The sequence below is a fragment of the Chitinimonas sp. genome (assembly GCF_036568685.1).
Lineage (GTDB): Bacteria > Pseudomonadota > Gammaproteobacteria > Burkholderiales > Chitinimonadaceae > Chitinimonas.
Map to the genome: position 1 here is coordinate 1 of NZ_DATCSC010000127.1, position 54551 is coordinate 54551.

Annotated in this window: 51 protein-coding genes and 1 pseudogene; 28 read left to right on the plus strand and 24 right to left on the minus strand. The window is 65.2% G+C overall.

Going from position 1 to position 54551, the window contains the following annotated elements; translation table 11 throughout:
- Nucleotides 1-4: 4 nt before the first annotated feature.
- Nucleotides 5-160 (plus strand): response regulator transcription factor, encoded by a 156-nt coding sequence (locus tag VIM95_RS23335; RefSeq protein WP_349258187.1) that lies wholly within the window; start codon nt 5-7, stop codon nt 158-160.
- A 240-nt stretch (nt 161-400) separates the two neighbouring features.
- Here the strand turns inward: VIM95_RS23335 and VIM95_RS18015 are convergent, their stop codons facing one another.
- The 12 genes from VIM95_RS18015 to VIM95_RS18070 all read right to left on the minus strand — a co-directional run bounded on the left by VIM95_RS18015 (nt 401) and on the right by VIM95_RS18070 (nt 13464).
- Nucleotides 401-1438: an alginate O-acetyltransferase AlgX-related protein gene (locus VIM95_RS18015; RefSeq protein ID WP_331988495.1), complete on the minus strand. Its 1038-nt coding sequence runs from the start codon at nt 1436-1438 to the stop codon at nt 401-403.
- An 18-nt stretch (nt 1439-1456) separates the two neighbouring features.
- A complete protein-coding gene (locus tag VIM95_RS18020; RefSeq protein ID WP_331988497.1) occupies nt 1457-2923 on the minus strand; it encodes an MBOAT family protein in 1467 nt (488 codons plus the stop codon).
- A gap of 121 nt (nt 2924-3044) precedes the next feature.
- Nucleotides 3045-3830 carry a biofilm regulation diguanylate cyclase SiaD gene (gene siaD, locus VIM95_RS18025; protein WP_331988499.1) on the minus strand — a complete coding sequence of 262 codons (786 nt, stop codon included), beginning with the start codon at nt 3828-3830 and terminating at the stop codon, nt 3045-3047.
- 8 nt (nt 3831-3838) lie between these two features.
- A complete protein-coding gene (siaC, locus tag VIM95_RS18030; RefSeq protein WP_331988501.1) occupies nt 3839-4216 on the minus strand; it encodes a biofilm regulation phosphoprotein SiaC in 378 nt (125 codons plus the stop codon).
- A gap of 20 nt (nt 4217-4236) precedes the next feature.
- Entirely contained in the window at nt 4237-4779 is a 543-nt protein-coding gene (gene siaB / locus VIM95_RS18035; RefSeq protein WP_331988503.1) for a biofilm regulation protein kinase SiaB, read from the minus strand.
- 31 nt (nt 4780-4810) lie between these two features.
- A complete protein-coding gene (siaA, locus tag VIM95_RS18040) occupies nt 4811-6808 on the minus strand; it encodes a biofilm regulation protein phosphatase SiaA (protein WP_331988505.1) in 1998 nt (665 codons plus the stop codon).
- 196 nt (nt 6809-7004) lie between these two features.
- Complete coding sequence (locus tag VIM95_RS18045) at nt 7005-8351, minus strand: glutamine synthetase family protein (protein WP_331988508.1); 1347 nt, start codon at nt 8349-8351, stop codon at nt 7005-7007.
- The gene (locus VIM95_RS18050; RefSeq protein ID WP_331988510.1) at nt 8348-8944 is read right to left on the minus strand and encodes a PH domain-containing protein; all 597 of its coding nucleotides are present in this window, start codon (nt 8942-8944) and stop codon (nt 8348-8350) included. The genes VIM95_RS18045 and VIM95_RS18050 overlap by 4 nt, the downstream gene beginning before the upstream one ends.
- A 27-nt stretch (nt 8945-8971) precedes the next feature.
- Nucleotides 8972-10267: an FAD-binding oxidoreductase gene (locus VIM95_RS18055; RefSeq protein ID WP_331988512.1), complete on the minus strand. Its 1296-nt coding sequence runs from the start codon at nt 10265-10267 to the stop codon at nt 8972-8974.
- 10 nt (nt 10268-10277) lie between these two features.
- Nucleotides 10278-11435: a CaiB/BaiF CoA-transferase family protein gene (locus tag VIM95_RS18060; RefSeq protein ID WP_331988514.1), complete on the minus strand. Its 1158-nt coding sequence runs from the start codon at nt 11433-11435 to the stop codon at nt 10278-10280.
- Nucleotides 11436-11466: 31 nt separating this feature from the next.
- Nucleotides 11467-12219, minus strand: coding sequence for a hypothetical protein (locus VIM95_RS18065; protein ID WP_331988516.1), 753 nt, complete (start codon nt 12217-12219; stop codon nt 11467-11469).
- A gap of 66 nt (nt 12220-12285) precedes the next feature.
- On the minus strand, nt 12286-13464 hold the full coding sequence (locus VIM95_RS18070; protein WP_331988518.1) for an acyl-CoA dehydrogenase: 1179 nt from the start codon (nt 13462-13464) through the stop codon (nt 12286-12288).
- 284 nt (nt 13465-13748) lie between these two features.
- Here VIM95_RS18070 and VIM95_RS18075 point away from each other — a divergent pair, with 284 nt between their 5' ends.
- The 5 genes from VIM95_RS18075 (at nt 13749) to VIM95_RS18095 (ending at nt 17490) form a co-directional block, all read left to right on the plus strand.
- Nucleotides 13749-14639 (plus strand): DMT family transporter, encoded by an 891-nt coding sequence (locus VIM95_RS18075; RefSeq protein WP_331988520.1) that lies wholly within the window; start codon nt 13749-13751, stop codon nt 14637-14639.
- Nucleotides 14636-15391 carry an IclR family transcriptional regulator gene (locus VIM95_RS18080; protein ID WP_331988522.1) on the plus strand — a complete coding sequence of 252 codons (756 nt, stop codon included), beginning with the start codon at nt 14636-14638 and terminating at the stop codon, nt 15389-15391. Before VIM95_RS18075 ends, VIM95_RS18080 begins: the two co-directional genes overlap by 4 nt.
- Nucleotides 15392-15473: 82 nt before the next feature.
- A complete protein-coding gene (locus VIM95_RS18085; RefSeq protein WP_331988524.1) occupies nt 15474-16001 on the plus strand; it encodes a glutathione peroxidase in 528 nt (175 codons plus the stop codon).
- On the plus strand, nt 15998-16996 hold the full coding sequence (locus VIM95_RS18090) for an NAD(P)/FAD-dependent oxidoreductase (RefSeq protein WP_331988526.1): 999 nt from the start codon (nt 15998-16000) through the stop codon (nt 16994-16996). The genes VIM95_RS18085 and VIM95_RS18090 overlap by 4 nt, the downstream gene beginning before the upstream one ends.
- Before the next feature lie 41 nt (nt 16997-17037).
- Nucleotides 17038-17490, plus strand: coding sequence for a DUF3429 domain-containing protein (locus VIM95_RS18095; protein WP_331988528.1), 453 nt, complete (start codon nt 17038-17040; stop codon nt 17488-17490).
- A 22-nt stretch (nt 17491-17512) separates the two neighbouring features.
- Here VIM95_RS18095 and VIM95_RS18100 read toward each other — a convergent pair whose 3' ends face one another.
- The 3 genes from VIM95_RS18100 to VIM95_RS18110 are packed head-to-tail and all read right to left on the minus strand — an operon-like array spanning nt 17513 to nt 19446.
- Nucleotides 17513-18151 carry an FMN-binding negative transcriptional regulator gene (locus tag VIM95_RS18100; RefSeq protein WP_331988530.1) on the minus strand — a complete coding sequence of 213 codons (639 nt, stop codon included), beginning with the start codon at nt 18149-18151 and terminating at the stop codon, nt 17513-17515.
- Between the two features lie 26 nt (nt 18152-18177).
- Complete coding sequence (locus VIM95_RS18105; protein WP_331988532.1) at nt 18178-18792, minus strand: pyridoxamine 5'-phosphate oxidase family protein; 615 nt, start codon at nt 18790-18792, stop codon at nt 18178-18180.
- Between the two features lie 33 nt (nt 18793-18825).
- Nucleotides 18826-19446, minus strand: a complete 621-nt coding sequence (locus VIM95_RS18110) for a pyridoxamine 5'-phosphate oxidase family protein (protein WP_331988533.1) — start codon at nt 19444-19446, stop codon at nt 18826-18828.
- A 42-nt stretch (nt 19447-19488) separates the two neighbouring features.
- Between VIM95_RS18110 and VIM95_RS18115 the strand changes: the two genes are divergently transcribed.
- From VIM95_RS18115 to VIM95_RS18125, 3 genes are all read left to right on the plus strand, one after another.
- The gene (locus tag VIM95_RS18115; RefSeq protein ID WP_331988535.1) at nt 19489-21018 is read left to right on the plus strand and encodes a PLP-dependent aminotransferase family protein; all 1530 of its coding nucleotides are present in this window, start codon (nt 19489-19491) and stop codon (nt 21016-21018) included.
- Between the two features lie 140 nt (nt 21019-21158).
- Nucleotides 21159-22859 carry a M28 family peptidase gene (locus VIM95_RS18120; RefSeq protein WP_331988537.1) on the plus strand — a complete coding sequence of 567 codons (1701 nt, stop codon included), beginning with the start codon at nt 21159-21161 and terminating at the stop codon, nt 22857-22859.
- Nucleotides 22860-23393 (plus strand): isochorismatase family protein, encoded by a 534-nt coding sequence (locus VIM95_RS18125; protein WP_331988539.1) that lies wholly within the window; start codon nt 22860-22862, stop codon nt 23391-23393. It abuts the gene before it with no gap.
- Nucleotides 23394-23635: 242 nt separating this feature from the next.
- Here VIM95_RS18125 and VIM95_RS18130 read toward each other — a convergent pair whose 3' ends face one another.
- The gene (locus VIM95_RS18130; protein WP_331988541.1) at nt 23636-25072 is read right to left on the minus strand and encodes a protein adenylyltransferase SelO; all 1437 of its coding nucleotides are present in this window, start codon (nt 25070-25072) and stop codon (nt 23636-23638) included.
- Between the two features lie 18 nt (nt 25073-25090).
- On the minus strand, nt 25091-25645 hold the full coding sequence (locus VIM95_RS18135) for a GNAT family protein (RefSeq protein WP_331988543.1): 555 nt from the start codon (nt 25643-25645) through the stop codon (nt 25091-25093).
- A 77-nt stretch (nt 25646-25722) separates the two neighbouring features.
- Here VIM95_RS18135 and VIM95_RS18140 point away from each other — a divergent pair, with 77 nt between their 5' ends.
- The 9 genes and pseudogenes from VIM95_RS18140 to mutY all read left to right on the plus strand — a co-directional run bounded on the left by VIM95_RS18140 (nt 25723) and on the right by mutY (nt 36610).
- The gene (locus VIM95_RS18140) at nt 25723-26217 is read left to right on the plus strand and encodes an aminoacyl-tRNA deacylase (RefSeq protein ID WP_331988593.1); all 495 of its coding nucleotides are present in this window, start codon (nt 25723-25725) and stop codon (nt 26215-26217) included.
- A 99-nt stretch (nt 26218-26316) separates the two neighbouring features.
- Nucleotides 26317-27723 (plus strand): annotated as a pseudogene (mdtD, locus tag VIM95_RS18145) (multidrug transporter subunit MdtD); the annotation flags it as partial.
- Nucleotides 27724-27798: 75 nt separating this feature from the next.
- On the plus strand, nt 27799-28914 hold the full coding sequence (locus tag VIM95_RS18150) for a beta-ketoacyl-ACP synthase III (RefSeq protein WP_331988545.1): 1116 nt from the start codon (nt 27799-27801) through the stop codon (nt 28912-28914).
- Between the two features lie 209 nt (nt 28915-29123).
- Nucleotides 29124-30716 (plus strand): ABC transporter substrate-binding protein, encoded by a 1593-nt coding sequence (locus VIM95_RS18155; protein ID WP_331988547.1) that lies wholly within the window; start codon nt 29124-29126, stop codon nt 30714-30716.
- A 217-nt stretch (nt 30717-30933) separates the two neighbouring features.
- The gene (locus VIM95_RS18160; RefSeq protein ID WP_331988549.1) at nt 30934-32526 is read left to right on the plus strand and encodes an ABC transporter substrate-binding protein; all 1593 of its coding nucleotides are present in this window, start codon (nt 30934-30936) and stop codon (nt 32524-32526) included.
- Nucleotides 32527-32602: 76 nt separating this feature from the next.
- Nucleotides 32603-34183 (plus strand): ABC transporter substrate-binding protein, encoded by a 1581-nt coding sequence (locus tag VIM95_RS18165; protein ID WP_331988551.1) that lies wholly within the window; start codon nt 32603-32605, stop codon nt 34181-34183.
- 188 nt (nt 34184-34371) lie between these two features.
- Entirely contained in the window at nt 34372-35067 is a 696-nt protein-coding gene (locus VIM95_RS18170) for a riboflavin synthase subunit alpha (protein WP_331988553.1), read from the plus strand.
- 9 nt (nt 35068-35076) lie between these two features.
- Nucleotides 35077-35511: a VOC family protein gene (locus tag VIM95_RS18175; protein ID WP_331988555.1), complete on the plus strand. Its 435-nt coding sequence runs from the start codon at nt 35077-35079 to the stop codon at nt 35509-35511.
- A gap of 25 nt (nt 35512-35536) precedes the next feature.
- Nucleotides 35537-36610, plus strand: coding sequence for an A/G-specific adenine glycosylase (mutY, locus tag VIM95_RS18180; protein ID WP_331988557.1), 1074 nt, complete (start codon nt 35537-35539; stop codon nt 36608-36610).
- A 17-nt stretch (nt 36611-36627) separates the two neighbouring features.
- Here mutY and VIM95_RS18185 read toward each other — a convergent pair whose 3' ends face one another.
- From VIM95_RS18185 to VIM95_RS18195, 3 genes are read right to left on the minus strand one after another with little or no spacing between them, the layout of a single operon-like run.
- Nucleotides 36628-37851 carry a beta-ketoacyl-[acyl-carrier-protein] synthase family protein gene (locus VIM95_RS18185; protein ID WP_331988559.1) on the minus strand — a complete coding sequence of 408 codons (1224 nt, stop codon included), beginning with the start codon at nt 37849-37851 and terminating at the stop codon, nt 36628-36630.
- A complete protein-coding gene (locus VIM95_RS18190) occupies nt 37848-38093 on the minus strand; it encodes an acyl carrier protein (RefSeq protein ID WP_331988561.1) in 246 nt (81 codons plus the stop codon). The genes VIM95_RS18185 and VIM95_RS18190 overlap by 4 nt, the downstream gene beginning before the upstream one ends.
- Entirely contained in the window at nt 38078-38932 is an 855-nt protein-coding gene (locus VIM95_RS18195) for an alpha/beta hydrolase (protein WP_331988563.1), read from the minus strand. The genes VIM95_RS18190 and VIM95_RS18195 overlap by 16 nt, the downstream gene beginning before the upstream one ends.
- 76 nt (nt 38933-39008) lie before the next feature.
- Between VIM95_RS18195 and VIM95_RS18200 the strand changes: the two genes are divergently transcribed.
- On the plus strand, nt 39009-39677 hold the full coding sequence (locus VIM95_RS18200; RefSeq protein ID WP_331988565.1) for a response regulator: 669 nt from the start codon (nt 39009-39011) through the stop codon (nt 39675-39677).
- Entirely contained in the window at nt 39667-41046 is a 1380-nt protein-coding gene (locus tag VIM95_RS18205) for a sensor histidine kinase (RefSeq protein WP_331988567.1), read from the plus strand. The genes VIM95_RS18200 and VIM95_RS18205 overlap by 11 nt, the downstream gene beginning before the upstream one ends.
- Before the next feature lie 220 nt (nt 41047-41266).
- On the opposite strand, the gene VIM95_RS18210 is transcribed toward VIM95_RS18205, so the two are convergent.
- Together VIM95_RS18210 and VIM95_RS18215 are read right to left on the minus strand one after the other, a co-directional pair.
- Entirely contained in the window at nt 41267-42172 is a 906-nt protein-coding gene (locus VIM95_RS18210) for a GNAT family N-acetyltransferase (protein WP_331988569.1), read from the minus strand.
- Nucleotides 42169-42747: a DUF2087 domain-containing protein gene (locus VIM95_RS18215; RefSeq protein ID WP_331988571.1), complete on the minus strand. Its 579-nt coding sequence runs from the start codon at nt 42745-42747 to the stop codon at nt 42169-42171. Before VIM95_RS18215 ends, VIM95_RS18210 begins: the two co-directional genes overlap by 4 nt.
- 285 nt (nt 42748-43032) lie before the next feature.
- Here VIM95_RS18215 and VIM95_RS18220 point away from each other — a divergent pair, with 285 nt between their 5' ends.
- Nucleotides 43033-43626, plus strand: coding sequence for a hypothetical protein (locus VIM95_RS18220; protein ID WP_331988573.1), 594 nt, complete (start codon nt 43033-43035; stop codon nt 43624-43626).
- A 104-nt stretch (nt 43627-43730) separates the two neighbouring features.
- Nucleotides 43731-45908: a TonB-dependent receptor gene (locus VIM95_RS18225; protein WP_331988575.1), complete on the plus strand. Its 2178-nt coding sequence runs from the start codon at nt 43731-43733 to the stop codon at nt 45906-45908.
- A 61-nt stretch (nt 45909-45969) separates the two neighbouring features.
- Here VIM95_RS18225 and VIM95_RS18230 read toward each other — a convergent pair whose 3' ends face one another.
- Both VIM95_RS18230 and VIM95_RS18235 read right to left on the minus strand, forming a co-directional pair.
- Nucleotides 45970-48015 (minus strand): S46 family peptidase, encoded by a 2046-nt coding sequence (locus tag VIM95_RS18230; protein ID WP_331988577.1) that lies wholly within the window; start codon nt 48013-48015, stop codon nt 45970-45972.
- 123 nt (nt 48016-48138) lie between these two features.
- Nucleotides 48139-49527 carry an aminopeptidase P family protein gene (locus tag VIM95_RS18235; protein ID WP_331988579.1) on the minus strand — a complete coding sequence of 463 codons (1389 nt, stop codon included), beginning with the start codon at nt 49525-49527 and terminating at the stop codon, nt 48139-48141.
- A gap of 207 nt (nt 49528-49734) precedes the next feature.
- Here VIM95_RS18235 and argJ point away from each other — a divergent pair, with 207 nt between their 5' ends.
- The 6 genes from argJ to VIM95_RS18265 form a co-directional block, all read left to right on the plus strand.
- Nucleotides 49735-50958: a bifunctional glutamate N-acetyltransferase/amino-acid acetyltransferase ArgJ gene (argJ, locus tag VIM95_RS18240; protein ID WP_331988581.1), complete on the plus strand. Its 1224-nt coding sequence runs from the start codon at nt 49735-49737 to the stop codon at nt 50956-50958.
- 13 nt (nt 50959-50971) lie between these two features.
- On the plus strand, nt 50972-51268 hold the full coding sequence (locus tag VIM95_RS18245) for a hypothetical protein (protein ID WP_331988583.1): 297 nt from the start codon (nt 50972-50974) through the stop codon (nt 51266-51268).
- 11 nt (nt 51269-51279) lie between these two features.
- Nucleotides 51280-52134: an ATP-binding protein gene (locus VIM95_RS18250; protein WP_331988585.1), complete on the plus strand. Its 855-nt coding sequence runs from the start codon at nt 51280-51282 to the stop codon at nt 52132-52134.
- Nucleotides 52135-52152: 18 nt separating this feature from the next.
- Nucleotides 52153-53094 carry a Nudix family hydrolase gene (locus VIM95_RS18255; RefSeq protein WP_331988587.1) on the plus strand — a complete coding sequence of 314 codons (942 nt, stop codon included), beginning with the start codon at nt 52153-52155 and terminating at the stop codon, nt 53092-53094.
- Complete coding sequence (locus tag VIM95_RS18260) at nt 53091-53510, plus strand: hypothetical protein (protein ID WP_331988589.1); 420 nt, start codon at nt 53091-53093, stop codon at nt 53508-53510. The genes VIM95_RS18255 and VIM95_RS18260 overlap by 4 nt, the downstream gene beginning before the upstream one ends.
- A 105-nt stretch (nt 53511-53615) precedes the next feature.
- Nucleotides 53616-54551: methyl-accepting chemotaxis protein (locus VIM95_RS18265; RefSeq protein WP_331988591.1), on the plus strand; the 936-nt coding region annotated here is incomplete at its 3' end.

Genomic DNA, 54551 nt, shown 5'->3' on the forward strand with positions numbered 1-54551 from the left:
AAGGTTGGCGGGGGAGGGCAAGTCCTCCGGCGAGATTGCTGGCATCGTGCACCTATCCGAGGGCACGGTGCGCAACTATCTGTCGGAGGCTATCGGCAAGCTCGGGGCGGCCAACCGGGTGGAGGCGGCACGCTTGGCGCGGGACAAGGGCTGGTTGTAGGGCCTTTCTTTCACAACTTGTGCCTAAGCTCTTGGTTCAGCACAGGCCCCGGGGGGACCCGGGTGTTGACCCTCTGCGATGGCTGAATGTGAGCCGGCCCTATCCGTGATCGCATCCCTACCCCCTCCGCCCCGCCCGCTGGCGGGGAACCTCGCTGCGCTCGTGGGCTTCCGCCCAAGGAATGCGGGTTGGGTGTCTGCAAACACTCACCGCCATCCTTTGGCGGGGTATTCAGGGGCCTTAGTTGGCTGGTTGTGCGTTATTGCTTGTCAGTGCGCGCCAGACAGCTTCGCCGACGAGGTTGAAGCCTTCGCGGCTCAGGTGGGTGTCGTCGGGTAGGTAGAGGTCGCGTTGCGTGAGGCGGGCTTCGCGCAGCAGGGGGCCGAGGTCGAGTTGGTGGACGCCGGGTAGCGCCTTGATGGCTTGCCAGGGGTCGACGTAGCGGTGTTGCTGGCCGTAGCCGGCGGGCAGGTAGACCGAGGATTTGTCTGGCATCACCAGCCATAGCGGCTGCAGGCCGGCCTCGCGCAGGCGCTGGTCGATCGCGGCGAGCTGCGGGGCGCCTTCGAAGGTGGGCTTCTGGAAGTCGTTGCGGTAGAAGAGGCCATACTCGCAGCGGCGATGGCTGAATTGCTGGCAACCATCGACCATGGCCACCACGCGGGTGTGTTGGAAAGTGACGTCCTGGGGCTGTTGCTTGAGCCGCAGCGTGTGCCACAGCGCCTTGTAGACCCAGTCCCAACCTAATACGCCTTGCTGTTGCTCCAGTGCGTTGGTCTTGATCAGCTGCAAGGGGGCGGCGGGCGCGGCGGTCGGTTCGCAGCTCAGCTGCATGCGGCCTTCCAGGCTGCGCTCCACACTCTCGATGATGATCTGGCGACCCTTGAAGCCCGATTCGCGGATCAGCCGGGCGAGATGGCTGCCGAAGTCCGGTGCGCCGGTGCAGGCCTCCAGCAGGTCCCAGTGCACGGTCGCGGTCCGCAGGCCGTGGGCCTGCAGGCGGCTTTGCCAGATCTGGCCGATGGAGAAGGAGTCACCGATCACCAGTACGTCGGCCTTGGCAAAGGCGCTGTTGATACGCCATTGCTCGGGGATGGGCGGCGGGGTCTGGCGCGGGCCGAATTCGACTTCCGGCAGGTGGCCCAGGCGGGCGAGATCGCCGGTCAGCGGGCGGCTCCAGGCGGCACCCAGGGCGCCGACGATGGCCATGCACAGCAGCGCCGCCACGATGACCAGGCAGTAGTTCTTCAGGGAAAGGGGGCGTGACAGACGGGACATGGCGCGACGGCGATCAGGTCAGAACTGGAAGTAGAGGAATTCGGAAGGCTTGTGCAGATTGGTCAGCACGCCATAGCCGAGCAGGGTCATGAGGGCGGCGTAGCCCAGCGTGGGGCGCCAGCCCAGCCGGCGCAGGAGCCCCTGCCGGCTCTCTGGCGCGGACAGAGCGGCAGCTTGTGCATTGGGCAGGTAGAGCGCGATGGCGAAGCCCAGCAACAGCATGGGTAGGGCGCTGGCCCGCTCGATGCCGGCCGACTGCACGGCTGCGCTGGCGAGGCCCGCGAGGCTGTGCAGCAGCGAGAGCGCGCTGGCGAGGCTGTCGGCACGGAAGAACACCCAACCCAGCATTACCGCGAGCAGGGTCAGCATCCAGGCGGCCGTTTGATAGAGCCGGCCCTCACCGTGCCAGCCGTGCCGCGCCATCAGGGCACGCCAGGCATGGTTGACCAGCAGGTAGAGGCCGTGCAGGCCGCCCCAGATGACATAGGTCCAGCCGGCGCCGTGCCACAGGCCACCGAGCAGCATGGTGATCATCAGATTGGCGTAGCGGCGGCCGTCGCCGTGCTGGTTGCCGCCCAGCGGGATATAGAGGTAGTCACGCAGAAAGCGCGACAGGGTCATATGCCAGCGGCGCCAGAAGTCGATGATGCTGCGAGCCTGGTAGGGGGAATCAAAGTTCTGCGGCAGGCGGATATTGAACAACATCGAGATGCCGATGGCCATGTCCGAATAGGCCGAGAAGTCGAAATAGAGTTGCAGGGTATAGGCCAGGATGCCGATCCAGCTCTCGGCTGTGCTGACGGTCTGGCCTTGGGCCAGCAGGTGGAAGACGGCATTGGCGGGCTGGGCCAGGGTGTCGGCCAGCAGTACCTTCTTGCCCAGGCCCAGGAGGAACAGGGTAAGGCCGCGGGCGAGGTTGTCCCAGTTCGGCTGGCAGATATCGGCATGGGCGAACTGCGGCATCATCTCCTTGTGGTGCAGCACCGGACCCGCGATCAGGTGCGGGAAGTAGGTGATGAAGAGCACGTAGTGGAGGAAGCGATACTCGCGCACCTTGCCCTGGTAGGTATCGACCAGGAAGGCGATCTGCGTGAAGGTGTAGAAGGAGATGCCCAGCGGCAGCACGATGGCGGCCATGGCCCAGTGCAGCCCCGTGAGCCGGGCGAGGTTGTCGACCAGGAAGTTGGCGTACTTGAAGTAGGCCAGGAGCCCCAGGTCGGCGGCGATGGCGAGGCCCAGTGCGAGCTTGCGGCGGGGAGTGCCGCGCGCGGCCATTTGGGCCAGGCCGTAACCAGCCAGGTAGTTGAAGGCGATGGAGGCCAGCAGCAAGGCCACATAGCGGGCATCCCACCAGCCATAGAAGGTCAGTGAGGCGGCGGCAAGCCAGCCTGATGCCCACATCGGATTCCGCCGCCCCAAGAGATAGAAGCCGAGCAGGGTTGCCGGCAGGAAGACGAAGATAAAGATGTAGGAATTAAACAGCATGGGGCGCTAGCGGGCTGGGAAAAAGGGCCGGGCCGACATGGTGCCGACCCGGTGTGGGGCGGATTGTCCCATGGAAAGCCCCTTTTGAGGCAGGCTGGCCAGCTTCAGGTGCCGGCGGTGCTCAGGCCATTTCGCAGCGGTCGCGGCCGCCGCGCTTGGCGGCCAGCAGGGCGGTGTCGGCCCGCTTGATGGTCTCGGAGTAGCTCTCGCCCGCGGCGTGTTGGGCCAGGCCCGCGCTGACCGTAAGGCTGAGCGTCTGCTCGCCAACGCGGATGGCCAGGGTGCGGATGTTGTCGCGCATGCGCTCGATCACGCCGGCGGCGGTCGCCACATCGGTCTCGGGCAGCAGGATCAGGAATTCCTCGCCGCCCCAGCGGCCGCACAGGTCGTATTCCCGCACCTCGGCCTCCATCACGCGGGTAATTTCGATCAGGGCGGTATCGCCGACTTCATGACCGTACTGGTCGTTGACCAGCTTGAAGTAGTCGATGTCTATCATCGCCACGCTGAAGGTGTGTTGCTGCCGCTCGCTCCGTTCGACCTCGGCCTTGAGCCGCTCCACCAGCAGCCTGCGGTTGGCGATCCCGGTCAGCGAATCGCGGGTGGAGGCCTCGCGCAGCGCGAGGTTGAGATCGCGCATCATGTGCTGGTAGCGGTCCGAGATGCGGGCTACTTTCTCCAGCTGCCGCAGCTGCTTGTCAAAGCGCTCGGACAGGCTCATTTCCCGTTCGCGTGCCAGGCTCTGGTAGACGTCGGAGACACGGGTGATGCGCTCCATGCGGTTGAGCAACTCGCGGTGCTGCTGCCAGAGCTGCCCCAGCACATGGGTGACCGGGTGGTCGCGGTAGTCTGGGTCGGCCAGGAAGCGTTTGATGACTGCTTCCAGTTCGCTCTGGTCTGGTTTCATGGCGAGTCCTAGTCGTGACCGACGATTTCAAAGGGAAAGGTGCAGTCTTCCTTGAATTCCTCGGCCAGTTCGGCCACCCGCTCGTTGCGGTTGTCGTAGTGCCAGTTCACCGCCACCGGTTTGCCCTTGTGGTGGGCCTCTTCGAGCAGGTCGAAGATGTCCATCATGGCCTTGATGCTGCTGGTGTTGAGGTAGAGCAGGCGCAGTTCGAGCTGCAGCGGCCGGCCGGCTTCGGCCAGGTAGCGCTGCACCCACTCGAAGACTTGATGGAACAATTCGTAGGAGTTCTCCGGGTAGGAGTCGCCCTGCATGCTCAAGGTACCGCTGCCCCAGACGCCTTGGATGGCCGGGGTGGATTGGGTACCGCTAATGGAAAAATCACTCATGGTTTTTGCTCTTCGATTGCTTAGATCACGGCGCGCAGGCTGAAAAAGGCGCGGCCGTCGGCCAGCTCGCGCAGTGAGGCGACCAGCGGGGCGCTGGCCTTGCGGGCGATATCGATCAACCCAAGGCCGGCGCCGCTGCTGGCGCTTTCATCGCGTGGCTTGCGCAGTTGTTCCTTGTAGGCGGCCTTGAGTGCCGCCTTGTCGAGGCCGGCCAGCTTGTCTATCTGGGCCAGCAGGTTGCGGCCGTCAGCCTCTTCGACCAGATTGCCGGCCGAGACCACGTAGTGGCCGTCGCTGTCGCGGGCGATCACCACCGTGGCGGCGGCATCCTGCTCGGCCCAGCCCTTGAGGGTGGCGTAGTGGCGGATGTTCTGGGTCATCTCGATATACACGCCGAACACATCCATGGCCGCCGAGGGGTGGGCATGGTCGGCCTGCAGGTAGTTGCGCAGGGCGTTGCCGATTTCCTCGATCAGGCTGCGCGAGATCGGGCCATTGAAGCACAGCATGATCTGTTGCCGGTTGTAGCTCTCGCGCATGCTATACAGGTCAATCGAATCCATCGTAGCTCCGTATCTGGGGTTGAGCAGGCTATCAGTCAAAGCGGAAACACAGCATCGTAATATCGTCGCGCTGGGCGTGCTCGCCCTGGTAGCTCGCCAGCGTAGCGGCAAAGGCGCTGCCTTGCTCGGCCAAGGGGCGGCTGGCGTGGCGCAGGATCATCTCAGCAAAGCGGCTGCTGCCAAAACCAAAGCCCTGCTCGCCGCCGGCCTGGTCGAGGAAACCATCGGTGGTGAGGTAGAAGCTGCGGCCGGCCTTGAGCGGCAGGCGGGCGTTGCTGTACTGGCCCAGGCGCTTGTCACCGATGGCGCGGCGGGCGCCGGGTAGCTGTTCTACGGTCTCGCCATCGCTGTAGTAGAGCGCGATCTTGGCGCCGGCGAAGGTGACCTCGCGCGCCGCGGTATCCACATGCACTAGGCCCACGTCCATATTGGTGGCCAGCGCCTGCTGCTCGGGTTGGTCGCGCAGCATGGCGCGCACGATCTGGTCGGTACGGGCAAGGATGGCGGCAGGGTCGGAGAGACCCGCGTCGGCGATGGCCTGGTCGATGGCGGCGTGGGCCAGCATGGTCATCAGCGCGCCGGGCACGCCGTGGCCGGCGCAATCCACCACCCCCAGCAGATAACCCTGCTCACCGGCGCGGTAGACGTAGAAATCACCGCCCACCACATCGCGCGGCCGCCACAGCACGGCATGTCGCTCGTCCATATCGCTCATCAGCTGACGGTTGGGCAGGATGGCGCGCTGGATCAGGCTGGCGTAGTCGATCGAATCATCAATCTTCTTGTGCGCCGCCGCCATGTCGCGGTTGGCCTGCTCCAGCGCCTGGGTCCGCTCCTTCACGCGCGATTCCAGGTCGGCGGTATGGCTGCGCACCTTTTGCGCCATCACTCCAAACGCCGCGCTGAGCTGGCCGATCTCATCGGCACGACCCTCGGGCAGGGCCACTTCGTATTGGCCGGCGGCCATGGCCTTGGCGGTCTGCTGCAGCTGCCGCAAGGGCCGTAGCACCAGGGCTTCGACGGCGTAGGCAAAGCCTGCCAGGAGGGCGACCAGCAGCACCGCCAGGGTCAGCAGCATGGGGGTGAGCCACTGATCCTCGATCACCTTGGCGGCGTGCAGATCCACGGCGGTGAGGATGAACCAGGACAGCTCCGGGACATAGCTGATGGCCAGCAGCTGGGCTTTGCCGCTGAGCTTGACCTTGCGCACCTCGACGCTGCCGGGTTGTGCCTCGGCGGCCTTCATGGCATCGCGCACCGACTGTATCTGGCGGTTGTCGCCCAGCAGCCGGAACAGACTGGTGGCTTCGTTGCTGGCGCGCTGGGTAGCGGAGTTGTAGCCGATCAGGCTGGGGTCCGGATGGGCCTGGATGTCACCCTTGCGGTCGATGATGATGGGGGTGACACCGGCTTCGTCACTGTTGACGAACTGCTTGAGGAAGGTGGTCAGGTCGAGGCCGGTACCCGCCATGCCGATCTTGCGCTCGCCGTCGCGGACGATGATGTTGAACCAGACCTTGGTCTCGTTGAGGGTGACGTCACGGTTGACGTTGATGGCGTAGTGCGAGATGTCTCGCAGGGTATTGAAGTACCAGCTGTCGGCATCCTTGCCGGTTTCCAGCCGGTAGCGTGGCGCGGCGCTGAAGCTGCCCTTGGTGTCGTTGAAGTAGTACTGGTGCGAGCGGTCGGAGGCGATGAAGTAGGAGTGATCGCGGAAGTCGCTGCGATAGCCCTCGGCCTCGCGGAAGAACAGGTCGCGCTTGGCGGGGTTGGTCTCGTCTTCCAGCCATTGGCGGGTGACCTCGGAAGCGGCCAGCCGTTGCGACAGGGCCAATTCACGCGAAACCGGAGCGAATACCCGCTCGCGGCTCAGCAGCGTGGCGTTACGGGCATAGGCGAGGCCGAAGTGGTTGCGGATATTGTCCACCACCTGCCAACCGATCAAGGCGGCCGGCACCAAGGCCAAGAGGCAGGCGAGCGCCAGTGCCAACAGTGATTTGCCGCGTAAACCCAGACCTAGTGCCGCCATGCGCATTCCTGTGCTGTGGGGGCCGCTGGCCCTGACGATGTGGCCGCGATTGTGCCGTGCCCTGCCGCTGCGGGCAATGCGCAGCATCAAGGCCTGATGGGTTTCCAGCGGCCTTGTTGTACGGATGTACCGCCGGTGGTGGGTTCAGGGTCTGTGCATGGTCTGTCCAGATGGGGACGCGACCATGCACGGGCACTCAGATCAGCCCGGCCAGGTAACGTCGCTCCCAGGGGGTGATTTCGCCCCAGAAGCTATCGAGCTCCAACTCCTTGACCGCGACGAAGGCGTCGACGAAGGCATCCCCCAGCCGGTGGCGGGCGACGGCACTGCCATGCAGGGCCGCGAGCGCGGCATCCAGGCTGCGCGGCAAGGCGGGGCCGCTGTCCGCCTGGTCGAACACGGTACCGAGCGCCTCGGCAGTTGGCTCCAATGCCTGTTCCATGCCGTGCAGGCCCGCCGCCAGGCTGCCGGCCAGGGCGAGGTAGGGGTTGGCGTCGCAACCCGGGATCCGGTTCTCGACCCGCCGCGCCACGGGTGAGGAGAGGGGTATGCGGATGCCGGCCGAGCGGTTGTCATGGCTCCAGGCGAGGTTGACCGGTGCGGCCATGTGCTTGGCAAAGCGCCGATAGCTGTTCACATGTGGGCAGAACAGCGGCATCAGTTCGGGGATCAGCCGTTGTTGGCCGGCGATAAAGTGGCGGAACAGGGCGGTGGCGCTGCCATCGGCCGCGCTGAAGATATTGCGCCCGTCCTTGTCCACTACGCTCTGGTGCAGGTGCATGGAGCTGCCGGGTTGACCCGCCAGCGGCTTGGCCATGTATACCACCTGCAGGCCGTGCTTGAAGCCGATCTCACGCAGGGCGTACTTGAACAGCAGCGTCTGGTCGGCAAGCGTGAGTGCATCGCCATGCAAGAGGTTGATCTCGTACTGGCTGGGGCCGAGTTCATGGACAAAGGTGTCGCCCGGTATGCCCAATATGTCGAGCGCAGCGTAGACCTCATCCCAGAAGGCAGCATGATCGTTGAGGCCACCCATGCTGAAGCCCTGGTTGCCGTCCTCGCGCCGGCCATTGCGGCTGACGGGCGGGGTGAACGGCTGGTCGGGGTCGGTATTGGCGGCGAAGAGATAGAACTCCAGCTCCGGCGCGACCACCGGCGACCAGCCCCGTTCGGCATACTGCGCCAGTACCCGTTTGAGCACGTTGCGGCCGGCAATGGGGGTGGGCTGGCCGTCCAGGTCCACGCAGTCGTGCAGCACCAGGGCGCGTGGCTGGCTGGCCCAGGGTACTGGCTTGAGGGTGTCGAGCAGCGGTACCAGGCGCATGTCCGGGTCGCCCTCGCCCGAATAACGGTAGTCGGCCCAGTCCCCGGTCACGGTATGGATGGCCACGGCGCGGCACAGGCGCAGCTCCTGGCCGGCCGCAAAGGCCTTGGCCGGCATGGCCTTGCCACGCGGTACACCATTGATGTCGGCGACCAGGCATTCCACTTCGCGCGCGGCATGCTGGGTCAGGAAGGAAGAGATCGGGTCGTGCTGTTTCATGATTGCTTCTCGGGCTGGGACGAGCCGGCCTGGGCCGGGTGTACGGGATTCGGGTTGCTGGCGCGTGACTGCAGCAGCAGGCTGATTTCATCGAGCCGCTCGGCGATGCGGGCCAAGAGGACCAGCTGCGCATCGGGTGCGTTTGCGGCGGTGCCAATCGGCTGGCCATGGCGCAGGGCGTCTCGGGCGGCCAGGATGCGGCTGCGGAATTCATGGGCGTCGATGATGCCCACCAGCGACATCTGGTTGCCGGCATGCTGGCTCTGGCCGGCGGTCTCGAACTTGAGCATGGCCAGGTGGAACTGACGCAGGATAGGGCCTTCGATAAAGGTCACATCCTGGATGTTTTCAAGCGGGATGGTCTTTTCGACCTGGAACAAGATGCCCTTGCGAAAGCGCAATGTACGGCTGCTGAGCTCGCACTCGAGCTTGTCGTAGTAGTGCCGTGCCCACCATTGGCCGACGCCGCAGAGCCAGAGCAGGGCCAGAGGGATGCCGACTACGGTGATGGCCAGCAGGAAGGCGCCCTGCAGGACCAGATAGGGCCGGATCAGGGTGTTGAAGCTGGCGCGTTGCAGGATGGTTTCGTTCATGGTCGTCGGATTGGGTTGGAACGGGGGTCAGAACAGGTCGCGCAAGCGATACCAGGTCTTGCCGGCTGCCTCCATGGGGCCGGCCAGCCAGCGGCCACCGGGCAGGGGCGGGTTGGACAGGCGCATAAAGCGGCACAAGTGGGTGTCGTCACCCAGTATGGCTTCGGCCAATACTCTACCCGCCACGCAGGTGGGGATAACGCCGTGGCCGGAAAAACCCTGCGCCCAATAGACATTGCCGCGGCGGCCGAAGTCGGGCGTGCGACGCAGGGTACAGTCGATCAGCCCGCCCCAGCCGTAGTCGAGCCGTATGCCCTTGAGCTGTGGAAAGACCCGTTCCAGCGCGGGCCGCATGGCAGCGGGGATATCGCGCGGCATGCCGCCCAGATAGGTGCAGCCGCCGCCGAACAGGAGGCGCTGGTCAGCACTGAGGCGGAAGTAGTCGAGCACGAACTGGTTGTCGGTGACGCAGGCGCCGCTGGGCAGCAGTTGCTGGGCCCGTTCGCCCAGGGGCTCGGTGGCGACCATGAAGGTGCCTACCGGCAGGATGCGGCGGCTGCGCTCGCGGTCCAGCTCGCCGAGGTAGACATTGGCGGCCAGTACCAACACGTCGCAGCGCACCCGGCCGACGGCGGTGTCGACCACGATGCGCTCGCCAGCTTGGCGATGGCGCAGGGCCGGGCTTTGTTCATGGATGACTGCACCGGCCCGCTCGGCGGCTTCCGCCAGGCCCAGCACATACTTGAGCGGGTGCAGATGACAGGCTTCCGGGTCGTACAGGCCGGCCTGGTAGCGCGGGCTGTCCACCCAGTCGCGCAGCTCGTGTTTGGCAATAAAGCGCAGGTCGCGGTAGCCCCAGTGCTGGCTGGCTTCCTCCTGCCAGTCGGTCAAGAGCTTGACCCGCCGTGGCAGCACGGCAGTCCAGAGGTGGCCCTGGCGCAGATCGCAGTCTATGCCGTGGCGGGCAACCCGCTCGCGGATCTCGCCGGCCGCCTCGCGCAAGAGCTGCCAGATCGCCATGGCCTCGTCGCGCCCCAGCTGGGCCTCGATGGGCGGCATATCACAGGAGAAGCCGAGTATGGCCTGGCCACCGTTACGGCCGGATGCACCCCAGCCCACACGATTGGCTTCCAGCAGGGTGACCTTGCGACCAGCTTCGGCCAGACGTAGCGCGGTGTAGAGGCCGGAAAAGCCGGCGCCGACCACGCACACCTCGGTATCCACTTCGCCTTGCAGGGCGGGCCGCTCGCGCAGGCGATCCGCGCTGGACGCTGCGTAGTAGCTCTGGGGATAGGACGGGCTGGGCAGGTGTTCGCGGATCATGGCGGTAGCTTCAGTTCAGCGTGCCCAATACATCGGCGGTGTGCTGCCCCAGTGTGGGCGGGGCCACGTCGTAGGAGATGGGGGTGCGCGAGAACTTGATCGGGTTGGCCACCATGCGCACCGTACCGGCCGGGTGGGGAATCTCCACCACCGCGCCGCGCGCTTGCGCCTGCGGTTCGTGCAAGGCTTCCGGGATGGTATTGATGGGCCCGCCGGGGATGCCTAGCCGCTCCATCTGACCGATCCAGTGCGCGCGCGGGGCTTGCGCCAGCGCAGCCTGGATCAAGGGGATCAGGCTGTCTCTATGGGTGACACGCCCCTTGTTGCTGCTATAGCGCGCATCCTGCGCCCATTCCGGGTGACCGCACAGCTCGGCAAAGCGGGCGAACTGACTGTCGTTGCCGACTGCGACGATGACATGGCCGTCGCTGGCGGCAAAAGCCTGGTAAGGCACGATATTGGCGTGGGCGTTGCCATAGCGCGGCGGCTCTACGCCACCCACCAGATGGTTGCTGGCGACATTGGCCAGCATGGCGAGCTGGCAATCGAACAGGGCGAGGTCGATATGTTGGCCCTCACCACTGCGGTCGCGGTGGGCCAGGGCGGCCAGGATGGCGACCGTGGCGTACATGCCGGTGAAGAGATCGGTAACCGCAACACCCACCTTCTGCGGTTCGCCTTGGGGCTCGCCGGTAATGCTCATCAGCCCGCCCAGGCCCTGGATCATGAAGTCGTAGCCGGCTTGCTCGGCGCGTGGGCCATGCTGGCCAAAGCCGGTGATGGAGCAGTACACGAGGTCGGGCTTGATGGCGGCCAGGCTGGCGTAGTCGAGCCGGTATTTGGCCAGGCCGCCGACCTTGAAGTTTTCCACCACCACGTCGCAGCTTTTCACCAGTTCGTGCAGCACGGCCTGGCCCTCGGTACTGGCGATATCCAGTGCTACCGAGCGTTTGCCGCGGTTGGTGCAGAGGTAGTAGGCCGCTTCGCGGGTGCTTTCACCGTGCCGGTCGCGCAGGAAGGGTGGCCCCCAGCCGCGGGTATCGTCGCCGCCGTCCGGCTTTTCGATCTTGATGACGTCGGCGCCCATATCGGCCAGCTGCTGGGTGGCCCAGGGGCCGGCCAGGACACGGGACAGGTCGAGGATGCGCAGGTGCTTGAGGGCGGACACGGTAGGCTTCTCTCCGTACCGCAAATCAAGGTCAGCGGTACTGTTGCAGGTATTTTTGGTAGGCCGCTGATTCACGCTCGTTGCGGATAGCTTGCCAGTAGCGTTCGGTCAGTTCGTGGTTCTGTTCATAAAAGGTGCGCGCCACCATCAGGAAGAGCACCGTGCGATCAAAGGGCGGATCCAGCGGCTCGACCAGACCCTGGTAGCGGCCCTGCAGCAGGCTGGCGACTTCTTCCTCCTGGGCGATCACGGCGACCAGCCGACCCAAGCGCAGTTTTTCCAGGTTCTGCGCCGCTGTCCGCGCGCCATCGTCGTAGGCGGCGCGGGTGGCTTGCAGCTTGGCCACATGGACAAAGCCCTGCTGCACGCCAACCTGCCCGGCGCCCAGGTTTTGGAAGCGATGACCATCCCAACTGACCGTACTGCCAGGCCGGCGATAGACCAGGAAGCGAGTCAATGCCAGCGAGCGGGTTTCGTCCGGCAGGCCGCCCTGCAAGGGGTAGGCCGCGTAGGCTTCGCGCTCGGCGATCCAGGCGCCGACTGCGCCATCGGCCTGGCCGGTACGTAGCTCCTCCAGGCAGCGACGGCGTGGTGCGACATGGTTGTCGAAGGCCAGACCGATGCTCTGGGCTGCGCGGCGCAACAGCACCTGGGTCTGGCCGCTGCCATCCGGCAGGGTGTAGGGGTAGAAGGGCTGGTCCAGCGTGCAGAGCCGGAAAGGCGCCGCCCGGCTGCCCGCGGTGAGGCCGGCAGCCAGGCTCAGGGCAAGAAGAGAAAGGCGCATCGGGAACCCTGCGGGTCGTTTGGATGTTCCTCATTCTAGGAAGCCCCCGGCGCTTTTCCCTTCGATTTACTGACCGAAGGCGGCGATACCGGTCTGGGCGCGGCCGAGGATCAGCGCGTGCACGTCGTGCGTACCCTCGTAGGTGTTGACCGCTTCCAGATTCATGACGTGGCGGATGACGTGGAACTCGTCGCTGATGCCGTTGCCACCGTGCATATCGCGGCTGATGCGGGCGATATCCAGCGCTTTGCCGCAGTTGTTGCGCTTGATCAGGCTGATCATCTCGGGCGCGGCACGGCCTTCGTCCATCAGCCGACCCACGCGCAGGGCGGCCTGCAGGCCCAGGGTGATCTCGGTCTGGAAGTTGGCCAGCTTGAGCTGGATCAGTTGGTTGGCAGCCAGCGGGCGGCCGAACTGCAGGCGGTCCAGGGTGTATTGGCGGGCAGCGTGCCAGCAGAACTCGGCGGCACCCATGGCGCCCCAGGCAATGCCGTAGCGGGCCTTGTTAAGGCAGCCGAAGGGACCTTTGAGGCCGCGAACATTGGGCAGCAGGTTGGCTTCGGGCACGAAGACCTCATCCATCACGATCTCGCCGGTGATGGAGGCGCGCAACGAGAACTTGCCTTCGATCTTGGGGGCGGAGAGGCCCTTCATGCCACGTTCGAGCACAAAGCCGCGGATCTCGCCGTCGTCGGTCTTGGCCCAGACCACAAACACGTCAGCGATGGGCGAGTTGGTGATCCACATCTTGGCGCCGGAGAGCGAATAGCCGCCATCCACCGAGCGGGCGCGGGTGATCATGCTGCCGGGGTCCGAGCCGTGGTTGGGCTCGGTCAGGCCAAAGCAGCCCACCCATTCCCCGGTGGCGAGCTTGGGCAGGTATTTCTGTTTCTGCTCTTCGGTACCGTAGGCGTAGATGGGGTACATGACCAGAGAGGACTGCACGCTCATGGCCGAGCGGTAGCCACTGTCGACCCGCTCCACCTCGCGTGCTACCAGGCCATAGGCCACATGGGAGACGCCGGCGCAGCCGTAGCCTTCCAGGGTGGAACCCAGAAAACCCAGCTCGCCCAATTCGTTCATGATCTCGCGATCGAAATGCTCATGCCGGTTGGCCTCCAGCACGCGGGGCATGAGGCGGCCCTGGCAGTAGTCACGCGCGGCGTCGCGGATCATGCGCTCGTCTTCAGTCAGCTGCTCGTCCAGCAGCAGGGCGTCGTCCCATTGGAAGTGCGGCTTGGCCATGTCTCTCTCCATCTCTTGGTCTATACGGCGCAGCGGTTTGCGGGGGCGGCGCGATGGGACATCGACCCGGCTTCCTCCTCCATGGCACCTGGGTGCCAGCCGGGTCGCAGTCCCACCCGCACCTGCTGCCGCCCGTATTCGGGCTGGCGGGCAGGGCGTGGCCGTCCTCGCAAGCTGCTTGCATTGTTCCGCAATGCGGAACACAATTTCACAATGCGAAACAGATTACCCGTCGCCAGTGCCGGTGTAAAGTCGCGTCCCCCGCCCATTCCCAATAACGCAAGATGCTGAATTCCTTCCTGATTCGCTGGCAGGCCTTGTCCGGCAACACCCGTGGTGTGTGGTTGGTGATGCTGGCCATGCTGTGCTGGGCCGGCATGAGTGCGGTCAATAAACAGCTGGGTGGCGCCGGTCTCAGTGCCGAGCAGTTGGTCTTTCTGCGCGCCAACGTGGTGCTGGCCATGTTGCTGCCGCTGGTGTTGCGCAGCCGTGGCCGGCTGGTGCTGACCCGCAACCCCAAGCTGCACCTGGTACGCGGCTTCTTCATCGCCTCCTCGGCCTTTTGTGCCGCCTGGGCGGTGACCCGGCTGCCGCTAGCCGAGACCAATGCCTATCTGATGACCGTCTCGCTCTTCATGCTGCCGCTGGGTGTCTTGTTCCTGAGCGAGCGGGCGCATTGGTTGCGCTGGGCTGGGGTAGGGGTAGGTTTTCTGGGCGTGCTGGTCATGGTGCAGCCGGGTACCGCGGGTTTGCAGCCGGCGGTACTGGTGGCGCTCTTGTGTGCGCTGTTCGAGGCCGGTCTCGGGGTGGCGCTGAAGAAGCTGGGTAGCGTCGAGCCCATCACCACCATCATCTGGTGGAGCTACCTGACCAACTGGCTGGTGTTCGGCCTCATGTCGGACTTCGCACTGCCGACCTTGCCCGTCGCGGCCTGGGGGCTGCTGCCCATCCTGGGCTTGTGCACCCTCGGGGTCTTCATCTGTTACATCCATGCCTATCGCGCCGGCGACGCCAGTGCGGTGGAGGCGGGCAGCTTCTCGCTGCTGCTGTTCAGCCCTCTCTTGGGCTATTTCTGCTTTGGCGAAGTGCCGCAGGAGGCTTTCTGGCTGGGCTCTGGCCTTTTGGTTGCGGGCATTGCGCTGGTCATCATCGAACCCAAGGGGCGTGCCGCTTGAATACCGAACATGATAACGACCGACTGTTCGTCACCGCCTTGGCCCGTGGCCTGGATGTGCTGGCGGCCTTCAAGGCCGGCGACAGGGCGCTGGGCAATACCGAGCTGGCGCAGCGCTGCGGTCTGCCCAAGTCCACCGTCTCGCGGCTGACCTATACCCTTTGCCAGCTGGGCTATCTGAGCCAGGATGAAGCCGGCAAATACCATCCGGCGCCGGCGGTGCTGACCCTGGGCTACGCCGCCCTGGCTGGCCTGGACCTGCGCGAACGGGCCCGCGCGCCCATGCGCCGGCTATCGGAAGACACCGGTCTCTCGGTGACCCTAGGCGTGCGGCAAGGGACGCGGGTGGTCTATGTGGAGACCTGCCGGGCGCCGACCCGGGTGGGCATACGGCTGGAGGTGGGTTCCAGCGTGCCGCTGGCCACTACCGCCATAGGCCGGGCGTTGTATGCCACGCTGGCTGAGGCGGAGCGTAGCCCGCTCGATATGCAACTGGCGGAAGAGTACGGTAAGCGCTGGCCGGCACTGCAGCAGGGTCTTGCAGCTGCGCTAGCGGACTATCGGCAACAGGGCTATTGCGCCTCCTTTGGCGAGTTCGAGCCGGACATCCATGCGGTGGCGGTCCCCCTGCCTGGTGGCAACCCGGCGATGGCGATCAACTGCAGCGGGCCGGCCTACCGGCTGAGCCCGGCGCGCTGGGCCCAGGAGATTGCGCCGCAGTTGATCAAGCTCGCCAGCGGCCTGTCGGTCTGACGAGGGGCCGGCTGCCAGCTACACTGACGGTATCCCATCCCGCGCCGCTGGCCTGGGCGCCGCCGTCCTCTGGAGACCTCCTATGTTGCGTCCTGCCTTGCTTGCCATGGCGCTTGTATCGCCGCTGTACGCCGCCGACTGCCCACCCTTGCTGCAGCATGCCTTCAAGACCCTGCAGGGCAAGCCGCTAGACCTGTGCGGCCTGGCTGGCAAGCCCATCCTGGTGGTGAACACCGCCAGCAAGTGCGGTTACACCCCGCAGTTCGAGAAGCTCGAGGGCATGTACAAGCAGTATCGTGCCCAGGGCTTGACGGTGCTGGGCTTCCCCAGCAACGACTTCAACCAGGAGCTGGCGAGCAACAAGGAGATCGGTGATTTCTGCAAACTCACCTATTTCGTCGAGTTCCCCATGGTCGAGGCTTCCAGCGTGCAGGGCGAGGGGGCGAATCCCTTCTTCAAGGCGCTGAGCAAGGCCACCGGCCAGGCGCCGAAGTGGAATTTCCAGAAGTATCTGATCGCACCCGACGGTAAGACGGTATACGCCTTCTCCAGCCCGACCGAGCCGGATGCGCCAGAGTTAATGGCCAAGCTCAAGCCCATGCTGCGATGACCCTGGACCTGCTCGCCACCGTCGATATTGCCGTGATCGGCGCGGGGCTGGCCGGTTTGAGCTGCGCCCGGCACTTGAGCAATGCCGGCGCCAAGGTGGCGATATTCGACAAGGCGCGCGGGGTGGGGGGACGCTTGGCAACCCGGCGCGGCAGCCTGGCCTGCTTTGACCATGGCGCGCAGTACTTCACTGCCAGGGCGCCGGAATTGGTGTTGGCGGTGGCGGACTGGCAGGCGGACGGTGTGGTGGAGCAATGGCAGGGGCGGATACGCGCTTTTGACGGTACGCACTTCGCGCCCGTGCCCAGCGAGCGGCGCTATGTGGGTGTGCCGGGCATGAGCTCCTTGGCCCAGCACCTGTTGGGCAAGCTGCCCTTCTTTGCCGAGCACCGGCTGCTGGAACTGGCCTGGAATGGTCATGACTGGCGGCTCAAATTCGAAGACGGCGGGCGCTGCCACGCGCGCTGGCTGGTACTGGCCCTGCCTGCCCCGCAGGCAGCGGCCTTGCTGGGTATGGAGCACCCGTTGTATGCGCAGGTGGCGTCGGTCAGCATGGCGCCCTGCTGGTCGGTGATGTTGCGCTGCGCCCGGCCCCTGCCGTGCGAGTTCGATGGCTGCTTCGTCAACGCCGGCCTGCTCAGCTGGGTGGCGCGCGACAGCAGCAAGCCGAGCCGTCCACGTTCCGAAGCCTGGGTGTTGCACGCCAGCCCGGTCTGGTCGCGGCAGCATGTGCGTGAATCGCCCGAGGCCGTGACGGTGGCGCTGCTATCGGCCTTTGCCCGGTTGGCCAATACCCGTATCGAGCCGCCCGAGGTCAATGCCCATCGCTGGCTGTACGCAATGGCCGACCAGCCGCTGCAATTTGGCTGCCTGGGCTTGCTCGACCAGCATTTGGTGCTGGCCGGCGACTGGCTCAATGGCTCGCGCGTGGAGGGCGCCTGGCTCTCCGGCCTGCGCAGTGCCGAATGGCTGCTGGCCTTGTCAGCCAAGGCTTAAGCGGCAACACTGAAGGCGGGCATCCATCCTCAGGAGCGATCATGCGCTTTCTCTCCACCACGCCTGCTCCGGCACTCTGGCTGGGCATCGCCGGCATCCTGCCGTTCTACGCCTGTTTGCTGGTGGCAGCGCTGGGTTGGGCGCACCATCCCTTGATCCCTATCAATGCCATGGCCATCTATGCGGCGGTGGTGCTGAGCTTTCTGGGTGCGGCCTGGTGGGGGCTGGCGGTGCATGCGCCACCGGCGCTGCCGGTGGGCCGCTTCTATGTATGGGGTGCGGTGGGCGTGCTGCTGGGCTGGGGCGCGCTGATGCTGCCGACCAACAAGGGCCTGGCGCTGCTGATGGCCGGCTACCTGGGCCAGAACCTGGTCGACCACGGCCTGGCCTTTCGTCACCCCAGCCTTTTTCCGCGCTGGCTCTTGAGCTTTCGACGCGCGCTGACCGTAGGCGTGGTGCTGGCGCTTATCCTGGCGTCGGCACTATTGCCTTGAAGTGGGGCAGCCTTGGTTGGGGCTAGGCGGTCAGCGGCTTGGTCCGCTGCATCCAATCGGCCACCGCCAGGGCGTGTGGTGAGCCCTCGGCGGCAAGGCCGGCCAGGGTGCCAGCGTAGTCGGCCGCCGGGCGGTTCTGGCTCAGCTTGAATTTGCCGGTGAGGCTGGTCAGCGGGATTTCGATGCCGACGATGGCGCGGTAGAGCTGGCTGCGGAAGTCGGCCGGGGCGTGGTCCAGTGTCCAGGGCTCGGGCTGGCTCGCTTCGAACCTATCGGTCAGTGCGCTGAGGATGGCTTCCAGCCGCGTTGGGTTGCTCACGGTCTGCAAGGGACCGCGTGCCTCGACCAGGGCGTAGTTCCAGGTCGGTACGACCTTGCCGCCCGCCTGCTTGGATGGGTACCAGCCCGGCGATACGTAGGCATCCGGGCCGTGGAACTGCACCAGCGCTGGCTGGCCTGCCAGGGCGAGCAGGGGATTGTTGATCGCCACATGGCCGTACAGCGTGCCCAAGGGGCCGCGCGCGGGATCGAGCAGCAAGGGGACCGGATTGGCCTCGATGCCGTCCGGGCCCACCAGCATCAGGCTGGCCAGCGGGTAGGCAGCGATCAGGGCGTGCAGCAGCTCGGGGCGCTGCTCGACAAAGTGGGCGGGCTGGTACATGCGGCGCTTTCCTGACCGTGGGTCTGTCATCCTGCCATAGCAGGGTCGGGTATGGGCGTGCCAAAGCGGGTTTCGAGAGGGCGCACACCGGCCCAGACCGGGATGGCCATATCGGCTTCGTCGTCCTTGGGTGGGCCCGAGCGCATCTTGGCCACGGCCTCGACGATGTCGAGCGCCAATACCGTAGTGGCGGCGAACTCATTGTCGTCCGGCATGCGCACCTCCTGGCGGCGGCCGGGAGCGATCTTGTCCATGAAGGCCGCCAGTGAGGCCCATTTCTCGGCTTCATCATCGACTACGCGGAACTGCCCGTAGACCATGGCGGAGCGGTAGTTCATGGAGTGGTGGAAGGCGGAGCGCGCCAGTACCAGGCCATCGACCTGGGCCACGCAGACGCAGGCGCGGGCACCGTCGGCCAGGGCCTTGAGCAGGCGGCTGCCGTTGCTGCCGTGGATATAGAGCGTGTCATCCACACGCCAGTGCGCGGTGGGGATGCAGTGCGCCTGACCATCGACCGTGAAACCGACATGACAGATCCAGCCGGTGTCGAGGATGGCCTGTACGGTGGCTCGGTCATAGTGGGCGCGGGCGGCCATGCGGCGCACGCGGGTCAGTTCGGTTTGCGGGTAGCTGCTGCTCATGGTGGCTCCTGGCTGCTTGGGCGACGGCCCTGCTTAGATAACGGCTTCGGGCTGGGCGTCGGCAACCGGCGTGCCGAAGCGGGTTTCGATGGGCCAGACGCCGGCCCAGACCGGGATGTCCATATCGGCGGCGTCGTCCTCGGGCGGGCCCTGGCGGATCTTGGCGACCGCTTGTTCGATATCGAGCGCCAGCACGGTGGTGGCGGCGAATTCGCTATCGTCCGGCATGCGGACCTCATGGCGGCGGCCGGGCTCGATCTTGTCCATGAAGACTTCGAAGGAGCGCCACTTTTCGGCCTCGTCTTCGACCACGCGGAATTGGCCGTAGATCATGGCCGAGCGGTAGTTCATGGTGTGGTTGAAGGCGGAACGAGCCAGGACCAGACCATCCAGGTGGGCGATGCAGACGCAGGCTGAGGCGCCCTGCGCCAGAGCCTTGAGCAGACGGCTGCCGTTGCTGCCGTGGATATAGAGCGTATCGCCTATGCGCCAGTGGGCAGTGGGGATGCAGTGGGCCTGCTCACCTACGGCAAAGGCAACCTGGCAGATCCAGCCGGCGTCGACGATGGCGTGGACGGTGGGGCGGTCGTAGTTGGCGTATTGGGCGATGCGGCGGATACGGGTCAGCTCGGTCTGGGTGTAGCGGTCGGTCACGGCATGTTCACTCGGTTGACGATGAAAGAGCGCTAAGCGTAAATGTCGGGTAGTCCCATTGATGGTGCCGATATGCGTGAAGTGGATGGAACCAATTTTCTGGCGCTGCAGGAGTACCTGTACGGCCAGCTCGACCGTGCCGCAAAGGAGCCCTTGAACCGGCAGCTCTACCGAGCCCTGCGCGGGGCCATACTGGCTGGGCGGCTGGCGGCGGATGCGGTGCTGCCGGCCAGCCGGGAGCTGGCGGGCGCACTTGGCCTGGCGCGCAATACCGTGCTGCATGCCTACGAGCAGCTTTGCGCCGAGGGTTATTGCAGCAGCCGGGTCGGGGCTGGAACCTATGTGGCGCGAGTGCTGCCGGACCCGGCGCCCAAGCAGGCCAGGCGGGCTGTCGGCGGGCAGCAGCGGGTCTGTTTGTCACAACGGGCCGAGGCATTGCTGGTGCAGTTCCGTCGCAGCGAGGAGAACAGCGGGCCGGCCTTTGCACCGGGCCTGCCCGACCTTGCGTCGTTTCCCTGGGCGACTTGGCAGAAGCTACTGCAAGCGCGCCAGCGCAGCATGCGGCCGGTGGAGTACGACTACCGCACGGAGGGCGGCCACGCTGAACTGAAGGCCGCGCTGGCCGACTATCTGCGCCTGTCTCGCGGGGTGAACTGCAGCGCCGAGCAGATACTGGTCACCGGTGGCATGCAGCAGAGCCTGGACCTGTTGGCCCGAGCCTTGGCCGACCATGGCGATGCGGCCTGGATTGAGGAACCGGGCTATGCCGGCGCGCGGGTGGCGCTCCTGGCGGCGGGCCTGGCGGTACACGGCGTGCCGCTGGACGCAGAGGGGCTGGATTGGCGCGGCCAGGCACTGCCGAGGCCGCGGCTGATCTATGTGACCCCGTCGCACCAGTACCCGCTCGGTTCGGTACTGAGCCTGGCCCGCCGTCAGGCGCTGCTGCAGGAAGCCGGCCGGCACGACGCCTGGGTGCTGGAGGACGACTACGACAGCGAATTCCGCCACCGCGGCCGGCCGCTGGCGGCCATGCAGGGGCTGGATAGGGCGGGGCGGGTGATCTACCTCGGTACCTTCAGCAAGGTCATGTTCCCGGCCTTGCGGCTGGGTTATCTGGTTGCGCCCGCGGGGCTAGTCGAGCCGCTGCGACGTTTGCAGGCACGGCTGTACCGGGAGAGCGACTATCTGACCCAGGCCACCCTGGCGGACTTTATCAGCGAGGGGCATTTCGGCAGCCATCTTCGACGTATGCGCGGCATCTATGCGGCGCGCCAGGACAAGCTGCGCGACACCCTGGCCGAACAGCTGGACGATGCACTGCCACTCTATGGGGGGGAAGCTGGCATGCACGTAACCGCGCGGCTGCCAGAGGGGAGCGACGATGTGGCGATCAGCCGCCTGCTGGCGCAGGAGGGCATATTGGCACCGCCCCTGTCCGGTTACTGCCTGGGTGCGCCTCCCTTTCCTGGCCTGGTCCTGGGTTATGCCGGGGTGGATGATGCCGGCCTGCGGCTGGCGGCAGTACGACTGGCACGCACCCTGAAGACGGCGGGCGTGTTCGCCACTCTGTAGTTGGTCGGCTTGGCGGCCACGCCACAGCAGGCGCGGCTTTGCTGCGATGGACTTGCCCAAGCGCGGGCCAGGCTCTAGCCTGCCGGGCTTGGCCTTCCCGCCCTTATCCATCGCCCTCGTGGCGAGCTGTGAGCCCCTCGATGCGTAAACCCCTTGCTATGGCGCTGACCCTGCTGCCGCTGGCCGCCGTTGCGGCCGAGACTTCCCCCATCCGCCCCGAGGCCCTGCTGGCCTATACCCAGGTACTGAGTTCGGATGCCTTTGCCGGTCGTGCGCCGGGTACGGCGGGCGAGACGGCCACGGTGAACTACCTGACCGAGCAGTTCCGGGCCTTGGGCCTGGCGCCGGGTAACCCGGATGGCAGCTATGTGCAGCAGGTGCCGCTGGCCGGCATCAGTACCCACTCCACCCTGAACCTGGGTGGCTGCGGCAAGGACTTGCAGCTGCGTGAGCCCGTGGACTACGTGGCCGGCAGCACCCAATTGCGCGAGCAGCTCTCCACCGCCGGCAGCCAGTTGGTCTTCGTCGGTTACGGCATCGAGGCGCCGGAATACGGTTGGGATGACTACAAGGGCGTGGATGTACGGGGCAAGGTCTTGCTGATGCTGATCGGCGACCCGCCGCTGCCTGACCCGAAGCGGCCGGGGCAACTCGACCCCAAACAGTTCAAAGGCCGCGCCATGACCTACTACGGGCGCTGGACCTATAAGTACGAGATTGCCGCCGCCAAGGGCGCGGCCGGCGCCATCATCCTGCACGAGACCGAGCCGGCGGGCTACGGCTGGTTCGTGGTCATGAATGGCTGGAACCGCGAGCGCTATGTGGTGCGCAGCGAGGATGGCAACGCCGGGGAGCTGGCGGTGCGTTCCTGGCTCAGGCTGGACCATGCCCAGACCCTGCTCAAGGCCTGTGGCCAGGACTTCGAGACCCTCAAGCAGCGTGCCTTGCGGCGTGACTTCCAGCCGGTGCCGCTGGCTGGCGAGGCCGACTTCCGTCTGCAGCAGCAACTGCGCCAGGTGCAATCACAGAACGTGGTCGCCCGGCTGGAGGGCAGCGACCCGCAACGCAAGTCGGAAACGTTGGTCTATAGCGCACACTGGGATCATCTTGGCGCGCAGGGCGGCCAGGTCTATGCCGGTGCGGCCGACAATGCGCTTGGGGTGGCGGGCCTCCTGGAACTGGCGCGGGCCTACAAGGCGGCGGCCGACGCCGGCCATGCGCCCAAGCGCAGCCTGCTCTTCCTGGCACCGACCGCCGAGGAGTCGGGCCTGCTCGGGGCGCGCTACTACGTGCAGCACCCGCTCTACCCGCTGGCCAGCACGGTGGCCGACATCAATATGGATATCGTCAGCCGCTTCGGTCTGACACGCGATATTGGCGTGGTGGGTTTTGGGCAGTCGGATATGGACGAGCGCCTGCGCAAGGTGGCCAAGCCGCTGGGCCGTACGGTAGTGGAAGAGGATGCGCCGCAGAACGGCATGTACTACCGGGCCGACCATTTCGAGTTCGCCCGTGTGGGCATACCGGTGCTGTACACCAATGCCGGGGTGGAGTTGATCGGTCGCCCCAAGGGTACGGGCCGCAAGCTTGCCGAGGCCTATATCGCCAATGACTATCACAAGCCTACCGACCAGGTGAAACCAGACTGGGACCTGCGCGGTGCGGCGGCTGACCTGGGCCTCTTGTACCAGGTGGGCCGGCGCTTGGTGGATGGCGGCGAGGTGCCGCGCTTCGCTGCCGATTCGGAATTCAAGGCCAAGCAGGATGCCCTGCTGCAGCAAAGTGCTACTGCTGGTAAACAACAGCAGCACGGCGCTGCTGCCGGAAAACAGGATAAATAGATGAGCACGGCACTGTTGATCATCGATGTGCAACGCGGCTTGTTCGATGAATCCCCGCCCCCCTTGGAGCGGGACGCGGTGGTGGCGCGCATAGATGCGCTGGCCGAGCGAGCCCGCGCGGCCGGTGCAGCGGTCGTGTTCGTGCAGCATGAGCGCGCCGAGGGCAGGCTGGCCTTTGGCTCGGACAGCTGGCAGCTGGTGGCGGACCTCAAGGTCGAGGCGAGCGACCACAAGGTACGCAAGACCACGCCGGATTCCTTCTTGCGTACCGACCTGGCTGCCGTGCTGGAAGGCCTGGAGGTGAGCCAGCTGGTGATCTGCGGTTACGCTTCGGAGTACTGCATCGACACCACTACCCGCCGCGCGCTGGGCCTGGGTTACCCGGTGCAGCTGGTGGCCGACGCGCACACCACCCACGATAAGGACCACGCCAGTGCTGCGCAGATCCGCGCCCACCACAATGCCACCCTGCCGGACCTGACCAGCTTTGGCCCGCGGGCGCGGGCCGTGTTGGCGGTGGAAGTGGTGTTCTGATTGAGCGTGCCCTGCTGAACAGTTCCCTGCCACCAATTACGATCGCTGACGAGCGTCAGCGAAGCGCCCTCGCCTTAGGCGAGGCTGCGAGAGTTCTTGGCGCTTTAGCGCCTAGAACCTGTGCGTGCAAAGCTCGGGGGGTAAACAAGCGAAGGCGCGGTCGATTGGCCATTGCAACTTAGCGCCCGGGTTTCCCGGGCGGAGAGCCACTAGTCCAGCTTGAAGGAAAGGTTGATCTATCCCTAAGACGAGCAGCTTACGGAGAGATCGTTGGCCCAGTCTGGCGGTAGCGCCGCATAGTGCTCGTTCTCCGGCTGCTCATCGAAGGGCCGCGTCAGGAGCGCCTGTAGCCGGGCGATCTCGCTGTAGTCGCCAGCCTGGGCGGCGCGGATGGCGGTCTCGGCTAGGTGGTTGCGTAGCACGTACTTGGGGTTGACCTGCCGCATTTCGGTGTGGCGCTCGGCGTCGGTGCTGCCCTCCTGAGCCAGGCGCGCCTTGTAGTCCCAGGCCCAGCCGTCAAAGGCGGTGCGGTCGAGGAAGAGGTCACGGATGGGTTCGTTGAGTGCGCCCGGGCTGCTGTCGAAGTGGCTTATACGGCGCCAGAATATCGTCCAGTCGGTACGGCTGGCCTGCATCAACTCGAACAGCCGCGATAGCAAGGGCCAGTCGCTCTCCTGACGGGCTCTCAGGCCGAGCTTGGCGGCGAAACGCTCACCCAGGGCTTCCTCGAACAGGGGCTGGTAGCGCTTGAGGCCAGCGATGGCCGCCTCTCGGTCCAATAGTGGCAGCAGCGCCTGCGCCAGGCAATGCAGATTCCACAGTCCGATCTCGGGCTGCTCGCCATAGGCATAGCGGCCGGCATGGTCTGAGTGGTTGCAGATATGGCCGCCGTCGAAGCCGTCCAGAAAACCGTAGGGACCGTAATCCAGGGTGAGGCCCAGCAGCGACATATTGTCGCTGTTCATCACGCCGTGGCAGAAGCCGACCGCCTGCCAGTCTGCGATCAGCTCGGCGGTGCGGGCGATCACCTGTTCCAGCATGGCCTGGTAGGGGTTGGCGGCGGTCAGACAATCCGGGAAGTAGCGCTGCACGGCGTAGTCCGCCAGCTGGCGCAAGGCCGCTTCGTTGCCGCCATAGAAGAAGTGCTCGAAGTGGCCAAAGCGTAGGAAGCTCGGTGCCACCCGGGTGACCACGGCGGCGGTCTCGCGCGTCTCGCGCCAGACCGGCTCGGGGCTGGCGACCAGGGCCAGGGCGCGGGTAGTCGGGATGCCCAGGCCATGCATGGCCTCGGAACACAGGTATTCGCGGATGCTGGAGCGCAGGACGGCGCGGCCGTCACCCATGCGCGAATAAGGCGTGAGCCCGGCGCCCTTGAGCTGGATCTCCTGGCCCTGCAACTCACCCAGCAGCAGGGCGCGACCATCGCCCAGCTGACCTGCCCAGACACCGAACTGGTGACCGGAATAGACGGTGGCGATGCTCTGCGCGCCTACGGGCGGCTGGTTGCCGGCGAGGGTGGCTAGCAGTGCCTCGTCGGGCTCGGCTGGCAGGGCCAGGCTGGCGGCGAGCTCGGCGTTCCAGGCGGCGAGCTGCGGCTCGGGCAGCGGGCTGGCGGCCACCTCGCTGTAGAAGGTGTCGCCCAATTGCTGGAAGCCGGCGCTGAATACGGTTGCGGACATGGTCGTGATGCTCGGAGGTTAGGTGTGTGTGGCCGGCTTGGCGGACCACTCTTCTGCCAGGATGGCGAACACCAGATCGTCGGCCCAGCCACCCTTGAGCCAGAGGCTTTGCCGCAGGTGCGCTTCCTGGCGCATGCCTAGACGGCGCAGCAAACGGGCCGAGGCGGTATTGGCCGGGTCGCAGCTGGCATGGATGCGATGCAGGCCCTGTACGGTGAACAGCCAGTCATACAGTGCGCTAAAGGCCTCTTGCGCATAGCCGCGGCCTTGCTGGCTGGTAGCAAGGGTGATGCCGGTCTCGGCCTGGCGACCATCCGCGCTCAGGCAGACGGCGCAGTCGCCCAGTAGCGCATCGTCCTCGCGTCGGGCAATGGCGATCTGTCGCCAACTGCCGGGGGCCAAGGGCTGCGTGGCGTCGCAGTCGGCGAACAGGGCCTCGGCCGCACTCTTGGGGTAGGGCGGGGTAAAGCTCTGCCAGTGGGCGACCTCGGGGTCGTTGCGGTAGGCCACGAAGGTGGCGAGGTCCCGCTCGGCGAGTGGCCGCAAACGCAGGCGCGGGGTTTCGATCAACATGGCTGAGGCCTATGGGGATGGCACTGGCAAGGCATTATGGCGAAAATATGGGGTCAGCCCCCCGTGATTTCCAGACCATGAGCCAGGACAAAGCCCCCGTCACCCAAGCGATCCGCACCCTGCGCCAGTACAAGGTGGCGTTTACCGAACACCTCTACGAATACGTGGAGAAGGGTGGCACGGCCGAATCCAGCCGCCAGCTCGGGGTGCCCGAGCATGCGGTGATCAAGACCCTGGTGATGGAAGATGAGGCCAAGAAGCCCTTGATCGTACTGATGCACGGCGATTGCGAGACCTCTACCCGCAACCTGGCACGCCAGACCGGCCGCAAGCATGTGGAGCCCTGTACCGCCGAGGTGGCCAACAAGCACACCGGCTACCTGGTCGGCGGCACCTCACCGCTGGGCACCAAGAAGCCCATCCCGGTCTATATCGAGCGCAGCATCCTGGAACTGGAACGCATCTACCTCAATGGCGGCAAGCGTGGTTTCTTGGTGGGGCTGGACCCCAAGGCGCTGGTGCCCATACTCAAGCCTACCCCGGTGGAAGTCGCGAACCCGCACGAAGGGTAAGGTTCATAGATGGCCGAAGTCGTGGTTGCAATTGGACACATATTGCCTGCGCCTAACGTGTAGGCTTGCGTGTGATCTGGCCGCAATGGCCGGGCCACTTCCCTTTCTGCCCGCGACACGATGAATACGCTCAATCACAACCGCCCCTTGCTTTGGCTGGTGGCGCTTGGTTTTTTCATGCAGGCGCTCGACGCCACCATCCTCAATACCGCCTTGCCCAGCATCGCCGCCAGCCTGGGCGAGAGCCCGCTGCGGATGGAGTCGGTGGTGATCTCCTATATGTTGACTGTGGCGCTGCTGATGCCGGCCTCGGGTTGGCTGGCTGACCGCTTTGGCACCCGTCGAGTCTATATGGCCGCCATCGGCCTGTTTGCGCTGGGCTCCTTGCTGTGCGCCGAATCGCAGACCCTGTGGCAGCTGGTGGCGGCACGGGTGGTGCAGGGCCTGGGCGGGGCGCTGTTGATGCCGGTGGGCCGGCTGGCGGTGCTGCGGGTCTTCCCCGGTGCACAGTTGGTGGCGGCGCTGAGCTTTGTGACCATGCCGGGCCTCTTGGGGCCGCTGATCGGCCCCTTGGCCGGCGGCTGGCTGGTGCAGGCGGCTTCCTGGCACTGGATCTTCCTTATCAACCTGCCCATAGGCGTAGTGGGCCTGTGGGCGGTGCGGCGCTATATGCCGGACTTTATCAATGCCGAGCGGCCACCCTTTGATCTGGCCGGCTTTGCGCTGCTGGGCGGTGGCATGGTGATGCTGTCGCTGGGCCTGCAGGGCCTGGGGGAGCTCGGTTTTGCCCGTGCCAATGCCACCATGCTGCTGGTGGCGGGCCTAGCGGCCACGGTGGCCTATTGGCTGCACGCGGCCCGGGCCCCGGCACCGCTGTTCGAGCTCGGTCTCTTTCAGACCCGCAGCTTTGCGGTAGGCCTCTTGGGCAATCTGTTCGCCCGCCTGGGTAGCGGCGCCATGCCCTTTCTGCTGCCCTTGATGCTGCAGCTGGGCTTGGGCTACAGCCCCTTGCAGGCGGGCCTGGCCATGATGCCGGTGGCGCTGGCCGCCATCGCCATGAAAACGGTGGTGGAAAAGATTTTGGCGCGCTACGGCTACCGCCGAGTGCTGCTGGTCAACACCGTGCTGGTGGGGGTGTTGATTGCGAGCTTTGCACTCTTGCCCCAGGCGGTGCCGGTCTGGTGGCTGGTGGTGCAGCTGGCGCTGTTCGGTGCGGCCAACTCCATGCAGTTCACCGCCATGAATACGCTTACCCTGCGCGACCTGAGCGGCCGGGCTGCCAGTGCGGGTAACAGCCTCTTGTCCATGACCATGCAGCTCTCCATCAGCCTGGGGGTGGCATTTGCGGCGGCGCTGCTGTCGTCCTTCGGCAAGTATTTTGCGGCCGGTGAGCTATTGTGGGTGTTCCGTGCCACCTTCGTCTGCGTGGGCATACTGGGCGCCATGGCGGCGGCGATCTTCGCCCAGCTCGATCCGCCGGTCGGCGGCGAACAGGTGGAAGGCTAGGTGCATCTGTTATGATGCCGCCCACTCTACCGCTTGCTTGAATGCGGTAACTCCCGTCAAACCAAAGGTTTAGCCATGCACCAAGCCGTTATCACCGGCACTGGCCTGTACACGCCGCCCCATGCCATCAGCAATGAAGAGCTGGTGGCGAGCTTCAATGAATATGCCCGGCGCTGGAACGCCGCCCACGCCGATGAGATCGCCCGTGGCGAGCTGAGCGCCCTGGCCGACAGCTCGGTCGAGTTCATCGAGAAGGCCTCGGGTATCAAGCAGCGCTACGTGGTGGACAAGGAGGGCATCCTCGACCCCGAGCGTATGTGCCCCCGTATCGAGCCACGTAGCAACGAGAGCCTCTCGGTGATGGCCGAGATGGCCGTGACTGCTGCGCGCGATGCCTTGGCCGCCGCCGGCCGCTCGGTTGATGAGATCGACGGCGTGATCTGCGCCGCCAGCAATATGCAGCGCGCCTACCCGGCCATGGCCATCGAGGTGCAGCAGGCCCTGGGCATCCAGGGTTGGGCCTTCGACATGAACGTGGCCTGCTCCAGCGCGACCTTCGGCATCGAGCAGGCCGCCAACGCGGTCAAGCTGGGCAACGCCCGCGCCGTGCTGATGGTGAACCCGGAGATCTGCTCGGCCCACCTCGAGTGGCGCGACCGTGACTGCCACTTCATCTTCGGTGATGTGGCTACCGCCGTGGTGGTGGAGCGTGCCGACCTTGCCAAGACGGCTGGCTACGAGGTGCTGGGCACTCGTCTGGCGACGGTGTTCTCCAACAATATCCGCAATAACGCCGGCTTTTTGAACCGCGCCGAGGACAAGAACGGCGACCTGCGCGACAAGCTGTTCGTGCAGGAGGGCCGCAAGGTCTTCAAGGAAGTCTGTCCCATGGTGGCTGAGCATATCGCCAGCCACCTGGGCAGCCTGGAACTGCACCCTTCGGGCGTGAAACGCTTCTGGCTGCACCAGGCCAACCTGAGCATGAACCAGCTGATCGCCAAGCGCCTCTTGGAGCGCGAGGCCACGCTGGAAGAGGCACCGGTGATCCTGGACCGCTATGCCAATACGTCCAGTGCCGGCTCCATCATTGCCTTCCATCTGCATGGCGATCTGGCGGGCGGTGAGCTGGGCGTGATCTCGAGCTTCGGGGCCGGTTATTCAGTCGGTAGCGTAGTACTGCGCAAACGCTGAGCGTTTGCCCCGTTCTACCAGCAAGGCCGCCGAGTGCGGCCTTGTTGCTTTTTGGGTCTGGCCGGTGGGCAAATCGGGCAGAGCAGGGCCTGCCACTTTTCTTGTACGTGCAGTCGGGCCAGAATGCGCCGCGTTGGCTGTAGTGTGTATTTGTGTGTAACACACTACGGTCTGTGTCCTTCCCCCATGGTGCCCAAAAGGAACCCCCCATGTCGCGTAACACGCTTACTGGCGCGCTGATCGCCAGCGCCCTGGCCGTTATGGCTGCTTCTACCCAGGCGGCCGGCACGCTCAAGTACTGCTCCGAAGGCAGCCCGGCCGGGTTCGATCCTGGCCAACTGACGGCAGGTACCGATTTCGATGCCTCGTCCCAGCCCATCTTCAACCGGCTGGTGGAGTTCGAGCGTGGTGCGACCAACGTGCTGCCGGGCCTTGCCGAGCGTTGGGAGATCAGCCCCGATGGCCTCGTGTACACCTTCTATCTGCGTAAGGGGGTGAAGTTCCACAGCAATGAGAGTTTCAAGCCCAGCCGCGACTTCAACGCCGACGACGTGGTCTTTACCTTCGAGCGCATGGGCAATCGCGAGCATCCCTTCCGCAAGGCCTATCCGGCGGAATTCCCCTTCTTTACCAGCATGGGGCTGGAGGCCAATGTGGCCAAGGTGGAAGCCGTCAACCCGCTGACCGTACGCTTCACGCTCAAGAATGTGGACGCCGCCTTTATCGCCGACCTGGCCATGGGCTTTGCATCCATCCATTCGGCCGAATACGCCGACTTCCTGCTCAAGACCGGCAAGCCGGCGCAGATCGCCAGCGCACCCATCGGTACCGGCCCCTTTGTGCTCAAGAGCTACCAGAAGGACGCCATCATCCGCTACGCGGCCAACAAGGATTACTGGAACAAGGCCGAGACCAAGCTCGACAATCTGATCTTTGCCATCACCACCGATAGCGCGGTGCGGGTACAGAAGCTCAAGGCCGGCGAATGCGATATCGCCTTCCAGCCCAAGCCCGCCGACCTCGTGGCGATCAAGGACGACCCCAAGCTGTTGATCAAGTCGCAGGCAGGCTTCAACCTCGGTTATCTGGCCTTCAACGTCACCCGCAAGCCCATGGACAAGCTGGAAGTGCGGCAGGCGCTGGATATGGCGATCAACAAGAAGGCCATTCTGGAAGCGGTCTACCAGGGCACGGGCCTTGCCGCCAGCAACCCCATGCCGCCGACCCAGTGGTCCTACAACAAGAACCTCAAGGACCCGGCCTACAACCCGGCCCAGGCCAAGACCCTGCTGACCAAGGCGGGGGTGAGCAATATGGAGATCAACCTCTGGGCCATGCCGGTGCAGCGCCCCTACAACCCCAATGCCAAACTGATGGCCGAGATGATCCAGGCCGACTGGGCCAAGATCGGGGTCAAGGCCAATATCGTCAGCTATGAGTGGGGTGAGTACCTCAAGCGCGCCAAGAAGGGCGAGGTCGATACCGGCATGTTCGGCTGGACCGGCGACAATGGTGACCCGGACAACTGGCTCAACCAACTGAGCTGCGATGCCGTGGGGGCCGGCAACTATGCCCAGTGGTGCAACAAGGGCTTTGATGAGCTGATCGCCAAGGGCAAGCGCACCACCGACGTGAAGAAGCGCACCGAGATCTATATGAAGGCGCAGGAACTCTTCAAGAAGGAGATGCCCTGGAGCACCATCGCCCACTCGGTGGTCAGCGTGCCCATGTCCAAGCGGGTTCAGGACTTCAAGATCAGCCCGTTTGGGCGCATGAGCTTTTCCGGGGTATCCGTGAAGTAAGCGGCGTTGGGTGATATCGGAAGCTCGCGAAGGCGGCCCTCGTGGCCGCCTTTTGCTATCTGGCGGTGGCGCGCCCGCGACAGCGCCGCACCGGCTGTCAGCCGCCTGCAACAAGGCCTGCCGCCGGCTATTGCTGCGCAGTGGGACTGTGTTACCGTTCCGCGCGAGACGGTAAGCCCGTCGTTGCCTGCAACACTCAACCCACGAGGATGAACCCATGAAGCGTCTGACCGTGCTGTCCTTCGCGATCGCCGCCGGCTTTGCCGCCGCCCAGGCTTCCGCCGCCACGACCCTGAAATACTGTTCCGAAGGCAGCCCGGCCGGCTTTGATCCTGGCCAGTACCAGGCCGGTACCGACTTCGATGCCTCGGCCGAAACCGTGTTCAACCGCCTGGTGGAGTTCGAGCGCGGTGCCACCCGCGTGATCCCGGGCCTGGCCGAAAAGTGGGATATCAGCGCTGACGGCCTGAGCTACACCTTCCACCTGCGCAAGGGTGTGAAGTTCCACAGCAACGAGAGCTTCAAGCCCAGCCGCGAGCTGAATGCCGACGACGTGCTGTTCACCTTCGAGCGCATGCTGTCCAAGGATCACCCCTTCCGCAAGGCCTACCAGAGCGAGTTCCCCTACTTCACCGATATGGGCCTCGACACCAATATCGCCAAGGTGGAGAAGGTCGACCCGCTGACCGTGAAGTTCACGCTCAAGAATGTCGACGCCTCCTTCCTGGCCGACCTGGCAATGTCCTTTGCCTCCATCCAGTCGGCCGAATACGCCGACAGCCTGCTCAAGGCCGGCAAGGCCTCGCAGATCAATGTGGCGCCGATCGGTACCGGTCCCTTTGTGTTCAAGAGCTACCAGAAGGACTCGATCATCCGCTACGCGGCCAACAAGGACTACTGGAAGAAGGGCGAGGTCAAGATCGACAACCTGATCTTCGCCATCACCACCGACAGCGCGGTGCGTGCCCAGAAGCTCAAGGCCGGCGAGTGCGACATTGCCTTCCAGCCCAAGCCCGCCGACGTGGTGGTACTGAAGCAGGACCCCAAGGTCACCGTGCTGAGCCAGCCTGGCTTCAACGTGGGCTGGGTGTCGTACAACGTCAAGCACAAGCCGTTTGACAACGTGGCCGTGCGCCGCGCACTCGATATGGCGATCAACAAGAAGGCCATCATCGAGGCGGTCTACCAGGGTTCGGGCGTGCCGGCCGTGGCCCCGATGCCGCCGACCCAGTGGTCGTACAACAAGAACCTGAAGGACGCTGGCTATAACGTCGATGCCGCCAAGGCCGCACTGGCCAAGGCCGGCTTCCCGAACGGCTTCGAGACCAGCATCTGGGCCATGCCGGTGCAACGCCCCTACAACCCCAACGCCAAACTGATGGCCGAGATGATCCAGTCCGACTGGGCCAAGATCGGCGTCAAGGCCAAGATCGTGACCTACGAATGGGGCGAGTACCTCAAGCGCGCCAAGGCTGGTGAATCCGACGCCGGCATGTTCGGCTGGACCGGTGACAATGGTGATCCGGACAACTGGCTGGGCACCAACCTCGGTTGCGACGCCGTCGGTGGCGCCAACTACGCCCAATGGTGCGACAAGGACTTCGACAAGCTGATCGTCGACGCCAAGCGTACTTCCGACGTGAAGAAGCGTACCGCCCTCTATGAGAAGGCCCAGGAAGTGTTCAAGAAGGAACTGCCCTGGACCACCATCGCCCACTCGGTGGTGAACGTGCCGGTCAGCAAGAAGGTGGATGGCTTCAAGATCAGCCCCTTCGGCCTGATGTCGTTCTACGGCGTCTCGCTCAAGTAATCAGGCAAGCAGCAAAAAGGGACAGGCCAGCCTGTCCCTTTTTTTGGTCTTTTATCGCCGTCCGAGGGGGGAAACAATGAAACTGTGCAGGATGTCGTTGCTGGCGCTGGCCTTGATGGCCGCTGCCGAGGCCAAGCCGCTGGTCTATTGTTCCGAAGCGGCGCCGGAGGGTTTCGACAGCGGCATGTTTACCGCTGCGGCCACCAATGATGCGGCGGCGGAGGCGATCTACAACCGCCTGGTGGAGTTCGAGCCCGGCACTACCAAGGTGATACCGGCCCTGGCCGAGCGCTGGGAGATCAGCAAGGACGGGCTGGAGTACACCTTCTATCTGCGGCGTGGGGTGAAATTCCATACCACCGAGTGGTTCAAGCCCAGCCGTGACATGAATGCCGACGACGTGCTGTGGTCCTTCCAGCGCATGCTGGACCCCAAGCACCCCGGTGCGCAGGCCAGCCCGCAGGGCTGGCCCTATGCCAGCGATATGGGCTTTCCCGAGCTGATCAAGAAGATCGAGAAGCTCGACCCCTATACCGTCAAGTTCACCCTCAACCAGCCGGAGGCGCCTTTCCTGGCCGACCTTGGCATGGCCTTTACCGATATCGTCTCGGCCGAGTATGCACTGCAGCTCGACAAGGCGGGCCGCTCGTCCGACATCAACCTAAAGCCGGTGGGTACCGGCCCCTTTGTGTTCAAGCGCTACGACAAGGGCGCGCAGATCCGCTATGAGGCCAACCCCAGCTACTGGCGCGGCAAGCAGCTCACCGACAAGCTGATCTTCGCCATTACCCAGGATGGGGCCGTGCGCACCCAAAAGCTCAAGAGCGGCGAGTGCAACATCATGGTCTACCCCAACCCGGCGGATATTCCCGGGCTGAAGGCCGACCCCAAGCTCACTGTGTTGCAGTCCCCGGCCCTGCTGCTGACCTATGTGGCCTTCAACGCCAAGAAGCCGCAGCTCAGGGACAAGCGGGTGCGGCAGGCACTGGCGCTGGCGATCGACAAGAAGTCCATGATCAACGCCGTCTGGCAAGGCAATGCCGCGCCAGCGCATCTGCCCCTGCCGTCGCGGATCTGGGGCTACGACAAGACCATCCCGGCCTACGGCATGGATGTGGAGAAGGCCAAGAAGCTGCTCAAGGAGGCGGGCTACCCGAACGGCTTTGAGCTCAACATCATGGTGCGCAGCGGTAGCAGCGGTTCCAACCCCAACCCCAAGCTCTCGGCCGAGATGCTGCAGAACGATTGGCGCAAGATAGGCGTGAACGCCAAGGTCACTGTGTTGGAATGGGTGGAACTGCAAAAGCGCACCAAGGCCGGCGAGCATGACGTGACGGTGTACGGCTGGTCGGGCGACAACGGCGACCCGGACAACTTCCTGACCCCCAACCTCAGCTGTGCCTCGGCCGAGAGCGGCGAGGGCAGGGCGCACTGGTGCAACAAGGCCTTTGACAAGCTCCTGGACCAGGCCAAACGCACCACCGATATTGCTGCCCGTACCAAGTTCTACGAGCAGGCGCAGAAGATCTTTATCGAGGAGATGCCCTGGGCCACCCTGGCCGAGCCGCTCAATACGGTAGCGTTCCAGAAGGCGGTCACCGGCTATGTGCCCAGCCCCTTTACCAATAACAACTTCGAAGGTGTGGGCATCAAGTAGGCCGCTGCCTTGAACGAAAACGGGCAGCGCTGGCTGCCCGTTTTCGTTTGTCGGGCGGCAGCTGTAAAGCGTCTGCACTGCCCCCATATAGAGGGGTGATGGCGAGCCTGGCTCGCGTAAAATGACTTATCTGCTTACGGACCCCGGCCAGATCGCCCGGGCCGCCCTACACCGAGATTGGATTCAGCATGTTTACAGGCATTGTCGCCGGCCGCGCCAAGGTGGTCGAACTGGTATCGCAACCGGGTCTTGTCTCCATTCGCCTGCAATTGCCCCAAGGCATGACTGAGGGCCTGGAGATCGGCGCCAGCGTGGCCGTGGAGGGCGTCTGCCTGACCGTGACCGAGCTGCGCCCCGAGGCTACCGCCTTTGACGTGATGCAGGCCACCCTGGAGATCACGACCCTCCATAAGCTGGTCGTGGGCAGCGAGGTCAATGTCGAGCGCTCGGCCAAGGAGGGCGCCGAGATTGGTGGCCATATCCTGTCCGGTCATGTCGATACCACGGCCGAGATCGTGGGCATCACGCTGCCGGAGAACAACAAGGTCATCACCTTCCAGCTGGCACCACAGTTCATGCGCTACGTCTTTGCCAAGGGCTTTATCGCCATCGACGGTGCGAGCCTGACGGTGGCGGCGGTGGATAAGCAGCGTAATACCTTCGATGTCTGGCTGATCCCCGAGACCCGCCGGGTGACCACCCTGGAGGGCAAGGGCATCGGCGACCGCGTCAATATCGAGATCGAGCGCGCCACCCAGGTGACGGTGGATACCATCTACCGCTTCCTGGAGGAGCGCCTGGGCCATGTGTTGCCGCAGCTGGAGGCGCTGTTGATCGATGACCTGAGCGGCAAGCCGGCGCTGCCGGGCAAGTCCGGGCAGTAAGGGTGGGCCATGCAGCCGCGGCTGAGCTTTATCACCCTGGGAGTCGACAACCTGGCGCGCTCACGCCACTTCTATAGCGAAGTGCTGGGCTGGCCGCTCTCGCCCAAGAGCCAGGCTGGGGTAGCGTTCTATCAGCTCAACGGTTTTGTGCTGGCGCTCTACCCGGCGGCCGACCTGGCGCGCGACGCCGGTATCGGGACCGCCCAGGCCGGCGCGGCGCGTGTTTCGCTGGCGCACAATGTGCCCGAGCGGGAGGACGTGGACCGTTTGCTGACCGAGCTGGCAGCGCGCGGTGCCACCATCACCCGGCCGGCGGCCGACGCCTTCTGGGGCGGACGCACCGGCTACTTTGCCGACCCGGACGGCTACCTCTGGGAGGTGGCCTGGAATCCAGGTGGCTACCTGGACGACGACGGCAATTTCCATTTCGAGGCGCGGTCCTGACCGCTCCTGCTAGAACGCTTTCCCCATGACCGATACCGCTTCCTTTGCCACGCGGCTGGTGCGCTGGCAGCGCAGCCATGGCCGCCATGACCTGCCCTGGCAGGTCAGCGATCCCTACCGGGTCTGGCTGTCCGAGATCATGCTGCAGCAGACCCAGGTGGCGACAGTCATCCCCTACTACCAGCGCTTTACCGAATCCTTCCCGACCGTGGCCGACCTCGCCGCGGCGCCGCTCGATGCTGTGCTGGCGCATTGGGCCGGCCTCGGCTACTACACCCGCGCGCGCAATCTGCATGCGGCGGCCAGGAAGGTGGTGAGCGATTTTGGCGGGGTCTTTCCGACCACGGCCGAGTCTATCGAGACCCTGCCTGGCGTAGGCCGCTCCACCGCGGCCGCCATTGCCGGCTTCTGCTTTGGGGAGCGCACGCCCATCCTGGACGGTAACGTTAAACGGGTGCTGACCCGCTGGGCCGGCATTGCCGGCTTTCCGGGCGAGAAGAAGGTGGAAAACCAGCTCTGGCTGCTGGCCGAGACGATCCTGCCCAAGGACAGCGGTGATATGCCGGCCTTTACGCAGGGTCTGATGGACCTGGGGGCCAGCCTCTGCAGCCGCAGCAAGCCGCAGTGCCCAGCCTGCCCCTTGCGGCAGGATTGCCGCGCGCATATCGAGGGCCGCACCGCCGAGCTGCCGACCCGTAAGACCAAGAAGGCGGTACCTGAGCGGGAGACCGTGATGCTGCTATTGCAGCAGGGCGAGCAGCTCTTGCTGGAACGGCGCCCGGCGGTGGGTATCTGGGGTGGGCTGTGGAGCCTGCCGGAGGCGGACAGTGTGGAGACGGCGGTGGCACTGGCACAGGCCCGCTATGGCCTGATGGCTGAGCCGCTGGCTACCTTGCCGGCGCTGGTGCATACCTTTACGCACTTCAAACTGACCATCACGCCCTTGCCGCTGGAGGTGACCGCCCAGAGCCCCGCCGTACGCGAGGGTGACTGGGCCTGGTTCAGCCGTGCTGACGCACTCAAGGCCGGCATACCGACCCCGGTGCGAAAGCTGCTCCTGGCGAAACCGGCAGCACAGGCCGAGCTGTTCGAGGCCTGACTGCCGTCAACAGCGCCTTAGTTGGCGCTCTTGAAGGCCAATACGGCGTTATTGCCACCAAAGGCGAAAGAATTGCTGATGGCCGCCTCCAGCATGGGGGTGGCCACGCTGCGGTCGCGGATCAGCGGCACGTCGCATTCAGGGTCTGGTGCTTCGCAGTGAGCGGTGGGTGGCATCTGCTTGTGGTGCAGGGCCAGCACCGTGATGGCGGCTTCCAAAGCACCGGCCGCGCCGAGCAAGTGGCCGTGCATGGACTTGGTGGAGCTGACCCGCAGCCGGTGTAGATCGTCACCCCAGACTTCCTTGAGCGCGGCGCACTCGGTCGGGTCACCGACCTGGGTCGCAGTGCCGTGGGCATTGCAGTAGCCCACATCGGCCGGGTAGAGGCCTGCGTCGTTCAGCGCCATGCGTAGCGCCCGTGCCTGGCCGGCCGGGTCGGGGCGGGTCAGGTGGCTGGCGTCGCAGCTCATGCCGTAGCCGCTCAGCTCGGCGTAGACGGTGGCACCGCGTGCCCGGGCGTGTTCCAGCTCTTCCAGGATCAGAAAGGCGCTGCCTTCACCCAATACCAGGCCGCTACGCTGGCTGGAGAAGGGGCGGCAGGCCGTGTGCGGGCGTTCCAGGTCGGGTGTGGCCAGGGTCTGCATGCTCTGCCAGGCGCGGATCACGCCGGGCACCAGCAGGGCTTCGGCACCACCGGCGATGGCAAAGGTGGCTTCGCGATGGCGGATGCTGCGGGCAGCCTCGCCGATGGCGACCGCCGAGGAGGCGCAGGCCATGGAGTAGGTCATTACCCGGCCGGTAAGCGAGAACCGCATGGCGACGTGGGCAGCCGGCGCATTGCTCATGCTGGCCACCACGCTCAGTGGCGAGACCCGCGGGCGGGTCGAGTAATGGCTGGCGTAGGCGGTCTCCAGCGCCTGCGCGCCACCCATGCCGCAACCGACGTAGACGCCGGCATCGGCAATGTCGGCCTTGGCGAGGCCGGCATCGGCCAGGGCCAGCTCGGCGGCGGCAACCGCCATCTGGCTGACGCGGTCCACGCCCGCAAGCTGCAGCTTGGTGAACCAGCGCTCAGGCGTGAAATCGCACAGGCCGGCCGCGGTCGGCACGCCGTTCTCCAGCGCCTCGGGCAGGCGGCGGATGCCGGACTGACCGGCCATCAGCCACTCAAAGACCTGGCCATGGTCGTCTCCCAGGGGGCTGATCAGGCCGATACCGGTGACCGCGACCGCGTGCCTCATGCCGGGGTCGCCTCGGCAACGAGTTGGTCGACCAGGGTGGCGAGCGCACCCAGGTTGTCGACATGGGCATGTTCGTCGGAGATGCTGATATTGAAGGCTTCTTCTACGCTGAACAGCAGTTCGACCTGGCTCAGCGAATCGAGGCCGTACTCGCTCAGGGCGCGCTCGGGGCGCAGCTCGGCGCGGTCTACGCCGTATTTCTCGACGATCAGGTCCTGCAGGGTATTCAGGGTTGCAGACATGGTTCAGCTCCTTCCAGATGGACAGGTGTGGGTTGAGGCGCCACGGCGGCCCTGCTGGGCACGGCGTGGTGCAGGAATGCGGCGATCTCGCGCTGGACCAGATGGCGGTCGTTGTCGAGCGTGACCATGTGGTAGCTGTTCTCCAGTACCACCAGACGGCTGCTCGGCAGCGCATCGACCAGGTGGTGGGCGCTCTTGAGGCTGGTGACTTCGTCCTCGCGGGCGTGCAGGATCAGGGCCGGGGCCTTGACCTTGGAGAGCTGGCGCTTGGTGTGGGCGATCAGCTTTTCGGCCTCGTGGATGGCCCACAGTGGCAGCTTGGCGGCTCCGGCGGCCGAGCAGGCTTGCTTTTCCAGCTCGCGGGCGATCCACTTGCGGATCTGCGGGTTCTTGACACCGTAGGGTTCGCGCTCATGGGCACCGATCCAGCGGCGCAGACCCGGCAGGTAGCCGATATGGCGCAGCCGGCGCCAGCGCGACAGGCCCCAGCCGTCGTAGTAGAGGGTGGGCGAGAGCAGCACCAGGCGGTTGACCTTGTCCGGGTGGCGCACGGCCAGTTCCAGCGCCAAGAGGGCGCCGATGCACAGGCCACCGACGGCCACCGGACCATCCTGGCTGGCAATGAGCAGCTCGGCTTCTGCCTGGGCCAGCCAGTCCTGCCAGCGGACTGGCTTGAGGCGCGGGCTATGGCTGTAGCCGGCAAGGCTGGGTGTTTGCAGCGTAATGCCGCCATTGGCCAGCGGTGCCTTGAGCGTGGAGAACTCGGCGGCACTGCTGATCAGGCCGTGCAACAGCAGGCAGCGCTTTTCGGCGCTATTTAAGGACGGCTTCAGGTACATCGTTTAAACCGGGATGGTAATGGTGATCATGGCTCACATCTTAGGAAGCCAAGCTTAAAGAGGACTGAAAAAGACGATGCGTATCCTGATCGTGGAGGACGACTCCGCGCTGCAACGGGGCCTGGAGCAGGCCATCGTCGGCATGGGCTATCTGGCCCAGGTGGTCGGTGACGGCGAGCACGCCGATACGCTCTTGGCCGCCGAGCAGTTCGACCTGGTGGTGCTGGACCTGGGGCTGCCTCGGCTCGATGGGCTGGAAGTGCTGCGCCGCCTGCGCGCCCGTCGCCGGCAGCTGCCGGTATTGATATTGAGTGCCCGTGACCGCACCGAGGACCGTATTACCGGCCTCAATAGCGGCGCGGATGACTACCTGCCCAAACCCTTTGACCTGGCGGAATTCGAAGCGCGGGTACGCGCCCTGCTGCGGCGCGGCCATGGAGCCGTGACCTGTTTTGGCCGGTTGGAGTGGCACTGGGAGAGCCGCCAGGCACTGGTCGACGGCACGGCACTCTCGCTCTCGCCCAAGGACCTGATCCTGCTCGAATCATTGCTGCAGCAGGCGGGCAAGGTGGTGAACAAAGAAAGCCTGGCCTGGCGCATGGGCGACGCCGACCTCGCTGCCGGAGAGAATATGGTCGAGGTCTATATCCACCGTATGCGCCGCAAGCTGGCGCCAGCGGGCCTTGCCATCCTGACGGTGCGTGGCGTGGGCTATCTGTTGCGGGAAGAGGCCGATGGCGGTTGAGCGGTCCTTACGGCGCACCCTGACCAGCCGCCTGGTGGCGGCGTTGAGCATCATCGCCCTGGTCGGAGCCGGGGTGGGTTACGCCCTGGCGGAACGCTATGCCAACCTGGCCTACGACCGGGCGCTTTTGGACCTCGCTACCAGCTTGGCGCAGCAGGTGGTGTGGCGGGATGGTCTGGCGCACCTGGACTTGCCGGACTCCGCCCAGCGGGTGCTCCTGACCGACCAGTCCGACCAGATCGTCTACCGGGTTACCGATTTGGAGCACGACCGCCTGCTTGGCCAGCATGGGCTGCCCCAGCCTACGCTGATCGAACTGCCGCAGGGTGCACAGGCACAGTACCGCGACCTCTCCTCGGCGCTGGGCCGGCTGCGCCTGATCCGTATTGCCCCCACGCTGTCGGGTGGCGAACGGGTATTGATCGAGGTCGGTGAGACCCGCCACAAGCGCGATACCCTGATCCGCGATGTGCTGTTCGGTTTGATCGCGCTGATGGGTGTCCTGATGGTGGTCAGCGTGGGCATACTCTGGCGCGGCATTGCCAGCGGTCTGGCGCCACTGGCGGCGCTGGAGGCCGAGGCCGCCCGCCGTTCCATGGAGAACCTGGCGCCGCTCGAACCTGGCGTAGCACCGCGCGAGGTACGTGGTCTGATCCACGCCATCAACCTTCTGATGGCGCGGTTGGATGAGGCGATCGGCATGCAGCGGCGCTTTACCGCCAATGCGGCGCACCAGCTGCGGACTCCTTTGGCCGCCTTGCGGCTGCAGGCTCAGCTGGCGCTCAAGGACGAGCGCATCGTCAGCGCCCATAACGTGCTGGGCGAGATCGAGCAGAGTGCGCTACGTGCCAGCCACACGGCCGAACAGTTGCTGTCGCTGGCTCGGGCTGAATCTGGTCTCGCCGTTGCGGCCGGTCATCAAACGCTGGACTTGGCGGCACTGGCGCGCGTCACCACCGAGCGCATGGTGCCGGCGGCTCTGGCGCGCGGTATAGACCTCGGTTACGAGGGCGAGGAAGAGGCACGCGGCTTCAAGGGCAACCCCGGTCTCTTGCAGGAGATGCTGGGCAATCTGATCGACAATGCCTGCCGCTATTGCCCCAGCGGCAGCTGGGTGACTGTGGCCCTGCACCGCCAGCCGGGCGCCTGGCTCTTGAGCGTGTCGGACAACGGGCCGGGCATCCCGGAGGCCTTGCGCGAACAGGTGTTCCAGCGCTTCTTCCGCGGTGACAACCTGCCGGCGGAGGGCGCCGGGCTGGGGCTCTCCATCGTGCGCGAGATCGTCGAACGGCATGGCGGGCTGGTACGCATCGAGGCCGGGCCGCAAGGGGTAGGCTGCCAGGTCGAGGTCAGCTTGCCGCTCGCTTAGTCAGCTAATTAGATTTGCTTAGGGACACACTTCAGTTCAGGCGCCCGGGGAACCCGGGCGCTCATCGTCGGTGAAGCCTGACACTGCGGCTCACCCTGATTGAATCCCACCCCTCCGCAGCTTTGCACGCACAGATTCTAGGCGCTAAAGCGCCAAGAACGCTGGCAGCCGCTCCGTCGGCGGGGAACCTCGCTGCGCTCGTGGCGCTCGGATCAAGCGTCTAGAGGTGCGCCTCGTACACTGTCCAGGCGGGCATGTGCTCGCAAAAGCCGAGCTTGCGATGCAGGCCTAGTGAGGCGTGGTTGGTGCTGGCCACCATGCTGCGTAGCGTGGTGATTCCCTGTGCCAACAGGGCCGGGCCGGCGCGGCGGTAGAGGATGGCGGCCAGTTCGCGGCCGCGCCAGCCCGCGCGGACCCCGACCGCATCCACCTCGCCGTCGGTTACCAGGAGGAAGGCCTGGTAATCACCCACGTCGTCCGCTAGTACGCAGCTGGCCCGCCAGTCGGCCTGCGACCACTCTTCCTGCATGACATCGACCTCCGGCGTCGGTGCATTGGGCACCCCCGCAAAGGTTTCGGCATAACAGGCCTGCGCCTTGCTCCAGTCGATCTCGCGAAAGGGCACGCTGCGAAGACCGTTGGGCAGCTCGGCAAGGCCACCCAATGGCAGGCTTGCCTCCAGGTGGACGAAGTCGAACAAGGGTGTGAAGCCTGCCGCCTCCAGCGCCTGCCGCTTGGTGCGCTCGACCTGGCGGGCGCTGATGCGCAGGCGGCTCGCGCCGGCTTGCCGGCAGGCCCGGCGGACCGCATCGACCAGCAGCGTGGCGGCGCGGATATCGCTCGCGACCAGGGGTGAGCCATAGGCGCAACCATCTTGCGGCACCCCTAGCAGCACCCAGCCGACGTAGCCCAGCAGGGTACCGCCCTGCCAGGCGACGAGGGCCTGTCGGCCGTTGCCGCGAGCGGCATCGGCCAGCGGGACAGTCTCGCCCAGCTCGGCCTCGTAGCCGGGCTGTTGGTCGTGCCACCTGGCCAGCTGCTCGGCCTGGGTGGGGTCGTAGGGTTTGAGTTCGATGGGCATGGGGCGTATCCGTGGGGTGGCGGACTGCAGGGCCATCGGCGTCATGCCGCGCTCCGGCCGAGCACGGTACGCACCAGTTCCAGCAGCTCCGGCGGCAGGGGTTGTTCCAGGCGCCGATAGACGCGTCCGTCGAGGGTGCGGGATAGCAGCTTGTAGTTCACCAGCTCGCGCCGCAGCAGCACATGGTCGCCCAGGCTCTCCCCCAAGCGGATGTAGTCGTTGACCTCGCGCTCGCTCAGGTCGCGGCGGGCCGGGATGCGTGCCCACAAGGTCCATAGCACCGGTAGTTGCTCGGAGAATTTGCCTGGCCAACGTTGCAACCGGCCCTGCTGGTCGAAGTGGCGTAGCAGTCGGTTGGCGTTGACGGTGCCGGCCTGGGTGGTGGCGGCACGCTGGGCGGCATCATCCGGCTCGGCCGGGCTGGGCGCCTCGTTTAATGGCGCGATGGCCTCGGTCTGGTCGCGGAAGTGCTGGAAGTTCTGAAAGCCGATGGCGCGCGCCAGCATATTGAGCATCTGCACATGGCCGGGATGCGTGGTTTCTTCCTGCCATTGCTTACAGAGCGAACGGGCAAGCAGGGAGATATCGGCGGCGTGAAACGGAAAAACGGGACGGGACATGGTCGAATCCTTGTCGTCGTGCCTACCGCAGAGGGTATGCCATGGTCGCCGTTCTGGCTTGGCACTCGAGGTTCGAGCCAAGCAACGCCGTAGCTCCTTGGAGCGGGCGCGAGGAAGAGATTGCCTGGCAGGTTTAGCGTGTCCCGAGAGGGACGGCGACGCCTGGGTGAACTGCCGACCGTGACACAGGATACGACGCAGGCCATGGTTTTGTAAAACGGCGCGCCCTAGATTGGCGCCGGCAGCGGATAGGCCGCGCCGTGAAAACAGAAGAGGAGGAAAACCATGTATCTCGCCCTATTGTCCCCGCGTACCCTGAGCCTGCTGGTGTTGGCCGGTAGTCTCGCTACCCCGCTAGCCAAGGCCGCCAGCCTGCCCGCCGATTGGCTGCTGGCCGGCAGCCGCAGCCTTGAGTACCAGATCGATCTTGATACCCGGAATACCTTGTCCGGCCATGGTGCCGGTTCCTTGCAGCATATCCGGGGCAAGGGGGATGGCTTTGGCACCCTGATGACGGAATTTGACCCAGCCGACTATGCCGGCAAGCGGGTGCGCCTGAGCGGCTGGCTGCGCTACCGCGACGTGACGGGCAGGACCGGGTTGTGGATGCGCGCGGACAGCCCGGACGAATTCGCTAGCGCCTTCTACAACAGCCAGGACCTGAAGCTGCAGGGCAGTCGTGACTGGACCCGCTACAGTGTGGTGCTGGATATCCCGGCCGATGCTGAACGACTCTCCTACGGGGTACTGCTGAATGGTCGGGGCCGGGTCTGGCTGGACAGCATGGCGTTGGAGGTGGTGGACGACGCGGTGCCGGTCAGCGTGCAGGTCAGCGCCAAGTCCTTGCCTTCCAAGCGCTCGCCTGCCTTGCTGCGTTGAATGGCCGGGTTGTGCGTATGCAACGCCGGCCCGATCCGATACCACGCGCGACACGCTATCGTGGCATGCTCGCGCGTTTTTCTATTTCCCGCCTATTGCTGCCCATGCCTTTGAAACACCTTGCTTTCCGCCCTTGCCGGCTTCTCCTGCTGGTCGCCTGCGCCTTGCAGGCCTACGCTGACGATGTCAAACCGGCACCGGCTGCACCGCCTGCCGACGACAAGATCAATGTGCGGGGCAGCCAGGCTACCGACGAGCGGCGCCTGTCCACTGCCGCCAAGGTGGTGGTGACCCGTGAGGAGATCGTCCGTTATGGCGACAGCACCCTGGCCGATGTGCTCAAGCGCCTGCCGGGCGTGACCATAGGCGGCGTGCAGGGCCGTGGTGGCGAGATCCGCATGCGGGGGCTGGGTAGCGGCTACACCCAGATACTGCTCAATGGCGAGCCGGCACCTCCGGGCTTCTCGCTGGACTCGGTCTCGCCCGAGTTGATCGAGCGCATCGAGGTCATGCGTGCCGCCACTGCGGAATTCAGTACCCAGGCCATTGCCGGGGCAATCAATATCGTACTCAAGAAGGCTGTGCATACCGCCCAGAAGGAGCTCAAGCTCAATCTGGCCGAGGAGAGCGACCGTTATTCGCCCAGCGTAAACGGCCAATGGTCGGACCGAGACGGCAACTTCTCCTACAGCCTTGCAGCCAATCTGATCCTGAACCGGGCGGATCGGCCGCTGACCACGGTAGATCGTAGCGATGACGGCCAGACCGCGACGCAGCTGCGCTACACCAATACCACGCGCGACGACCACTACAACTCGATCAACCTGGCACCACGGTTGAACTGGAAGTTCGGCGAGGGCGAGACACTGACCTCGCAGAGCTTTGCCAGCGTCAACCAGTACAAGAGCGGCGTATTCGAGCGGGCGGTGACCGAGCTGGGCGATCAGCCGGCCTACCCCAATAACGACACCCATATCGATGTGCATTGGGAGATGCTGCGCAGCAATCTCAACTGGGTGCACAAGCTCGCCAACGACGGCAAGCTCGATACCAAGTTCGGTGTGAACTTCAACAAGCGCCGCTCCGAGGTTGTGCTACTGGGCTATGACCAGAATATGCAGCAGGGCCTGCGCCGTACCGTAACCTCGGGTGCGCTGGACAAGGGCTACACCCTGAACGGCAAGTATTCCAGCCCCAGCTTCGAGGACCATGTGCTGGCCGTGGGCTGGGATGGCGAATACAGCGAACGCGGCGAAGATCGCATCCAGCGCGACCAGAACTTCGACGGCCGGCCCAGCATCAATATCGATGAGGACTACGTCGCCAAGGTGAGCCGCCTCGCGCTGTTCGCCCAGGACGAGTGGACCATCAACCCGCGCTGGTCGGCCTATGCCGGCCTGCGCTGGGAAGGGCTCAATACCCGCAGCACGGGCAACACCATCCCCTCGGCGCAGAACCGTTCCAGCGTGGTCAGCCCGCTGGCTCAGGTGCTGTGGAAGATCCCGGACACCAAGAACGACCAGCTGCGCTTTGGCCTGACCCGGACCTATAAGGCACCCAATACCGGTAACCTGATCCCGCGCCGTTATATCTCGGTCAACAATACCCAGAACAGCCCGGACTACCAGGGTAACCCGGACCTCAAGCCCGAGCTGGCCTGGGGCCTGGATCTTGCTTACGAGCACTACCTCAGCGAGGGTGGTTTGCTGAGCGCCAGCACCTTTGTGCGCCGTATCTCGGACGTGACCCTGCGCGATCTTTCCTTGGTCAACGGCCGCTGGATCAGCCAGCCACTCAACAAGGGCAACGCCAACACCCGTGGCATAGAACTGGAAGCCAAATTCCGGCTCAAGGCGGTCATGCCCACCGCGCCGGCGATCGACCTTCGGGCCAATTACACCCGCGCCTGGTCGACCGTGGACAAGGTGCCGGGACCGAACAACCGGCTGGATTCGCAGACCCCGGTCAGCGCCAACCTGGGGCTGGATTACAAGCTCGACAGCCTGCCGCTGACCGTGGGTGGCAACTTCAGCTTCCAGGGCGGCGGTTCGGTCCGTCTGTCGGACGCGCAATACAGCTACAACAGCGCCAAGCGGGTGCTGGATGGCTACGCGCTGTGGAAGTTCGACCCCAAGATGCAGCTCAGGGTCTCGCTCTCCAATGTCTTGCACCAGGACAATCTGGCCCAGAGCCGTTATGTGGATACCCGCGGTCGCTTGGTGCAGGACACCATCACCCCCAGCAGTACGGTGGTACGGGCCTCACTTGAACTCAAATTCTGATCCCTGCGTGAGTAACCCAAAACGGCAGCCCTAGGCTGCCGTTTTTGTTGACGGGCGTCGCTTACTTTCCGCCGCGCAGCTCCCTGGCCAGCTCGGGGGCACCATAGATGCGCTCCAGGGCATGCAGGATGGCACGGGCGTCGACCGCGCTGGAGCGGGCGGTGGTATCGCTATAGGCAAAGCGATTACCCAGACTCTCCAGATTGCTGTCGAAGATCAGACCCACCCATTCGCCGTCGCGATTCACCACTGGCGAGCCGGAATTGCCGCCGATGATGTCGGCGGTGGTCACGAAGTTGAGCGGGGTGCTGGGTACCACCTTGCTGCGCGCGGCGGCGACCTTGGGGGCCAGATCGAAGGGTGGTTTGCCATCGAAGCTGTCGGCGCGGGCATACAGGCCGCCGAAGGTGGTTTTCCACGGTGTGCTGATGCCGCCTGCCTGGTAGCCGGCAACCTTGCCGTAGCTCAGGCGCAGTGTGGCGGTGGCATCGGGTGGTAGCTCGCGGCCGTACAGCGCGAAGCGGGCCTGGCCGAGCTGTTCGGCGGCCTGCTTGCTTGGCGTTTCGATCTGGGTTTCCTGGTAGCGCACCAGCTCGCGACGCAGCGGGTAGACCTTGCGGGCCAGTTGTAGCAAGGGGTCGTCCGAGGCCTCGATGGCCGCCACGCCGCCTTGCAGCAGGCGGATGCGCTCGTTCACGTCATCGAGCTTGCTATTGCGGATGGCCTTCTCGGCGGCTTCCTGCGGCGTGGCATCCATCAGCACGGTGCGCACAAAGCTGTGGCCCTTGCCGAGCAGCTGTTCGGCCTCGGCAAAGTAGCCCGCCTGTACGGCAACCTGCAGGTCCTTGTAGAACGGCACCTTGGCACGCAGGCGGCGCTCGATCTCGGGCAGACCTGCGCTGCGGTAGGCATTGAGCCGCTCGCTTTCCGGCAGTTGCCGTTCGTAGGCTTGTTCGACCAACTGGCCGGCATACTCAAACAGGGTGCGGTAGCCGTAGCCAAGTGCCCACAGTTCCTTGGCCCGGGATGCCTCACGTTTGCTGGCGGCTTCGGCCTCCGCCCATGGGTCGCCCGCCAGACCTTGCTGATGGTATGCGGTGCGGAACTGCTGCTCATCCGCCTCCTTCTGTGCCGTGGTCTTGGGGTCGAGCAGGGCGGCCTCCTGGCCCAGACCGGACTTGAGACCGTTCTCGGTGCCGAACAAGCGGTCCAGTGCCTGCCGCGCCGCCTCGGGCGAGCGCTGCGAGTAGGCATGCAGCTCGGCTTGCTGGCGCTTTAGGCTGGCCAGCTTGATTGGCAGGGTGATGTCACGCAGGGTGGCGAGCTGGGCCTGGGTCAGCAGGCGATCGGTGGCACCGGGGTGGCCGGCGACGAAGACCAAATCGCCCTCGGCCACCGGCCGCTTGGCGAGCTTCAGGTAGTGGACCGGCCGCACCGGCTGGCCGTTCTCGTAGACCCGTAGCAGCGCAAAGTCGAGGGCATGGCGCGGGTAAACGAAGTTGTCGGCATCGCCACCAAAAAAGGCGGCCTGGTACTCGGGCGCGAATACCAGGCGGACGTCGTCCCATTCCTTGTAGCGATAGAGATGGTAGAGCGATCCCTTGTAGAGCGGCACCACCTCGCAGGCAAGGCCGGTCTGCTGCTTGCAGTCCGCCTCCAGCCTGGCGATGGCACGCTTGCGCATTGCGGTGACGGCATCGCCACCGCTGGCGGTCTTGCTGGCTTCGACCACCTGCTGGGTGACGTCCTCGCTGGAGCGCAGCACGCGCGCCATGCTGCCGGGGCAGCGCAGTTCCTCGTAGCGCTGGTGTGCCACATAGCCGTTGTGGGCAAGGTCGCGCGCCGGGCTGGAGAGTTTGTCGATGCAGCCCAGGGCCACGTGGTGGTTGGTGAGCAGGAGGCCGTCGGGCGAAACAAAGGACGACGAAGCGCCAAAGTTGACCGCTGCCTGTTGCAGATGGGCGAGCCAGGCGGCGCTGGGCTGAAAGCCGTAGGTCTTGTCCAGCCGGCTCAGCGGCGGATTGTCGAAGGTCCACATGCCTTCATCGGCGAGGGCCGGGGGCAGCAGCAGGCAAATAGCCAGCGCTATGGCGGTACGGTGCAGCATGGAACGACACCTCTTGGACTTGTTGTTGTGGTGCGGCCGGCATTGCCCGCCGCCCGGGCCGGGCAGTGCCGGCCGGGCGGGCAGTCTAGCCGGCGCTGGCGCCGGGCTGCAATGGAACAGGTCTTACTGGCTGGCCAGTGCTTCGACTTCCGCAACACGCTTGGGAATGTCGGGTCCGAGCACGCGCGCCCCGCTGGCGGTGACCAGCACATCGTCCTCGATACGGATGCCGCCGAGCTCACGCAGCTCTTGGAACTTGGCGTAGTCGATCAGCCCGGCGTGGCGCTGTTCGGCTGCCCAGCGCTCGATCAGCGCGGGGATAAAGTAAGCACCCGGCTCCACCGTCACCACCCAACCCTCGCGTAGCGGGCGGCCCAGCCGTAGCGAGCGACGGCCGAAGTCGCTGCTGCGTTCCACGCCTTCGCCGTAGCCGACGCGGTTTTCGCCGAGCGCTTCCATATCGTGCACATCCAGACCGATATGGTGTCCCAGGCCGTGGGGGAAGAGGAGGGCATAGGCGCCGCTCTCGACGACCTCGTCGGCCGGGCCGCGGAAGAGACCGAGCTCAGTCACGCCCTTGACCAGTACGCGGGCGGCCAGGTCGTGCACCTCGCGGTAGGGAGTGCCGGGCTGCATGGTATTGATGGCGGCAAGCTGCGCATCCAGTACCGCCTGGTAGACCACCTTCTGCACCTCGCTGAAGCGACCGCCGACCGGGATGGTGCGGGTAATGTCGCTGGCGTAGTGCAGCGGGCTTTCGGCACCGCTGTCGTTGACCACCAGATCGCCGGCCTTGAGGGTGTAGCCGTGGCCGTGGTTGTGCAGGATGTGACCATCGCGGCTGAAGATGATGGGGTAGGCCAGTGCGCGGCCCTGGCTCGCGGCCAGGCCTTCCATGAGCCCGACCACTTCCTGCTCGCGTATGCCGGGGCGGCTGCTGCGCATGGCCAAAAGGTGCATGCGCTGGGCGATGCCGAGCGCGTTTTCCATTTCGGCGATCTCAGCCTCGGACTTGACCGAGCGCTGCGCGATCACGGCTTGGGTGAGCCGCTCGGAAACCCCGGCATCCACCGCGCCGACGTAGAGCGACAACAGCTCCGCCAGCCACAGGCGGTGCTCGGCCCGGTAGGGCGGCAGGTAGTGCACGGTGCGGCCGGTGTCGCGCGCCTTGGCCACGGTGCCGGCGAGCTTGGCCGTGCCCTGGGTGAGGCTGATCGCCACGGCGGCAGCCTGTTCGGCCAGCGTAGGCAGGGGGCCGGTCCAGACGATGCTGTCTATGCCGCCATCGTCACCAAACAGGGTGGCGGTATCGGCTTCCACGTCGATCACGGCCGCCAGGCCCGGCAGGTCTATGCCGAAGTAGTACAGGAAGCTCGAGTCCTGGCGGAAGTGGTAGATATTGTCGCCGTAGTTCATGGGGCTGTCGGCATTGCCGAGCAGCAGGATCAGGCCGCTGCCGACGGCTTGGGCCAGCGTAGCGCGCCGGGCGCGGTAGGTGTCGGGTGTGAACATGGGATGCCTTGCAAGTGGCGGTGGTCAGGCCGCCATGATACCGCGCCGTCCAGCCGCCTGCGGCCGGTGCAGGGCAAGGGCGTGCATCCCCTTGTGCCAGCAGGGTGAAATTCCCTTGCCACAGGTCTATGGACGAGGCCCCTGGGCGGTTACAATCCGGCTTTTCTGCAGCGCAGCAATTCTGCTTCCCAACCAAGGACTCCCCCCATGCCCGTCAACCTGACTGCCCCTGACCCCGCCTCCCTGTTTCCTGTGCCCGGCATTACGCTGGGTATCGGCTCGGCCGGCATCAAGAAACCCGGCCGCAAGGACGTCTTGGTCATGAAGTTGGCGGCGGGGAGTACGGTGGCGGGTGTGTTCACCAAGAACCGTTTCTGCGCGGCACCGGTGCAGCTGTGCCGTGAACACCTGGCGCAGGCCACCCCGGCCGCGCTGGTGGTGAATACCGGCAATGCCAATGCCGGCACCGGCCTGGATGGCCGCGAGCGTGCGCTCAAGGTTTGCGATGCCCTGGCGCAGGAGATGGGCGTGGCACGTGAGCAGATACTGCCCTTCTCGACCGGCGTGATCCTGGAGCCGCTGCCGCACGAGAAGATCGTGGCCGCGTTGCCGCAGGCGGTGGCCAACCTGGCGCCGGCCAACTGGGCCGAGGCGGCCGAGGCCATCATGACCACCGACGTGGTCTCCAAGGCGGCCAGCAAGCAGGTGGTGATCGCCGGCAAGACCATCACCATCACCGGCATTGCCAAGGGCGCCGGCATGATCCACCCCAATATGGCGACCATGCTGGGCTACCTGGCCTGCGACGCCAAGCTGCCGCAACCGCTGCTGCAGGCGCTGGTCAAGCACGCTGCCGACCGCTCCTTCAACTGCATCACCATCGATGGCGATACCTCGACCAACGACAGCTTCATGCTGATCGCCACCGGCCAGTCCGGCCTCGAGATCACCGATGCCGCCGGTGCCGACTATGCCGTCCTGCGTGGCGCTGTGACCGAGGTGGCGCAGACCCTGGCACAGGCCATCGTGCGCGATGGCGAAGGCGCCACCAAGTTCATGACCGTACAGGTCGAGGGTGGCCGCGACGAGACCGAGTGCAAGGCCGTGGGCTACGCCATCGGCCGCTCGCCGCTGGTGAAGACCGCCTTCTTTGCCTCCGATCCCAACCTGGGCCGTATCCTGGCGGCCATCGGCTATGCCGGCATTGACGACCTCGACGTCGATCAGCTGGACCTCTATCTGGACGACGTGCTGGTCGCCACCCGCGGCGGCCGCAACCCGGCCTACCGCGAGGAGGACGGCCAGCGTGTCATGAACAAGGCCGAGATCCTGATCCGGGTGGTGCTGAACCGCGGTGCGGTCGACGCTACCGTGTGGACCTGCGATTTCTCCTACGACTATGTGAAGATCAACGCGGACTACCGCAGCTAAGCGAGGTTGGGCCATGGCTTTCTGGCAACGCAGGACTGATGCGGAGAAACTGGCCCAGTGGCGGCAGCTGGAGCAGCGCGGCTTTGTGCTGTTCCTGCTCGACGTAGGGCTGCTGCGCTGGGGCCTGCCCATGTGCGTGCTGTTTACGGCAGGGCCGGTGCTGTTTGGCCTGCCCATGCCGGCGCAGCTGACCCCGGAGTTTGTCTTCCGGAATGCGGCCATCTGGGGCTCGGCCGGTTTGTTCTACGGCGCGGCCATGTGGCTGGTCGGCAAGGCTACGGCACGCCGGCTGGACCGGCCGCGCCGCTGAGGGAGACGTGCATGAGCCTGTTCGACTACGCCAATTTGCTGAACCGTCTGGAAGCCCTCTTGCCGCCCATCGGGCAGGCACCCGACTGGAGCGCACCGGCCTTTCGCTGGCGCAAGAAGGTGGCGCTCGGTACCGCCGTGGGCTGGTTGGAGGCCGTGCACCAACCGCAGCTGATCCGCCTCTCCGACATCCAGAACGTCGAGCCGCAGAAGGCCGAGATTGATCGCAATACCCGCCAGTTCGTAGCCGGCCGTTTGGCCAACAATGTGCTGCTGACCGGCGCACGCGGCACCGGCAAGTCGTCCCTGATCAAGGCCGTGCTCAACGAATACGTTGGCCAGGGTTTGCGGCTGGTGGAGGTAGACAAGGAAGACCTGTGCGACCTGCCCGATATCGTGGCGCAGATCGCTGGCCGGCCGGAGCGCTTTATCCTGTTTTGCGATGACCTGAGCTTCGAGGAGGGCGAGGGTGGCTATAAGGCACTGAAGTCGGTGCTGGATGGCAGCGTGGCGGCGCGTTCGGCCAATGTGCTGATCTACGCCACTTCCAACCGGCGCCACCTCTTGCCGGAATACTTCGACGAAAACGCCCGTACCCGCCATGTGGATGGCGAGATTCACCCGGCCGATGCGGTGGAGGAGAAGATCAGCCTCTCCGAGCGCTTTGGTCTGTGGCTGAGCTTCTACCCCTTCAGCCAGGATGAGTACCTGGCCGCGGCGAAGCACTGGTTACGCGAATTTGGCGTAGGCGACTGGGATGAAACGATTGAACGTGCTGCGCTGAACTGGGCGCTGGGCCGTGGTTCCCGTTCCGGTCGGGTGGCCTGGCAGTTTGCCAAGGACTGGGCCGGCCGCGAGCGGGCCTGAGCTGACGCTGGAGACGATGTGAGTGAAATCAAGACCACCCATGTGGCGGCCGGGATATTGATCCGGCCCGATGGCCAGTTCCTGCTTGGCTCCCGCCCCGAGGGCAAACCTTATGCCGGCTGGTGGGAATTCCCAGGCGGCAAGCTGGAGGCCGGCGAGACTGCCGCCGAGGCCTTGGCGCGCGAGCTGCATGAGGAGATGGGGGTGACGGTGACCGATGCCCGCCCCTGGCTGGTGCAGACCTTTACCTACCCGCACGCCCATGTGCGGCTCAATTTCTTCAAAGTCACTGGCTGGCTGGGTGAACCCCACCCGCACGAGGGCCAGCAGTTTGCCTGGCAGCAGCCGGGCGCCTTGAGCGTGGAGCCGGTGCTGCCGGCCAATACGCCCATCCTGCGAGGCCTGCAGCTACCTGAGCAACTGGCTTTCTCCAACGTCGCCGGTCTGGGCGAGGCCGCCTGGCTGGCCAAGCTGGAGATCCGGCTGGCTGAGGGCCTGCGCTGGTTGGTACTGCGTGAGCCGGGCCTGGACGACGCTGCCTATGCGGCCTTGCTGGCCAAGGTGCAGCCACGTATGGCAGCCCATGGCGCCAAGCTCTTGCTGCACGGTCACCCGGCCGTTCAGGCGGCCACGCCGGCCGACGGGTCGCACCTGCCTGCCCATGTATTGATGCAGACCGAGACTCGCCCCGAGGGTTGGTGCGGCGCTTCGGTCCATAACCTGGCCGAGCTTGCCCAGGCGGCCAAGCTGGGTGTCGACTATGCGGTACTGGGCAGCATCAAGCCCACCGCCAGCCACCCTGGACAACCTGGCCTGGGTTGGGCGGGCTTTGAGGTCTTGGTGGGGCAGGGCTGGCCCTTCCCGGTCTACGGCATAGGCGGCCTGCAGCTCAGCGATCTGGTCGAGGCGCATGCCGCCGGGGCGCAAGGTGTGGCCTCGCTCAGGGCGGCCTGGCTGTGAAGCCTGCAGTCGGTCTGGGCCTGGCGCTACTGGGCCTGGCTGCACTGCTGGGCCTGGCCAGTTGGTTGCGTCAGCCGCCACCCCGGGCATCGGTACAAGCGAATTGCCCCGACCTGACGCAGGCCTGCCGTGCGGAGATCGCCGGGCAGGCCGTGACCATCCGTGCCAGCGCCACGCCCTCCGGTCTCAAACCCTTTCAGTTGCAAGTGGCGGGTGGCAAGGCACCGCTGACCGCGCGCTTTGGCATGGTGGGCATGGATATGGGCCCCATCGCCGTACCGCTGCAGGCCCAGGCAGACGGCCAACTGGCCGCCCAGGTGGTTTTGCCCTTGTGTGTGCAGGGCCGCCGTGACTGGCGGCTATGGCTGGAAGGCGCCGAAGGCACACTGGAGGTGAGTTTTACCGCGGGTGGTTAGCAAGCTGCCATACAGCCTGTAAGCTGGGGTTGGCGCACCGGGGCCGTCTATAAAGACGATGGCGCCCGAGAGCGACTTGACCACAAGAACAGGATGGAGACGGCAATGAAGCAGATGAGCATGCGCAGCAAATTGCTGCTGCTGGTGTTGATCGCGCTCGTCGGTCTGCTGGTGGTGGCGGTGACCGCCCTTAGCAGCCAGCGTGCAACGCTGATGGAAGACCGGCAGCAGAAGACCCGCAATCTGATCGAGGTGGCGCACGGCGTTATCGTTGCCAACTATGCACTCGAGCAAAGCGGCAAGCTGAGCCGCGCCGAGGCGCAGGAACGGGCCAAGGCGCAAATCCAGTCGCTGCGCTACGACAAGAGCGAGTACTTCTGGATCAACGATATGACGCCCGTCATGATCATGCATCCGATCAAGCCTGAGCTGAACGGCAAGAACCTGAGCGAGAACAAGGACCCGGCCGGCAAGCACCTGTTCGTCGAATTCGTGAACGTGGTGAAGGCCAAGGGCGAGGGTTTTGTCGACTACCTGTGGCCCAAGCCGGGTGCCGACAAACCGGTGCCCAAGATCTCCTACGTGAAGGGCTTTGAGCCCTGGGGCTGGATTGTGGGTAGCGGCATCTATGTGGACGATGTGTCGGCCGCCTTCTGGCGCAATAGCGTGACCCTGCTCACGGTGGTGGCGATCACCTTGGTGGCCATGCTGCTGGTGGGGCTCAAGCTCGCCGGCGACCTGATCCGCCAGCTCGGCGGCGAGCCGGCCTATACGGTGGACGTGGTACAGCGCATCGCCTCGGGCCAGCTGGATACCGGCATCGCCCTCAAGTCGGGCGACGGCAGCAGCCTCTTGTACCGGATCAACGAGATGCAGGCCCAACTGCGGGAGCTGATCCGACAGATACGCGAGAGCGCGGACAGCATCGGCGAGATGGCCGAGACGGTATCGTCGCGTTCCAGCGAGGTCTCGACCGGCTCGGTCAGCCAGAGCGATGCGGCGGCGGCCATGGCAGCGGCGGTGACGCAGATGACCGAGAGC

Excerpts from the sequence above, each read along its gene's own strand:
- VIM95_RS18215 (WP_331988571.1), bottom strand. The coding sequence starts at position 42,747 with ATGTCCCGTCCCGTTTTTCCGTTTCACGCCGCCGATATCTCCCTGCTT.
- VIM95_RS18185 (WP_331988559.1), bottom strand. The coding sequence starts at position 37,851 with ATGAGGCACGCGGTCGCGGTCACCGGTATCGGCCTGATCAGCCCCCTG.
- VIM95_RS18020 (WP_331988497.1), bottom strand. The coding sequence starts at position 2,923 with ATGCTGTTTAATTCCTACATCTTTATCTTCGTCTTCCTGCCGGCAACC.
- argJ (WP_331988581.1), top strand. The coding sequence starts at position 49,735 with ATGCCCGTCAACCTGACTGCCCCTGACCCCGCCTCCCTGTTTCCTGTG.
- VIM95_RS18105 (WP_331988532.1), bottom strand. The coding sequence starts at position 18,792 with ATGAGCAGCAGCTACCCGCAAACCGAACTGACCCGCGTGCGCCGCATG.
- siaA (WP_331988505.1), bottom strand. The coding sequence starts at position 6,808 with ATGGCGGCACTAGGTCTGGGTTTACGCGGCAAATCACTGTTGGCACTG.
- VIM95_RS18250 (WP_331988585.1), top strand. The coding sequence starts at position 51,280 with ATGAGCCTGTTCGACTACGCCAATTTGCTGAACCGTCTGGAAGCCCTC.
- VIM95_RS18120 (WP_331988537.1), top strand. The coding sequence starts at position 21,159 with ATGCGTAAACCCCTTGCTATGGCGCTGACCCTGCTGCCGCTGGCCGCC.
- mutY (WP_331988557.1), top strand. The coding sequence starts at position 35,537 with ATGACCGATACCGCTTCCTTTGCCACGCGGCTGGTGCGCTGGCAGCGC.
- VIM95_RS18230 (WP_331988577.1), bottom strand. The coding sequence starts at position 48,015 with ATGCTGCACCGTACCGCCATAGCGCTGGCTATTTGCCTGCTGCTGCCC.
- VIM95_RS18200 (WP_331988565.1), top strand. The coding sequence starts at position 39,009 with ATGCGTATCCTGATCGTGGAGGACGACTCCGCGCTGCAACGGGGCCTG.
- VIM95_RS18045 (WP_331988508.1), bottom strand. The coding sequence starts at position 8,351 with ATGAAACAGCACGACCCGATCTCTTCCTTCCTGACCCAGCATGCCGCG.
- VIM95_RS18165 (WP_331988551.1), top strand. The coding sequence starts at position 32,603 with ATGAAACTGTGCAGGATGTCGTTGCTGGCGCTGGCCTTGATGGCCGCT.
- VIM95_RS18225 (WP_331988575.1), top strand. The coding sequence starts at position 43,731 with ATGCCTTTGAAACACCTTGCTTTCCGCCCTTGCCGGCTTCTCCTGCTG.
- VIM95_RS18170 (WP_331988553.1), top strand. The coding sequence starts at position 34,372 with ATGTTTACAGGCATTGTCGCCGGCCGCGCCAAGGTGGTCGAACTGGTA.
- VIM95_RS18150 (WP_331988545.1), top strand. The coding sequence starts at position 27,799 with ATGCACCAAGCCGTTATCACCGGCACTGGCCTGTACACGCCGCCCCAT.
- VIM95_RS18055 (WP_331988512.1), bottom strand. The coding sequence starts at position 10,267 with ATGATCCGCGAACACCTGCCCAGCCCGTCCTATCCCCAGAGCTACTAC.
- VIM95_RS18140 (WP_331988593.1), top strand. The coding sequence starts at position 25,723 with ATGAGCCAGGACAAAGCCCCCGTCACCCAAGCGATCCGCACCCTGCGC.
- VIM95_RS18090 (WP_331988526.1), top strand. The coding sequence starts at position 15,998 with ATGACCCTGGACCTGCTCGCCACCGTCGATATTGCCGTGATCGGCGCG.
- VIM95_RS18070 (WP_331988518.1), bottom strand. The coding sequence starts at position 13,464 with ATGGCCAAGCCGCACTTCCAATGGGACGACGCCCTGCTGCTGGACGAG.
- siaB (WP_331988503.1), bottom strand. The coding sequence starts at position 4,779 with ATGGATTCGATTGACCTGTATAGCATGCGCGAGAGCTACAACCGGCAA.
- VIM95_RS18065 (WP_331988516.1), bottom strand. The coding sequence starts at position 12,219 with ATGCGCCTTTCTCTTCTTGCCCTGAGCCTGGCTGCCGGCCTCACCGCG.
- VIM95_RS18220 (WP_331988573.1), top strand. The coding sequence starts at position 43,033 with ATGTATCTCGCCCTATTGTCCCCGCGTACCCTGAGCCTGCTGGTGTTG.
- VIM95_RS18075 (WP_331988520.1), top strand. The coding sequence starts at position 13,749 with ATGCTGAATTCCTTCCTGATTCGCTGGCAGGCCTTGTCCGGCAACACC.
- VIM95_RS18210 (WP_331988569.1), bottom strand. The coding sequence starts at position 42,172 with ATGACGCCGATGGCCCTGCAGTCCGCCACCCCACGGATACGCCCCATG.
- VIM95_RS18245 (WP_331988583.1), top strand. The coding sequence starts at position 50,972 with ATGGCTTTCTGGCAACGCAGGACTGATGCGGAGAAACTGGCCCAGTGG.
- VIM95_RS18160 (WP_331988549.1), top strand. The coding sequence starts at position 30,934 with ATGAAGCGTCTGACCGTGCTGTCCTTCGCGATCGCCGCCGGCTTTGCC.
- VIM95_RS18125 (WP_331988539.1), top strand. The coding sequence starts at position 22,860 with ATGAGCACGGCACTGTTGATCATCGATGTGCAACGCGGCTTGTTCGAT.
- VIM95_RS18130 (WP_331988541.1), bottom strand. The coding sequence starts at position 25,072 with ATGTCCGCAACCGTATTCAGCGCCGGCTTCCAGCAATTGGGCGACACC.
- VIM95_RS18205 (WP_331988567.1), top strand. The coding sequence starts at position 39,667 with ATGGCGGTTGAGCGGTCCTTACGGCGCACCCTGACCAGCCGCCTGGTG.
- VIM95_RS18155 (WP_331988547.1), top strand. The coding sequence starts at position 29,124 with ATGTCGCGTAACACGCTTACTGGCGCGCTGATCGCCAGCGCCCTGGCC.
- VIM95_RS18050 (WP_331988510.1), bottom strand. The coding sequence starts at position 8,944 with ATGAACGAAACCATCCTGCAACGCGCCAGCTTCAACACCCTGATCCGG.
- siaD (WP_331988499.1), bottom strand. The coding sequence starts at position 3,830 with ATGAAACCAGACCAGAGCGAACTGGAAGCAGTCATCAAACGCTTCCTG.
- siaC (WP_331988501.1), bottom strand. The coding sequence starts at position 4,216 with ATGAGTGATTTTTCCATTAGCGGTACCCAATCCACCCCGGCCATCCAA.
- VIM95_RS18095 (WP_331988528.1), top strand. The coding sequence starts at position 17,038 with ATGCGCTTTCTCTCCACCACGCCTGCTCCGGCACTCTGGCTGGGCATC.
- VIM95_RS18085 (WP_331988524.1), top strand. The coding sequence starts at position 15,474 with ATGTTGCGTCCTGCCTTGCTTGCCATGGCGCTTGTATCGCCGCTGTAC.
- VIM95_RS18015 (WP_331988495.1), bottom strand. The coding sequence starts at position 1,438 with ATGTCCCGTCTGTCACGCCCCCTTTCCCTGAAGAACTACTGCCTGGTC.
- VIM95_RS18235 (WP_331988579.1), bottom strand. The coding sequence starts at position 49,527 with ATGTTCACACCCGACACCTACCGCGCCCGGCGCGCTACGCTGGCCCAA.
- VIM95_RS18190 (WP_331988561.1), bottom strand. The coding sequence starts at position 38,093 with ATGTCTGCAACCCTGAATACCCTGCAGGACCTGATCGTCGAGAAATAC.
- VIM95_RS18115 (WP_331988535.1), top strand. The coding sequence starts at position 19,489 with ATGTCGGGTAGTCCCATTGATGGTGCCGATATGCGTGAAGTGGATGGA.
- VIM95_RS18135 (WP_331988543.1), bottom strand. The coding sequence starts at position 25,645 with ATGTTGATCGAAACCCCGCGCCTGCGTTTGCGGCCACTCGCCGAGCGG.
- VIM95_RS18195 (WP_331988563.1), bottom strand. The coding sequence starts at position 38,932 with ATGTACCTGAAGCCGTCCTTAAATAGCGCCGAAAAGCGCTGCCTGCTG.
- VIM95_RS18175 (WP_331988555.1), top strand. The coding sequence starts at position 35,077 with ATGCAGCCGCGGCTGAGCTTTATCACCCTGGGAGTCGACAACCTGGCG.
- VIM95_RS18100 (WP_331988530.1), bottom strand. The coding sequence starts at position 18,151 with ATGTACCAGCCCGCCCACTTTGTCGAGCAGCGCCCCGAGCTGCTGCAC.